The organism is Halosimplex salinum (genome assembly GCF_003730195.1).
Taxonomy (GTDB): domain Archaea; phylum Halobacteriota; class Halobacteria; order Halobacteriales; family Haloarculaceae; genus Halosimplex; species Halosimplex salinum.
The window spans coordinates 1-56,026 of the sequence record NZ_QWGG01000012.1 but is presented as its reverse complement, the minus strand read 5'-3'; the positions used below and the strand labels follow the sequence as shown (position 1 = coordinate 56,026).

Below are 56,026 nucleotides of genomic sequence, written 5' to 3'. Positions count from 1 at the left end.
TATAGGCACCTGATTCGAACGGCGGAGACGGCCTCGAACGCCCCCCGTTCGGGCAGGAGTCGGTCGTCGACCCGGCGAACGGCCCATAACGAGCCGATAACAATACCCGTCCCGGGAGTCCGCTGGGTCGAGTGACATGAAGGTCTCAGTGTTCGGTCTCGGCTACGTGGGCTGTGTGATGACTGCCTGTCTGGCACGCCACGACCACGAGGTCGTCGGCGTCGACGTGAACCCGGAGAAGGTCAAGACGGTGAACCGCGGCGAGTCGCCAGTGGAGGAGACGGGCGTCGGGTCGGCCATCGAGGCGGGCGCGGACTCGGGGCGCGTCTCCGCGACGACTGACGCGGCGGAGGCGGTCGCGGAGACGGAGATCTCCTTCCTGACCGTCGGGACGCCGCTCGACGACACCGGTCAGTTGAGCACGACGAACCTGTACAACGTGCTCGACTCGGTCGCGGACCCGATCGACGAGAAGGGGAGCCACACCATCGTCGTGCGAAGCACGGTCCCGCCGGGGACGACCCGGAACCTGCGTGACTACCTCGCGGAGAAGACCGCCGCGGACACGACGGTCGACTTCGCGGTGAACCCGGAGTTCCTGCGCGAGGGGACGGCCATGTCGGACTTCTTCGACCCGCCGTACGTCGTCGTCGGGAGCTTCGAGGACGACGACGCGGGGACGGTCCTCGACCTCTACCGGACGCTCGAGGTCGACGCGGACGTCCGGGTCGTCGCGCCCGAGCAGGCCGAGGCCCTGAAGATGGTCAACAACGCCTTCCACGCGATGAAGATCTGTTTCGCCAACGAGGTGGGGAGCATCGCCTCGGCCGCGGGCGTCGACGGGCGGGGACTCATGGACCTCGTCCAGGCCGACGAGAAGCTCAACGTCTCCGCGCAGTACCTCGACCCCGGCTTCGCCTTCGGCGGGTCGTGTCTGCCGAAGGACTCGCGGGCCATCGCGACCATCGCCGAGGACAGCGGCGTGTCGGCGCCGCTGCTGTCGAGCATCCCCGAGAGCAACGAGCACCACATCGACCGGGTGCGCGAGCGCATCGAGTCGCTCGACCCCACGACGGTCGGCGTCGTCGGCATCGCGTTCAAGTCCGACACGGCCGACACGCGCAACAGCCCCGGTCTCCGCCTCGCCCGGGCGCTCGACACGGAGGTCCGCTTCTACGCCGACGACATCGACCCCTCCGACGCGGTCGGTGCGAACCGCGAGTACCTCGACCGGACGACGGACGACCTCGCGGCCCAGCTCGAGGACGACCCCGACGCGTTCGTCGACGGCGTCGACGTGATCGTGTTCACGAACGACTGCGAGCGACCGGAGCTCGTCGCGCGCCTCGACGACACCCCCGTCTGCGACCCGATCGGGACCGTCCGCGAACTCGAAGACGAGGTGCCCGAGTACCACTCGGTCAGCTGGTAACCACGCGCGGTATACGCTCACTGCGTCTCACCTCTGTGGACCGTATAGCGTCCGTACTCCGTCGCTCGGACGAATACGCTGTGTTTACTCAATGGTCGGGCATCCGAACGTCGGTCGATGGCACAGACGCACGAGACAGGGGTTGTGCAGACGCACCAGCCCGAGGAGTCCGACGGAAAGCGGGTCTGCGTGTTCACGACAGCGCACGACACGACCGACTCGCGCGTCGTCGAGCGGGAGGTCGCCTCGCTCGACGACGCCGGCCACGACGTGACCTACTACACGCCCTTCGAGGGTGACGGCCCCGTGGGCGTCGTCTCCTACGACGACGCCGAAGAGGGAGCGATCCCGTCGATCGGGACTCGAATCGCCGAGGCAGCGCGCGTCACCGCCGCCCTCTGGAACACGGACTACGACGTCTACCACTTCCACGACGTCGAAGCGCTCCCCGCGGGCGTACTGCTCGGAGCCCGCACCGACGGCACCGTCGTCTACGACGTCCACGAGAACGTGGAGGCGACGCTCAGGCACAAACCGATCTTCCCGGCGCCGCTCCGGCCGCTCGTCGCCACCGCCGCCTCCGTCGTCGAGCGGACGCTCACGCGGTTCGTCGACGAGGTCGTCGCGGCCTCGCCGGACGTGGCCGAGCGATTCGAGGACGTGGCCGACCCGACCGTCGTCACGAACTACCCGCGGCGGCGCTGGGCCGAAGGGACGAACCCGGACGAACACATCACGCCCGGCGACGGCCCCACGCGGATCGTCTATCGAGGGCTGCTCTCCGAAGACCGGGGGATCCTCACGCTGCTCGACGCGGTCGAACAGATACCCGACGACTACGACGTGGAGCTCTCCATCGGCGGCAAGTACGACTCCGACGCGGCCCGCGAGCGGATCGAACCGCGGATCGAGGCCGTCGAGCGCGCCGAGTTCGTCGAGTGGTTCCCCTCGCTCGAAGGGATGATCGAGCACTTCAGGGACGCCGACCTCGGGGCGATGTGTTTCCACCCCGCGCCGAACAAGACCGACGCGGTCCACCGCTCGAACAAGATATTTCAGTACATGTCCGCCGGCCTCCCGGTGGTCGTCTCCGACATCGGCAACTGGGGGAAACTGGTCACGGCCGAGGGCTGTGGCGTCCCGGTCGAACCCGAGGACCCCGCAGCCGTCACCGACACGATCGTCGACCTGATCGACGACCCGGACCGGCGAGCCGAACTCGGCCGGAACGGCCACCGCGCCGCGCTCGAGCGGTACAACTGGGCCGCTCAGCGCGAGAAACTCCTCGCGGTGTACGAGGACGACGAGGTCGAAGACCTCGCTCCGACGCGCGAGCACGTCGAGCGCGCGGACCGGAGCCACCCCACCGACGACTGACCCGCGGAGGGTCTCACCGACCTCGTGTGGTTGGATCCGACGCGGAGACCCGATAAACGGGCGCTTACTTATGCCCGTCTGGCCGCTTCCATCTGGCGATGCACGCCACTCACGACGGAGACGACGGATCGCGGTCGACCGACGGTGAGCCACCGCCAGCGACCCGAACGCGTGTCGCGCGGACAGCCGAACTCGTCGGGAGACGCCCGCCCGTCCGACGATGAGTGGTGACAGCCGCTCGGTACTGCTGGTTCACCACCGCGACATCTCCTCGCCGTTCAGCGCGACGGTCCCGCACTACCTGGCCAGAGAGCTCTCGGAGTCACACACCGTCCACGTCGTCTGTCGGGCCCGACTCGGCGACGACGACGAGAACCAGTTCCCCGAGAGCGTCGAGCGTCACGCCGTCGCCACCGGACAGATCCCGGTCCTCTCCGGCCTCCTGTTTCTCGTCCTCTCGACGCTGTACGCGGGCGTCCTCGGCGCGGTGTACCGCTACGACGCCGTCTACGCCTTCCAGCGGACGATCGTCCAGGGACGGGTCGCCGCCTCCGCCGCGCTCGCTCGGTTCGTCGTCGGCCTGCAGTCGGTCCCGGTGAGACAGAAGCGCGACCTCGCCGGCGCCGCCCACGAGCGAATGAGCGTCCGCAAGCGGATCCTGGTCGAACTGAAGTCGACGTACGCGTGGGTCGTCGGCCACCTGCTCGACTGGCGCGCGGAGGTTATCTGCCTGACCGAGGGCATCCGCGACGTGACCGAACAGGAGTACGGGATCGACCTCTCGGACGCCCGCGTCATCGGGATGGGCGTCGACGTCGACCGGTTCGCCGTCGACACCGACCGAGACCGCGCCACCGGCCCGGACGACACCTGGGTGGTGACCTACGTCGGGTCCATCGGGGAGCCCCGCGGACTCGAACACGTCCTCGAAGCGGTCGCCGAGACCGACCGCGACGTCGAGTTCCACGTCGCCGGCGGCGGCAGGGACCGCTACATGGCCGAACTCCGGGAGCTGACCCGCGAACTCGGTATCGAGGACCGGGTCGAGTGGCTCGGGATCGTCTCCCACGAGGCGGTCCCGTCGGTGATCGCGCGCTCGGACCTGGCCATCTCCCCGCTCCACGACATCGAGTCCTACCGGATCAGCTTCCCGGCGAAGATCCTCGAGTACATGGCCGCCGGGTCGCTCGTCGTCGCCACCGACATCCCGGCCCACCGCCGACTCGTCGACGACGGGCGGAACGGCCTCCTCTACGACGGGAGCGTCGACGGCCTGCTCGACGTGTTCGACGCCTGCGCCGAGGGCGACGTCGACACCCGGGCGCTCAGACGCGCGGCCCGGGACACCGCCGGCGCCTACGACTGGGACGCCGTCGTGGCCGAACACGAGCGGGTGCTGTTCGACCAGCGAGTTCGACAGCCACGAGCGGCGCCGGTGTCCGCGTAGCCGTCCCGATACAGCTCGCGCGGACACCGAACCGACACGCCTCCTGCACCGTCCCGCGAGAGCGGTGACCCGGGAGCGCCCTCCCCGGTCGACGGCGTCGCTCCGCCGGCCGGCTGGCTTCCGACCGTCGACCGCGAGACGCTGACCGTCCGCCCGACGGCGACCGGAACCGCGTCGTGCGCGCGCTCACCCGCCGGAAACCGGTCCATAACTTAGCCGGGCCGGTCGCTTCGGGGGCGTATGGCACCAGTTCGTCTCCACGACGCCGCGACCGTCGGCTCCCCGACGAGGAGCGACGATACCGACCAGGACCGAAAGACAGTCGAGATCACCGACGTCACCGCCGACGGCACCCGGATAGAGTCGACCGTCGAGTGCAGCGACGACCTCGCCCCGTTCTTCGACGCGTCGTCGTTCTACGCCGAGTACGACGTCGACGTGTCCGAGCTTCCGAGGTCGATCCTGTCCATCCCCGTGCTCGCGCAGATGTGTCCCGTCGCGTGGGCGGTCGGCGCGGACGTCCACGTCCCGGAAGTCGACAGACGGTTCCTCGACTCACTGGAGCGCGTGGGCCGCACGCTCTGTGAGATGTACCCGTTCATGCAGGGCGGCCGCGTGGTGGCCGAGTCGGCACCGGAACCACGCGACGGGAGCGCGGTCACATCCGAGGGCGCCGACGACGACCCGACGGCCGCGGGCGACCAGCGGCCCGGCGTCGCCGACGGAGCGGGGCTGCTGTTCACGGGCGGGATCAACTCGCTGTCGCCGTACGTGCGCCACCGCGAGGAACGGCCGACGCTGATCGCGACGCGGGCCTGGCACGTCGGTCCCGGGGAGGACCGCCGCTGGGCGCAGTGGCGCGGGAACGTCCGGGAGTACGCCGAGCGATTCGGCGTCGACGCCCAGTTCGTCGAGACGAATCTCCTCGAGGTCGTCGACTCCAGACTGCTGAGTATCCGCTTCACCGACGAGCACGACGGCGGCTGGTACAGCGCCGTCGGCGACGGACTCGGCTTCCTCGGGCTGGTGGCTCCGCTGACGGTCGCCGAGGACATCGGGACGCTGTACATCGGCGCGCGCCACTGGGAGGGGTTCCCGACGCCCGCAGGGCTGGACCACTGGGAGGGACGCGGGATGCCGTGGGGGTCACACCCCGACATCGACGAGGCGGTTCGCTGGGGGGGCACGACCGTCTGCCACGACGGGTTCGAGCTCACGCGCCAGGAACGAGTCGAACTCGTCGCGGAGTTCCTCGCCGACGAACACCCCGACCTGCCGGTGTGGGCCTGCGAGGAGTCGGAGAGGCGACGCAACTGCAACCGCTGTGAGAACTGCTTCCGGACCGCTCTCGGACTCGCTCTCGCCGGCCGCGACCCGGCCCGCCACGAACTGCCGCTGGACCCCGCGGCGTTCGAGTTCGCCCGCGAACGCTTCGAGACGGGCGAGTGGCTGCCCGACCGCCACCACGCGGAGTACTGGCGAGAGCTACGCGACCGACTCGACGCGGACACCGACCTCCCCGTCGAGGGGAGTGAGCCGTTCCGTCAGTGGCTGCGGGCGGCCGACCTCGATGCCGTAGCGGGTTCGCCGGTCCGGGACCGCGCGGTTCGGACGGTCGCCCGCGCCGTGCCGCTGCCCGCGTACGCGGTCCTCTCCCGTTCGCTCGACGCGCTGGGCGGGAAGTGACAGAAACCGAGCCGGTCGTTACGTCGGCCGACGGTCGGGACTGGGGGGTTCGGGTCGGTGCGGCGGTCGAACCGCCGGGGTGAGAAACGCCGAGGGGACGATTTGAACGTCCGAGTCCTCTCGGACAGTTGCGTTCGAAGCAACCGTCTTGGCCTGGCTAGACTACCTCGGCACAGTTCCACGGAGGAGGGAATCGGACATGGTAATGAGCCGTTTTCGACGCGGTATGCAGTCGATTCGAACCCCGCTACCGACCGGCCACTACCGCTCACCGGTCGAGTCGGCGGCAGACGTCCTCGACGTCCGCGGGCCCGACCTGCTGGTGGACGGGGAGGGTGATCAACTCGTCCGCGAGGCGGCGCGCACTGGCGTACTCGGGCGCGGCGCTGACCGACGTCGGGAGACGGGGCCAGGTGTCCGCGCCGACGACACCGGCGTCCCGCAGCGCCCCGAGGAACCGCCGGGGCACGGTCGCGCGCACGGGGTAGACCTGCGGGCAGACACCCGGCGGCAGTTCGTCGAACACCGGTTCCAGCCCGGGACGATCGGCGAGACCGCGGTCCCACGCGAGGTAGTTCTCTCGCCGCTGGGCCCGCACCGCCGTCGGGTCCGTCCGCGCGACGACGGCACTCGACAGCCGAGACATCGGGACCTTCGACGCCTCGTAGCGCTCCCGGGGGCTCGCGACGCTCCCGGACCCGGCCGAGACCGCGCGCTCGACCGGTCGCCGAAGCCCCTCGCGTCGGTGCAGCGCGTCTCTCACCGCCGACGATACGAGATACTGCACGTCGTCGCCGGTGAATCCCTCACGGCGCCCGGCGTGGCCCGACGGGACGACCGCGTCGGCCAGCGCGTCGTCGAAGAACAGCACCGCGCCGTCGGGAATCGGCAGGAACTTTCGGAGACTCGCGAACCCCACGTCGCCGCGACTCCCCAGCAGTTCGCCGTCGACGACCGAGAAGGCCGAGTGCGAGCTGTTGTCGACGTGGAGACAGTCGTGTCGCTCGGCCAGCCGACCGACCCGGGAGTGGTCCCCGGTCGGAAATCCGAAGTAGTTGACCGCGACGATCACGCCCGTCCCCTCGTCGCACCGGTCGGCGAGGTCGTCGAAGTCCGGTCGGAGCCGGTCCGTAACCGCGTAGTACTCGGCGTCGAAACCGACGTCGGCGAACGGTTCCGCGACCGCGTCCGGCAGATACGCCGGGAGCAGCGCCGTCTCGCCACGCCCGACGAACGGGGCGAGCGCGTCTCCGAGCGCGCCCTTGCCGTAGCCGTAGAACCGATACGCCGCGTGCCGGTCGAAGAGGGATTCGACGCCGACCGACCCGGAGGGGAGTAGCCACCGGATCGGCGACGGACGCTCCGGTATCATCGGCGGCGATACCGCCCGTGCCCTCTCTGTAACTCGGTGTATACCGTTCGACGGCCGCGAGAGAAATCGAGTCCTACCGCGACCGAGCGTCGCGGACGGTCGGTGCCCCGACTTCGGTCGCGTCGCCCTCGCCGTCGCCGACGCCCCGGCCACGCCCGCCGACGGCCCCGACTGGCGGACGGCGATGAGTCGGAACGGACACGGGGGGACTGGAACGGTCCGACTGCGAGAGCGAGCGGGCGAAACCACTCGACGTGTCCGACAGACACGTCACGCCGAGCCGAGCGGGTCCGACCGCGAACGCTCCCGTCTATCGAACCGACAGATTAGGTCACTCCGCGGATCCATAGCCTGTCTATAGTTTAGACGGCTCGGCGGGATCAACGCACATGAACTCCTCTGTTGGACGGCTCCGAGCGACGAGCGGCGAGGACGTGGCCGACACCGACTCGCGTTCGGCCGGGACAGTCGAAGTGACCGACGTCAGGGCGACCGGGACTACCGTCGAGTGCACGATCGATTACAGCAAGGATCTCAGTCCCTTCTTCGACGAGTCGCCCTTCTACGTCGAGTACGACGTGGACGTGTCCGACGTCCCCGAGTCGATCCTGACGATTCCGGTCCTCGCACAGGTGTGTCCCGTCGCCTGGGCGGCTGGCGCGGACGTCTACGCCCCGGTCGTCGACCGTCGCTTCCTCGAGTCGCTGGAGGCGGTCGGGAGCGCGCTCCACGAGATGTACCCGTTCATGCAGGGCGGTCGCGTGGTCGTCGAAGAGGCGGCCGAGTGGGACGGCGACGAGTCCGACGCCGAGGGGACCGGGCTGCTGTTCACCGGCGGTGTCGACTCCCTGTCGGCGTACGTCCGCCATCGCGACGAGGACCCCACACTGATCAACATCCAGGGGTGGCTCGTCGGCATCGACGACGACGAGCGATGGGCCCACACGAAGTCCCGGATCGACGGGTACGCCGACCGGTTCGGCGCCGAGACGCAGTTCGTTCGGTCGAACATGCTGGAGTTCCTGGACACGGCGATGCTGGAAGCGTCGTACAAGCGCTACCACGACGGGTGCTGGTACAGCGCGGTGGGGTGCGGGCTCGGCCTGCTCGGTCTCTGCGCGCCGCTGGCGGCCGCGGAGGGGTACGGGACGCTCTACATCACTGCGACCCACTGGGAGGAGTTCCCGATTCCCGACGAGTACGACTACTGGGACGGCCCCTCCATCCCGTGGGGGTCGGACCCGACCATCGACGACGAAGTCGCCTGGGGGTCGACACAGGCCCACCACGACGCCTTCGCGCTCACTCGGCAGGACCGCCTGCAGGTGGTCGCGGACTACGCCCGCGAGTACGACCCGGATCTCCCCGTCCGGGCCTGCGAGGCCTCCGAGACCGGGAGTAACTGCAACCACTGCGAGAAGTGCCTGCGGACGGCGTTCGGGCTCGCGCTGGCCGGGGTCGACCCGAACGACCACGGATTCGACGTCGACCGGTCGTCGTTCGAGCGGGCCCGCGCCGATATCGAGGCGGGCAACTGGCTCCTCGACTACCACCACGAGGCGTACTGGCTGGACCTCCAGGACCATATCGACGGGGACGTCGACCTCTCGACCGAGGGCGCCCAGGCGTTCGCCGAGTGGTTCCGCACCGCCGACGTCGAGTCGTACGCCGAACGGTCGTCGCCGCCGGTCCACCAGCGAGCGCTCCGGGCGGTCGCCCGCTCGACACCGTATCCCGTCTACAATCGGCTCTACCCGGTGTACGACTCGGTACAGAACTACGTCGGCGGAAAGTGACCCCGCGAGCGGACCTCACCGAGTGACGAGAGAGCCCCCGAAACGGAGCGGAACCGACCGATAAAACTGTTTTTCGAGACGCCGGATCGCGGAACGTACAGAAGCGAGCGCGTGGAGGACCTCAAGTGAGTGTGTTGAGAGCGTCGCGGACGAACGGCTTCGGATCGTCCAGCCGGAGGTAATCGAACCGGGGGTGGTCGCGCAACGAGCGGACGACGTCGGTGAACGCCTCTCGGCGGTCGGGGCGCTCGACGAGTTGCTCCTCGTCGAGGAGTACGCTGTGCAGATAGGAGAGTTCCCCGCGGAGGAGGTGCCCGGCGATGCCGACCTCGTAGTCGTCGTCGACCGAGTCGCGCTCGCCGCTGGCCAGCTGCCAGTAGTGGTACGGGAAGTCCGCGCCAGCACGGACCGAGAAGGGGAGCGAGGACCAGAGACGCGGGTTTATCTCCATCAGCTCGAACTCGCCGGTGTCGTCGTTGCGGAGGAACTCGACCATCGCGAGACCGTGCCAGTCGAGCTCGTCGAGGAGGGCGCGACCGGCCGCGCCGAGTTCGGGGATCGACACCGATTCGCGGTAGGCGCTCGGTCCGCCCGCGTAGTTGTACGCCCGGATCTGCCGGTGCTGGAAGGTCGAGACGGGGGTGCCCTCGTCGTACAGGGCGAAGAAGCCGTACTCGTCGGTCGTGGGAAGGAACTCCTGGACGATCGGCGTGTGTCCGTTCGCGCGGCGGATCGTCTCGACGTCGGGCCGGTCGCCGTTGAGGTACTGGGTCGACGGCGGGTCGCGTGACTTCTCGGGCGGGTAGTCGTCGAGGTAGGCGTCGGCCAGCAGCGTGTAGCGGCCCTTGACGATCCACTCGCGGTCCCAGTCGTCGACGTCGTCGAGGACGCGGGTCTCGGGGACCGCGACTCCCGCTCGCTCCGCGGCGTCGAACAGTTCGACGCGGTCCTGAACCTGGCGGAGTCCGTCGAGCGTGGGCCACAGCGTCTCGACGTGGGGTTCGAACTCCTCGCGGTAGCGCGCGAGGACGTACACGTCCTCCTCGCGGACCGGGAGTATCGTCAGCACGTCCGGGCGCATCGCCAGCGAGCGGAGCGCGTCCTTGTAGGCGACCAGGTCCTCGTGAGGGTCCGGGACGACGACGGCCTCGCCGGCGTATCGGGAACTGAAAGCGGCGGCGCCCTCGTCCTCCGAGACCACGACCGTGTGTATCCCTCGTTTCCCGAGCGAGCGGGCGCAGGCGACACTACTCGGCGCGTCGATGGCCGGGACGACGACCGCCGACGACCCGTCGACTGGATCGATGCTCATCTGCTATCAAATGGACGCACCGCCCCGTTAGTATGAACCACCGACGGGGAGAAACAGTCACCTACTGCTCGCTCTCGGATGCCGGGAACAGCTCGGAGCCCCGCCGGGGCCCTCGGCCGGTGTGGAAGCAGCGAGGCAATCACTTCTGGTCGAGGAGGTTGGCGGCGGTGCTGCGGATCAGCCCGGTCGGCCCCGACCCGGCGTCGCCGACGAGGTCGATACGTCGGCGCTCGACGTGCTCGTAGGCCCAGCTGACGGCGTCGAACAGGAGCGGGTTACTGTGGATTCGGTAGCTCGTCATCAGGTCCGGGTCGAACTTCGCCTTGTACTCGTTGACTCGTTCGGCGCCCGCCCCGACGAGGTCGTACCGCTCGCGCCCGTCGGCGATCGCGTCGGTCATGACCCGCCAGTCGAGCAGGTCGTTGACCGGGAAGTCGACGTCGCGCTCCGGGCGGACGCCGCCGATCCAGCGATACACCGTGTCGCCGTCCGCGACCACGAGGATGCCGCCGACGAACTCCCCGTCGACTCGACAGACGTACGGACGGAACTCGTCCGCGGAGAGCGCCTCGAAGAGCCGCTCGATGAACGGAGACGGGAGTGTCACCGGGTGGTCCTGATCGCGGTACCGGCGCTGGACCTGGTCGACGATCAGTCCCAGCGCGTGCTTGCGACCCTGCTCGATGACGAAGTCGGCGTCGTAACTGTCCCGGATGTTCCCCCGGGCGTCGCTGCTGAACCGGGAGAGCAAGTCGTCTTCGTCGGTCAGCTCGACGACGTACGTGTACTCGGGGACGACCGAGTACCCCTCCCACTGGAACGGTCGGACGTCGTCGTAGTCGGGACCGGTGTCGATGCGCGTGATGGCGGGGTTGATCGTCTCGTCGACGTACTCGAAGCAGGCGTCGAGGAACCGCTGGTGGCGTCGCTCGGCCTTCCGCCGGGAGAGCTTCGCCATGTTGAGTCGCGCCGGCCCGAGGTACTCGACGGACGCTGCCGGCGGAGGGGAGAACGCCGCCCGTATCGGCCCCTTCTCGAGTTCGAACAGCGGGAGGACCCCGACCGGCTCCTGCCCCTTGTAGCCGACGAGCAGGTGAAGCTCGGCGTCGGTGTACTCCGCCAGCTGTTCCAGCACCTCCGACCGGTGGAAGATCGTCGTTTCCGGCGACCGCTCGACCGCCCGGTCCCACTCGTCGTACGCCTCGCTCGTGAGTCGCGATATCTCGATGCTCATGTGTGTTCGATGTAGCCCAGATCTGCGAGTCGTGCTTCGACCGCCCCGTCCCGCGCGGTGGCGTCGACCGGTTCCACGTCGTCGTACTCGCGGACGCCGGCGGCGTCCGCGATCGGGAGGACGCCGCCGTCCATCCGGTCGGCCCGCGGCAGGTCGAACAGCGCCAGAATCGTCGGCGCCACGTCGTAGAGGTGCGCCTCCGTCAGCGAGGCGTCCGTATCGAATCCGGGGCCCGCGGCCGCCACGACCCCCTCGCGCTTGTGGTTCCACGGTTCGGACGGGTCACCGAACACCCCGTCGCCGAGCCGAGCCGAGAGGAACTGCTCGAAGCCGTCCGGGACGAGGACGATGTCGACGGCGTCCTCGGCCGCCGGCCCCTCGAAGTACGCCTCGCGCCGGGCGACCTCCTCGAACACCGGATCGCCGTCGGGCGTCCGAACGCCCGAGAGCAGGTCGATGAGGTCCGAGCGGACGTGCTCGTACGCTTCGGGGGAGACCTGGCCGTTCGGCTCCCTGCCCTCGAGGTTGATCCGGATGCCGAGTTCGCTCCGGGAGCGGCAGAAGGCCGTCGAGGCGGGGAAGTCGACCTGTTCGGCGCCCGACTCTGCCACCGACGAGGGGACGACCCGGCCGACCGCGTCGGTCAGGTTCAGCGCGTCGAGAGCGCGCACGACCCGCTGGGTCGTGATGCCGACGCGGGCCAGTCCGGTCACGAGGTCGTCGAGCGCACCCCGATCCGGGCCGCCCGTCTCGCCGTCTTTCAGACGGCTGTCTCGCACCGTCGCCCACGTCGGCATGCCCTCGCCGCCGCGCTTGGCCGCGACGTACCCCTCCTCGCGGAGGAACTCGTTCACGCGGAACTCGTAGTCGTCGTACTCACCCATGCCGTGGTCGCTGACGACCAGGACGTTCTCGGGCTCTAGCTCCTCGAGAATGCGGTCGAGTTCGGCGTCGACCGCCCCGTAGACCGCTTCGACGGCGTCCCACTCGCCGGGGTAGCGGTGGAACACGGTGTCGGTCACCTGAAACTGGAGGAAGCCGAGAGACGGCTCGAAGCGGTCAGCGAGGTATCGGAACGCGTCGCCGCGCATCTCGACGACTTCCCGGTGGGCGGCGTAGTCGGTCGCCGCCCCGTCGCCGTCGGCGTCGGGGTAGACCCGATACCCGCCGATGGCCTCGCGCACGTCGTCGAGGAGGCCATCGGGGTGACAGGGCGGGTCCTCGGGGGCCGTGTACCCCGGGATCAGCGCGCCATCGAACGGCCGTGGCGGGTGGGTCACCGGCACATTGACGACGACGCTCTCGCGGTCCGCGGCCGAGAGGTACTCCCATATCGCTCGCTCGCGGAGGTGAGTGCCGTCGACCACGTCCCAGTCGTACCCGTCGAACGCGAGGAAGTCGAACAGGCCGTGGCGCCCGGGGTTGGTACCGGTGAACAGGGAGGGCCACGCGCTCGGCGTCCACGGCGGTATCTGTGAGGTGAGTGGCCCACTGGTCCCGCGCTCGAACACCGATTCGAGCGTGGGTGTGACACCCCGGTCGAACAGTGGGTCGAGGACTCGCCGACACGCCGCGTCCAGCCCGACGACGAGGCAGTCCATCCCACCTGAATTCGTGACCATACCTCTCGTTGGCAGTACCCCTAGATTGTAATTGAGTGTGTATGTTCACCGTTCCAGGCGTAGCGATCGCATTCCGGGCCGTCCGACCGCAGTGACGCGATCGGCTCGGCGTTCCGAGACAGGGCCCGCTCGTACCCGGTAACCGCCCGATACAGGGACCGTTCGTATCCGATAACCGCCCGATACCGCCGGTTATACGACGTGTTATCGACGGCGTCCGGCGGAGGTGGTATCGCCGCCCGGAACCCGGTCACAGCGAGACATCCGGCCGGCACCGGCGGTGGTGCCACCGAACGGGAGAAGTCTGACTGCGGAGCGTGTCAGGCGTCGGTCGCGGCGTCGATGCGCTCCCACTGGTCGTCCGAGAGTTCGACCTCGACGGCGTCGAGGTTCTCGTCCAGCTGGTCGACGGTTCGGGCGCCGATGATCGGGACGCAGGTGAACCGCTCGTGGTCCATGAGCCAGCGCAGGGACACCTGCGCGGGCGTCGCGTCGACCTCGTCCGCGACCGCGCGGATCTCGTCCAGCACGTCCCACGCCTGGTCGTCGAGATACCAGTCCGTGAAGTGCTCGTCGAGGTCGCCGCGCGACCCGTCCGGCGTCTTCACCTCGCCGTCGCCGACGCGCTCGTACTTCCCGGTGAGAAAGCCGCCGTGGAGCGGGGAGTACGGACACACCGCGAGGTCCTGGTCGGCGCAGACGTCCAGGTACTCCGAGACGGGGTCCCGGTAGGTCGCCGAGTACTGGGGCTGGGTGACCGTGAACGCCTCGTAGTTGTTCACGTCCGCCTGCCAGAGCCCCTTGGTGAGCTTCCAGGCGTCACACGAGGAGATGCCCACGTAGTGGACCTTGCCCTCGGAGATCAGGTCGTCGAGCGCGCGCAGGGTGTGCTCGATGGGCGTCTCGTCGTCGAAGCGGTGCAGGTAGAGGATGTCGAGGTAGTCCGTCTGCAGCTTCTCCAGCGAGCCCTCGACTTCCGCCTTGACGTTCTTCTTCGAGAGGTTCTCCTGGAAGCGCGAGACGTCCGACCAGAAGCACTTCGAGGCGATCACGTAGTCCTCGCGGTCGCGCTCGGCGAGCCACTCGCCGATCCACTTCTCGCTGCGGCCCTCGCCGTAGCCGTTCGCGGTGTCGATGAAGTTGCCGCCGCGTTCCTCCAGCGCGTCGAGGAGTTCGTGAGCCTCCTCGCGGTCGGTCTCCATGACGCCGCTGTCCTCGTGTTCGAGGCCGAAGCGCCACGTGCCGAGACAGATGGGCGATACTTGCAGTCCCGTCGAGCCGAGTCGAACGTACTCCATACCGTACGAGTGTGACCGGCGGGTGTTAACCGGTTGGGTCGCGGAAGCGCCTTCCGGTCTTCGACGGTCGTCACCGGCGGAATCGGAGGCGTCCGCGACACCGGCCCGGTCGGTTCCGAGACGCACACATTTTTCACTCGGAGTGTCATACTGATTTCCAATGCCGAACGGTGGGGAGACCGAAACGCAGGGTCCGACGGTGGACGAGGTGACGACGGTGCTCGTCGTCGACGACGAGGAGGTGGTCCGCGAGTCGTTCGCGCTGTACCTCGAACCGCTCGGGTACGCGGTCAGGACGGTCGAGAGCGGTGAGGCCGCGCTCGCGGCGGTGGACGACGACGTGGACGTCGTCCTGCTGGACCGGCGGATGCCGGACCGCTCGGGCGACGAGGTGCTCGCGGAGATCCGGGCGCGCAACGTCGACTGTCAGGTCGCGCTCGTCACGGCAGTCGACCCCGACTTCGACATCGTCACGATCGACTGCGACGACTACCTCGTCAAGCCCGTCGACCGCGACGACCTCGTCGAGACCGTCGAACGACTGGAACTGCTCGAGGAGTACGACGAGACACAGCGGGAGCTCAGCACCCTCCGGGTCAAGCGCAACGTGCTCGAAGTCGAGAAACACCCCTCGGCGCTCGAGGACAGCGTCGAGTTCCGGCGCCTCCAGAACCGCATCGCGGAACTCGAGTCGGAACTCGACGAACTCGAGGCCGAGTTCGACGATCAGCTCGGCTACGAGGACCGGGTCTGAGACTCGCTGCGGGGCGGGTGACGCCGCTTGGGCGTCACTGCTCGTGCAGCCAGAGCGTTGCGGCCGTCGCCGTAATCAGGAGGAAGGCGATCAGCGAGAGGTTCGGGATCGAGAGCCCGACCACCCGCAACTGCACGACCGAACAGCCACCGCCGGGCGAACACTGTCCGCCGCCGCTCACCTGGAGCCAGGAGTGGTACGCGGCGAGCGCGACCCCGACCGCGGACAGGGGTAGCACCGTCCGGTAGACGCCGGGGCGGTCCTCGGCGAGCGCGACGCCGAAGACGACCACGAGCGGGTACATCAGGATCCGCTGGTACCAGCACAGTTCGCAGGGAACGAGGCCGAGGCCCAGCGAGAAGTAGAGGCTCCCCGCGGTCGCGACGGCGGCGACGAGGCCGCCGAACGCGAGGCGGGGCCGGGGTCCGAAGCGGTCGGTGACGCGTCGAGACACGGCCGTCGGGTCGCGGGCGGGGAGCAAATGTCTTGCGTGTCGGCGCCTCGTTACGACTTCGTGCGACCCTGCCACTCGTACCCCTCGTCCGCCAGTCCGTCCCGGACGTGGGGGACGTGGTCGGGGTCGACGGTCCCTTTCGGTTCGACGACCGAGGCGTCTCCGGGGGCATCGAACTCGTAGCTGACGACGACGATGATCCCGTCCTCGTCGACACCGGTGAGTTCGACGACGAGTTCGCCGTCGTAGGGGTAGACAGAGCAGTTCGTGATCCGGTCCGTTTCACCTGATGCCATGGTGTCACTCCCTGACGGGACCACAGGCTTCGTCCAGGAACTCGCTCGCACACCGGTACTCGCGGTCGCAGTCCAGACACCGCCACAGCGTCACCGACGAACCGTCCATCTCCGCGGGGACGAGCTGGTGTTCCTGGATCCCGAGCGCCCGTTCGGCGAAGCTCATCGCTGGATTCTCCCCGGACGCTCGTCGGCGTTCTCCTCGTCGCCCGTGACCGCGTGCAGGTGTTCGTCACAGAGGAAGGGCGTTCGGTCCGTGACGTCGTACTCGACCTCCGAGACGACCCGTTCGCCGTCGCCCTTGAGAACTGGGGTCCAGGCCGCGAACCCGACGTGTCCGTCGCGGTCGCACATGACACAGGTCCGCTCGGCCTGGCTGAACCGCTCGAGCGCCCGCCCGAACTCCTCGAACTCGCAGTTACGACAGAAGCCGCCAAGCTCCCGACCCGACACCGTATCGACGACGACTCGATTGTACCCAGCCTGACGACCACAGCGGATGCAGTTCATTATGTCCTCCGTATGACCACGGGCGTTCGTATCTCGCCACCAGTGCCTAATACGTGACGAGCGGACTGAAAATGATCGAAGTATAATCCAACATATACTTCTCGATCGGTCACTGTCACTCGATACGATAGAATACCCTCAGTCCTCAGATAGGCACGCATATGAACCCTCTACCGGTTTTCCCCCCGAGAACCGCGTCAGTCGCCCCATCGGCGCCTTCGATTTCGGTCCCGTGACCGTTGATTTTTTCTTCAATACTGTGAAATTTGTCGAGAGTCCGCACGCTCGTACAGTATCGACCGTGACCGACGACGTGCCGACGGACAGAGATACGAAATCCGACAGTGACAAATTACGCTCATTTTCGGACGGGATATCAACACTGGATCCCGACGGAGCGCCTCGATACGACGGGAATCGACCACCGTTTCCGGTGGATGCGATCTCGCGTCGGCTAGCGGCGTTCTTCGAGGGGTTCTCCCGTCCGTTTCGAGACCCGCATGGGTGCCACACTCGCGAGGGCGGCCGGAGTATCGGCCGATTAATGCATACGTAATATGGTACATGCGAGAAACTATATGCTCCCAAACTGTCGAACCGCACTGCTGTCGGCGGGGACCGGGTACGACTCCGCAGACGGAGTTGAGAGCCAATGGCAACGCACACGAAACGAGACCGGATCTGGAACGCGGCGCTGCAGTTGGCGTGCCGGATGGACGAGTTCGCGGTGTCGGACGTCTACCTCGAGGTCGACGTCGACGACCCCGCGGAACGGACCGTCCGGGACGTTCTGACGACGATGGCGGCGGAGAACTGGCTGCTGAAGGAGACTGCGGCCGAAGACGGACGACGACTCTACCGCGCGGGGCCGAAACTCGACGACGCCGCGGCGACGCTCGCGAAGGGCGACTGAGCGTCTGGGTGTGGTCACGGACCCCAGCGGGCGGTCACTCGGGCGGACCGGGACGTCTCGACTCGCTCAGACGAACCGGAACGTCTCGAGGTTCTTCGGAGCGAACGTGCGCATGTTGAACTCGTGGTACAGCGCCGAGGAGAGGTCCTGGGTCGAGGACTCGTCGCCGTGGACACAGAGGACCTTCTCGGGCCGGGGGTTCATCGTGCGGACGAAGTTCTCCAGGCCCTGGCGGTCGGCGTGGCCGGAGAAGCCGTCGACGGTCTCGACGTCCATGTTCAGCGAGAGGGTGTCGGCGCGTCCGCCGCCGTCGTTGATCGGGATCTCGTCCCAGCCGTTCTGGATGCGACGGCCGAGCGTCCCCTGGGCCTGGTAGCCGACGAACACCATCTTCCCGTCCGACTCGCCGCCGACGTGGCGGAGCCAGGACATGATGGGGCCGCCTTCGACCATCCCGGAGGTCGAGAGGATGATACAGGGGCCGCCGTCGGCGATCTCCTGGCGCTCCTCCTGGCCGCCGTCGATGTGGTTGAACTGGTCGGCGAGGAACGGGTTCTCGTCCTCGTGGAAGATCCGGTCACGGAGGTCGTCGCGGAGGTACTCGGGGTAGGTGGTGTGGATCGCCGTCGCCTCCCAGATCATCCCGTCGAGGTGGACGGGCACCTCGGGGATATCTCCCTTCCGCATCGCCTCTTCGAGCACGAGCATGATCTCCTGGGAGCGCCCGACCGCGAAGGCGGGGATGAGCACCTTCCCGTCGTTCTCGACCGTCTCGCTGATGACCTCCTTGAGTTTGCGCTCGGAGTCGGCCTGGTCGGTCTGGTAGTCGTTCCGACCGCCGTAGGTCGACTCGAGGACGAGCGTCTCCACGCGGGGGAACTCGTTGACGGCGCCGTTGAACAGGCGGGTGTCGTCGTAGTGGATGTCGCCGGAGAAAGCGACGTTGTAGAGGCCGTCCCCGATGTGGAAGTGGGAGATGGCCGACCCGAGGATGTGCCCGGAGTTGTGGAGCGTGAGCTTGATGTCCGGCGCGATGTCGGTCACGTCCCCGTACTCCAGCGGGATGGTGTGTTTGATCGCCTCGCGGACCATCTCGGACTCGTAGGGCGGCGTGCGCCCCTCCTTGGCGGCCACGTCGAGGTAGTCCAGCGTCAGGAGACCCATCAGGTCGCGGGTGGGCTCCGTGCAGTAGATGGGACCGTCGTAGCCGTACTTGAACAGGAGCGGGACGAGCGCCGAGTGGTCGAGGTGGGCGTGCGTGAGCACGACCGCGTCGAGCGAACTCGGTCCTGAGCCGAGCGCTTCGGGCACCTGGAGGTACGGCACCTCGTCTTCCGCGCCCGGCTTGTCGCCGCAGTCGATCAGCACGCGCGTCTCGGGCGTCGAGAGGATGAAGGCCGCGCGGCCGACCTCGCGACAGCAACCCAGCGTCGTGATGCGGACCCACTCGTCGTCGGACATCTCCTCGCGGTGGATCTGGCGACCGATCCGTTCGAGGATGTCGCGACGCTCGTCGCGTTCCTGCTTGAGGAAGTTACGGACGTTCTTGACCGTCGAGGACTCGATGGGCGGCGTGCGGACCACTTCCGGCGTCCACCCCACTTCCTGCGTGATCTCCCTGAGCGTCGATCCGTGGCGCCCGATCACCATGCCGGGTTTCTGGGCTTCGACGACGACCTCGCCGGTGTCGTGGTGGAAGTCGAGGTCCGTGACGCCAGCGTCCTCGGGGATGATCCCCTCGATGACCGACCGGGCGTCGTCCGGTTCGGAGAGCTCCGACGGGTCGGGCCTGACGGTGATCCGCTTGCGGAGCTTCGAGGCGAGCTTTCGGATGAGGTCGCCGTTGCTCGCGAAGGTCTTCGGGTCGCGGGTGTACACGACCAGTTCCGGCCCCTCGTAGGAGACCTCCGTGATGGAGATTTCGTTCGGAACTTCCTGTTCGATCTCTGCTCTGATATCGTCGAGTTGCTTGTCTACTTGACTCATAGCTGCGAAAACAGGGTCGGACCGGCCGGTTGCCGGGGGCGGTGAACGTCCGCACGCTCGCCGCCCCGCACGTCGAGGCTCGCCTGCCGGGATCTGGAAGCAATATTCATAGGCGGTTTTCCTACTGGCGTAGTCCACTCCGGACCCTAAACGGAAGTGTCCGGAAAACCGGCTTACATCGGTGTAAACCCGCGGCGTTATAAAAGCCTTCGCAAAACAGTAGGCGTTCCGACGAGACGGACCGGTATGCACCTGACACCCGCCGTCGTCGCCGCGGAGCGCGAGTGGGTCCGCGAGCGGGCACCGGTCGTCGTCGCACTGCTCAACGAGACCCGCGCCGAACTGGCCGAGCGGTTCGACGCGGACGTCGCCGAGGTGAGCCCGGACCAGTACCGCGACGCCGTCGACGAGGTGTTCGCGGACGGCGACCTGGCGGTCAACGTCGCCGCGCTCGTCCGCCTCCTGCGCGAACTCGACGTCGAGGACGACTACCCCGGATTCGTCGTCGACGAACTCCTCGGCCGGGAACTCGCCGGGATGGTCGCCGGAACCCAGCCGCTGCGACTGCTGGGCGAAGCGACGTTCCACTACGCGGACGTGCTGACCGAGGCCGACGCCGACGACCCGGCGGGGCTCGACGACCTCGACGCCGCGCTGGCGGCGGGCTTCCAGACGCGACTCCCGGGGTGGGCCTGGACCGAGTCGGCGAGCCCGTTCGGAGTCGAGTGAGCGACAGCGCCCGGTCTGTCACTCCGCAGTTCCGCTCCCCCGACGCGGCGTCGCGACCCAGAGAGCGGCGTAGAACAGCAGGATGCCGGACGCGAACTGTCCGAGCGGTAGCAGTACCAGCGTGAACAGCGCGTCGAGGGAATCGCCCTCGTCGATCGTCGACGCGAACGCGAGTAGCCACGGCCCGGCCGCCACCGCGACGACTGCGACCACTCTGTGAGCGGTCCGATCACGGTCCGTGACCAGATAGCCGAGGACGGGGAACGCGACCAGCGGGAGCGCCGCGGCCGCGAGCACGACGGTCCCCACGTACACCCGCTCGAAGTCCGCCGCGACGAGGACCGTGACCGCGGCGACGACCGCCACCGACGCGAGTACCGAGAGGACGACCCCGCGGTCGACGACCTCGCCGTCCGCGATCCGCTTGCCGATCGGCTTCCTGACGGTCGGCGTCTGGAACTGTGCGCTCGAATCAGCCGACCGGTCTCCGTCGCGACCACCGCCGTCGGCGTCCTCGTCTCCGGTCCACCACCGTCCGAGGCGGACCACTAACCAGCCACCGACGCCGAGCGGCAACAGGACTGCGACGAGGAAGCTCGGGATCGGTGACAGCCCCAGGGCGACGACACCCACCGGCACGACGACGAGCCCCAGCACGAGCGCCTTGAACAGATCGTCGTCGCCGGGACGCCAGCCGTCGGCGACCCGTCGCGGGTACGTGGAGGCGAACACGGTGGCCAGTGCCGCCAGCAGGACGACCTGGATACCCGACGCGGCGGCGGCCTCCGGTCCGGCCCACTCCAGAACGTTCGCAGCGACGGCCGCTCGACCCCGGACTGCACCGCCGCCGTCGCCGAACACCAGATAGGAGCGCGTCGATATCTCGTCGCCGGTCCAGACGACGCGGTCCCCCCGGACCGTCGCGCCGGGGACGTCGACGAGCGGCGTCGTCCCGTCGGGGCCGTGGACGACGAGGCGGTCGGTTCCGATCCGGAACGGCCCGTAGTCGACCTCGTCCGACCGCCCCTCGCCGTCTTCGCGGTAGAACCGGTCGGAGACCGTGGCGCCGAAGCGGGGCTCCGTCATCGCCGCGACGCGGTAGGTCACGACCACCTCGTCGCCCGAGACGCGCGCGTCGAGGTCGCGCCGCTCGAACGCCGGTCTGGGGTCGTGGCTGCTCCGTTCGATCGCTTCGAGGCGGTCGACGACCCGCTCGGCGGTCGTGGCGTTCGTTGCGCCACTCCCTCCGACCGTCATTCGGGCGACGAACCGCGCGTCGCCGCGTGGCTGCAGGTGGACGTGCGTGACGCTCTCCTCGACGGCGGCCGTGCCGGACCCGCCGGTGACGTTCTCGACGGCGTCGACACAGCCGTGACAGACGACTTCCTGTTTGGGGACCGGCCCCCCACACCCTGCCAGCAGCGCGAGACCGACCACGAGCAGCAGCGCGGCGACGTGTCTGCGACGGGGCGACATACGAACCGAATGGTCCACCGTCCAACAATAGTCTTGCCCTCGAACGGGTCTCCGTCCGCTCGCCGGCAGTTCAGTCCCGCAGGAGCGCGTCGCCGTGCCGTTCCCGCAGGTGGCGCAACTGCTCGCGCTGGCTCGCGAGGTGGTCGGGGACCTCCTCGTACACGTCCGCGAAGAGGTCGTCGGCGTCGGGCGCCGGTCGCGACTCCGCCGCCGCGATGGCGTCGGCGACGGACTCTTCGACGCGGGATTCGATAGCGTCGACGCTCGCCGCGTCCAGTCGACCGGTGTCGAGGAGGAACGTTTCCAGGCGGTCGATCGGGTCGCGGTCGCGCCAGTAGTCGACCTCGCGGTCGTCGCGGTACTCCTCGGGGTCGTCGGCGGTGGTGTGGGCGCCGTAGCGGTACTCGACCGACTCGATCAGGGTCGGCCGAAGGTCGTCCGCGTCGGGGTCGAGCGCCTTCTCGCGTGCGTAGCGGACGGCCGAGTAGACGGCGAGCGGGTCCATGCCGTCGACGCGGACGCCCTCGAACCCGTAGGCGTCGGCCTTCTGGGCGAGGGTCGCGCTCGCGGTCTGGCGCCGCCGCGGGACGGAGATCGCCCACTGGTTGTTGTGACACAGGAAGACCGCGGGCGCGTCGAATACGCCGGCGAAGTTCAGCGCCTCGTGGAAGTCCCCCTCCGACGTAGCGCCGTCGCCGAAGTGCGCGACGGCGATGGAGTCGTCGTCACGGTGGCGGGCGGCCATCGCCGCACCGGTGGCGTGCGGGAGTTGCGTCGCGATTGGGATGCACTCCGGGGCGACCGTCGGGCCGCCCGCCGAACCGCTGGGGAGCGTCGCGCCCATCAGCCCGCGGAGGATGTCGGGCAGGTCGAAGCCGGCGACGAGGCGGACCGCGTGCTCACGGTAGGTGGGGAACACCCAGTCGTCGTCGGCCAGCGCGAGCGTGCTCGCGACCTGTCCGGCCTCCTGCCCGCTCATCGGCGCGTAGGTCGCGAGTCGGCCCTGCCGCTGCCAGCTGACGGCCCGCTCGTCGAAGTGCCGGGCCGTCAGCATCGTCTCGTACATCGTCACCAGCGCCTCGTCCGAGAGGTCGGGTTCGGTCGCGTCGGGCAGCAGTCGCCCGTCGGGGTCGAGGACGCGGACCTCGCTGGAGTCGTCCGCGTAGTCGTTCGTCCGTACCAGATCGGTGTCTCGTATCGTGCTCATGGTGGGGGTTGCGCGTTCGTCGGCGAGTCCGCGTTGGTGCGCGTGAACACGTGGACGCGTCCACAGCGCGGTCTGTCGAGTGTCGTACCGTCGGGTGTCGAGGCGACACGCAGTCGGGCCGTGTCGCCGGTTCGGTCGCGGTTACGCTGTCGAGTGCCAGACGTCGAGAGACTCCGCCAGCGGTGTCCAGAAACGTGGGTCGTCGGTGTCGCGACGGTCACAGAGCGAGTCGGACGCCGTCCGCGCCGGGCTGGCGGAGGACATACGTGAACCGAGGGTCCATTTATACTTAATAATTGTGTGGGATACCGCACCACACCCCACGAACGTCCGTCTTTTCGGGCCAGTCGCCGTGGAACGGTGGGGTGCGTTCGAGGTCGGAGCGCTCCGCGGCGGCGGGCAGAACGCAGTCGGTTTAACGGGCCGCGGTGTGAGTTTCGATCAATGAGTGGCGAACAAGAGCTCGGGATCACCGAGAGCAAGGAGCATTCGACGGGCGACTGGTACGCCGAGGTCGTGCAGAAGGCACAGCTGGCCGACTACGCCCCCATGGGCGGGTTCATCGTCACCCGCCCCCGCGGGTACGCGATCTGGGAAGGCATCAAGGACCACCTCGACGGCTGGTTCAAGGAGACGGGCGCCCAGAACGCCTACTTCCCGCTGTTCATCCCGGAGAGCTACCTCGAACGGGAGAAGGACATCGTCGAGGGGTTCGACCCCGAAGTGGCGTGGGTGACCCACGGCGGCTACGACGAACTCGAGGAACGGCTCGCGGTCCGCCCGACCAGCGAGTCCATCATCACTCCCTTCATCGCCGACTGGGTCCGCTCGCACCGCGACCTCCCGATGCGGCTCAACCAGTGGTGCTCGGTCGTCCGCTGGGAGGCCACGGAGACCAAACCGTTCTTCCGCACCAAGGAGTTCCTCTGGCAGGAGGGCCACACCGCCCACCGCGACGAGGACGGGGCCTGGAACGAGACGATGACCCGCCTCGACCAGTACGAGAAGCTCTACGAGGACGTGCTCGCGATGCCGGTCCTCAAGGGCCGCAAGCCGCCCCACGACAAGTTCCCCGGCGCCCACACCACCACGACCGTCGAGGCGCTCATGCCCGACGGCAAGTCCGTGCAGGGCGGCACCTCCCACTATCTGGGTACCTCCTTCGCCGAGGCGTTCGACATCACCTACTCCGACGAGGACGAGGAAGAGCAGACCGCCCACACGACCTCCTGGGGACTCTCGTGGCGCTCCATCGGCGCGCTCGTCATGACCCACTCCGACGAGCAGGGGCTCGTGCTCCCGCCCGCGCTCGCCCCCGAACAGGTCGTCATCGTCCCGATCTGGCAGGAGGACAACAAAGAGGAGGTCGTCGAGTACGCCGCCGAGGTCGCCGCCGACCTCGACGAGGCCGGCGTCCGCGTCGAACTCGACGACCGCGACAACCGCAACCCCGGCTTCAAGTACAACGAGTGGGAGCTCAAGGGCGTCCCGCTCCGCATCGAGGTCGGTCCCAACGAGGTCGACGACGACGAGATCACCCTCGTCCACCGCCCCGACGGCGAGACCGAAGTCGAGGACCGCGACGACGTGGCAGACACCGTCGAGGACCACCTCGACACCGTCTTCGCCAAGCTCTACGCCAGCGCCGAGGAGACGCTCGAAGGCGAGATCCGCGAGGCCGAGTCGCGCGAGGAGATCCTCGGCACCATCGGCCAGCACAGCGGCTACGTCAAGACCGGCTGGTGCGGCGACGAGGACTGCGAGGAGCCCATCAAGGACGCCCTCGCCGCCGAGATCGTGATGGTCCCCCTCGACCGCGACGAGGAACCCATCCACGACGACTGCGCCATCTGCGGAGAGGACGCCGAAGAGACCGCCTACTGGGCGAAGACTTACTAAGCCATCTTTTTCCCGGAGGGGTCGCGGAGCGACCCCTCCGGCAAAAACATGGGTGAAAAAGGCCGAACTCGCGCTCCGCGCGAGTTCGGTGTCCGCAGGAGTGAGCACCGCGAACGGGTGCGGGCTCGTCAGAGCTTGGTCTGACGGCGAACCGCGCGCCTCCGGCGCCGGATGCTGTGGTGCGAGTGCATCACTGACGTGAACCGCCTCGCGCCGCCGGCGCTCGGCGGATGGTCTGCCGACCGCCCCGCACTCCGCTCGGTCTACCGCTGCCGTCCGATCGAGCCGCGTTTGCCTCGCTCTTCGCCGCCTTCGATTTCGATCCTGTGGGCGGACCCGCCGTCTTTGCGACCGCGTCTCGACCGGTAGAGCCCGTACCCGACTGCTGCTGCGATCCCGAGAACGCCGAGCGCCTTCCCCGTGAGCCCGCTCGTCGCGGCGCGGGTGTAGAGGCTCCGTTTCATGACGTAGCCTTCGTGGTCGCCGCGCTCGCGGAGTTCACCGCTGGGCTTGTCGAACGCGTTCTCCTCGGGCGGGCGCGGCGGGCGGTCGCGCTGCTGCAGCCCCACGAAGAACTTCTCCATGATCGTGTCCAGCAGTCCCGGCGCGTAGTACTCCATCTGAGCCATGTTCTTCGCGGCGCCGCCGACGTACAGGTCTCGCTCGGGCGTCTCCGCGGCGTGGCAGATCGCCCGCGCGACGGTCTCGGGGGCATACACCGGCGGCGGGAGCGTCACCTGACTGTCGGTGTTGTTCTTCGCGTGTTCCGGGTACGGCGTGTCGATGGCCGCGGGCTTGACGAGCGTCACGGACACCGGGGCGCCCTCCTCTTCGAGTTCCATCCTGAGCGTGTCGGTGAACCCCTTGAGCGCGTGTTTCGAGGCCGAGTAGGCCCCCTGAACGATCATCGCGCGGTCGGAGACGATGCTGCCGACGTTGAGTATCGCGCCGCCGCGGTCGCGGAGGTGTTCGGCGGCGACGAGCGACCCGTAGAGCGCGCCCCAGACGTTGACCTCGAAGAGGTTGCGCATGTCCTCGATCGGCGTCTCGTCGAGCCGCCCGAAGACGAACCGCCCGGCGTTGTTGACCCAGGTGTCGAACCCGCCGTAGGTCTCCTCGGCCACCGCGGCGATCTGTTCGACGTCGCTCCGCTCGCTCACGTCGGCGACGACGTAGACGGCGTCGCCGTCGTTATCGGCGATCTCGTGGGTCAACTCGTCGAGCGCCTCCTCGCTCCGGGCGGCGAGGACGAGCGACGCCCCGCGGTCGGCGGCCATCCGCGCGGTCGCCAGCCCGTTGCCCGAACTCGCACCGGTGATGACCATCACCTGCTCCTCGAGCGGCTTCAGGTCCGGCGTCACGGCGACCCTCCGGTCGAGACGGGCCGCGGGCGGACGGGCAGTGAGCGGACGGGCAGTCGAGTCTCGGGTCGGTTCCTCGCAGGCGCGTCGGCAGTCAGGTGTCGGGTCATGGTCTATATCTCTCGGGACGGGGAGGACGGGCTTGACGACGGTGCCTGAATACGCACGGCGGACCCTCAGCAGGTCTGCCAGCCGCCGTCGACGTGGAGCAACTCGCCGGTCGTGTAGCCCGCGGCGTCGCTGGCGAGATAGCAGATCGCCGGCGCGACGTCCTCGGGCACGCCCGCGCGACCCATCGGGATGTCCTTGAGGAAGCCCTCGTCGTCCGCGCCGGCGGCCGCCCGTTTGGCTTCCTCGGTCCACCCCTCCAGGAACTCGGTGGCGATCTGGCCGGGCGCGACCGCGTTGACGCGGATCCCGCTCTCCGCCAGGTCCAGCGCGGCGCCGCGAGTCACCATCCGTACCGCGCCCTTCGTCGCGTCGTAGCCCACCTGGCCGTACTGGGCGAGCGAGGAGCTGATCGAGGCGGTGTTGACGATAGCGCCCGGCTCGTCGCGGTCGAGCATGTCGCGGGCGGCGGCCTGTGTACCGGCGAAGACGCCGCGGACGTTCACGCCGAGCATCGCGTCGAGGTCGCCGGTGTCGAGGTCCGTGATAGCGCCGCCGCGGAAGAGGCCGGCGTTGTTGACCATCACGTCGACACCGCCGTACTCGCGAGCCGCTTCGACGACGCTCTCGACCTCCTCCGGGTCCGACACGTCGGTCTCGACGTAGTGGGCCTCGCCCCACGAATCCCTGATACGTTCGTGTGTTGGCGTCTCGGCGTCCAGATCCTTCGGGTGGGAGCGCACGTCGGCGACGACGACGACCGCGCCGGCGTCGGCGAACTCGAAGGCGGCCGCGCGGCCGATCCCGGAACTCCCGCCGGTGACGATCACGACGTCGTCGGTGAAGTCGAAGTCAGCGGTTCCCATGCTCGATCTGTCGACCGAGAGCGGCAAAACTGCACCGGCGCCAGCGACGACTGACGGACAGACGGGACCCGGGCCGCCGGCGCGCGAGAATCGCCGCAAACTTCTTTCGGGACGCGGTCGCACGGACGAGTATGCAGGAGGCCTGGATCCAACTCCAGTGTCCGGACTGTGGCGAACAGTGGGAGGCCAACCCCGCAGACCTCCACGAACCCGACCGCGATTTCACCTGTAAGCACTGCGACGGGACGCGACCCCTCTCCGAGTTCGCGAAGACGACTCGCGATTTCGAGATCATAGAGGAGTTCCACGCGAGCTAGGCGCTCGACGACGCACCGTGCGAGCGACCCACACGCTGTGAGAACGCTTAAGAACGTATCGGCAGACCCTCGACGGTATGACCGGGATCGACGCGGTGTGTTTCGACCTCGACAGCACGCTCGCCGTCTCCGAACAGTCCGACGCCGACGTCCACGCCGCCGTCTTCGAGCGGTGCGACGTCGACCCGTTCTTCTCGATCGCGGACGTGCGCGCCGTCGACTCCGCCGACCTGCCGACCGCCCACTCCGACCGGGAGTTCTACGAACACCTCTACCGCGCGGTGTGCGAAAACGTGGACGAAGACCCCGAACACGTCCCGGCCCTGGCCGAGGCCACCGTCAATATCGTCGACCAGACGGCCGTCACCTTCCGCGACGGCGCTCGCGAGGCGCTGGAACACGCTCGCGAGCACTACGACGTGGGACTCGTCACGAACGGCGGCGAGGCCACCCAGTCGGCGAAACTCGAACGGCTGGGGATCGCCGACGCCTTCGACGCGACCGTCTTCTGTGACCCGGCCGCGGGCGTCGAACCGAAGCCCGACCCGGCGCCGTTCGAGGCGGTGCTGGCCGCCCTCGACGCGACGCCGGAGCGCACCCTCTACGTCGGCGACCAGCACACCGCCGACGTGGTCGGCGCGCACAGGGCCGGTCTGCAGTCGGTGTGGGTCCCGCCGGACCGCTCTCATCAGGAGTTCCCCGACGACCCCGACCCCGCGCCGACGCACCGACTGGATTCGATGGCAGCGCTGCCGGACGTGCTCTGAGACGATTGCACTCGCCAGACTGGTATTCGGCACCCGCACGAAAGAACAGGCAGCGACGGCGTCTCAGGCTTCGACGGGGAGGCCGGCGGCTTCGGCGGCCTCGTCGGCCGAGGCGTCGTCGTGGAGGACGGCGGCGATGGCGCTGGTGATCGCTTCGGGGTCGTCGTGCTGGAAGATGGAGCGCCCCATCGAGACGCCGTCGGCGCCCGCGTCGACCGCGCCGCGGACCATCGAGAGCGTCTCGCGGTCGGTGCCCTTCGACCCGCCGGCGATGACGACCGGGAGGGAGGTCGACTCGACGACGCGGCCGAAGGTGTCGGCGGTGCCGCTGTAGGCGGTCTTGACCACGTCGGCGCCCAGTTCCTCTGCGAGGCGGACGGCGTGACCGAGGTCCTCGGAGAACGCCTCGGGGTCGTCGTCGCGGATGTCGTGGCCGCGGGCGTAGGCCATCGCGAGCGTCGGCACGCCGTAGCGGGCGGCCTCGCTCGTGACCTCGTGGAGCTGGGTGATCTGGTCGGGCTCGTACTCGCTCCCGACGTTGATGTGGAAGGAGACGGCGTCGGCGCCGGCACGGATGGCGTCCTCGACGGTGCCGGTCATGCGCTTGTCCATCTCGTCGGGACCGATATCGGTCGAGCCGTTGAGGTGAACGATGTAGCCGGCGTCGTTCTTGTTCGGGTGGACGCGGTCGGCGACCCCGCGCTGGGTGAGCACGGCGTCGGCGCCGCCGCGCGTGACGGCGTCGACCGTCGATTCGATGTCGACGAGGCCTTTCACGGCCCCCAGTGTGAGCCCGTGGTCCATCGGAACGATCAGGTGTCGCCCCCCTGTCCCGATGCGGGCGAGGCGCGCGTCTTTCCCTGCGGTCATGTTGTGTGAGGGTGTGGCAAGTACGGTTATTTGCCTTCCGGTCTCGGCCGATACTGCGACCCCCGACCGCCTCCCTGCACCGACTCACGACCGTTCCGACTCGTCGCGGCACCCTCTCACTTCGGCCGCTGCCCGCTCGAAACGCGTATATTCTCAAATTCGATATTTCGGAGGGTAGCCGTATAGGATAGAGAATGCAACTACGACCAGTGAGACGCCGTCCCGTCGCATCGACACTCGGAATTCTCTTCATAGTATTAGCTTCGATTCTATTCGTCGGTACGGTGACGGCGAGCGGTGCGCTGGGTGTGGTCGACGGGGGCGTGGTCGACGGAGGCGTGGCCGACGGGGGTGTAGTCGACGTGGGCGTGGTCGACGGGAAGACCGAAACGGACGGGGCGGCCAGTGTGAACGGGTCGGTCGTCGCGGACGGGCAGGCGGTCGAACCGAACGTGAGCGCCGGAACACCCAGCATCGCGGCGACGGTCACGCGCGAGCGAGACGGGGTGGTCCGGTACGACCTCCGGTTCGACCGGCCCGCGGGCGCCGACCGAGCGTGGCTGGTCGTTCGCGGGAGCGCGCGCGTCGTCGACACCGACGGGTTCGAGCGGGTCGCGACCGGGAACGTGACCCGACTGCGCTGGACGGACGGGGCGTCGGCCCGCGCCGCGCTCGTCGTGCCGGTGAACGCGAGCGGCGACGCGTCCGAGACTGCCACAAGCAGAGACTGGACGTTCGCCCGCGTCCCGTACGTCGAGTTCCAGTGGCGGGACGGCGAGCGGGTGCACCGCGTCCGACCGCTGGCCGAACGGCGCGACGTGCTTCCGGCCGAGTCGGGCGCGTTCGGCGACCGGTACGCGGTCGTCGGCGAGTACGAGACGGTGACGCGGTCGACTCCGGGTGGCCGGATCGATCTGATCGTCCCAGCGGGCGCGATCTCGGAAGGGAAAGCCGGCCGGGTCGCCGACGCGCTGGCGCGAGCGGCCCGTGACCTCGACGTCGGCGACGCCGACGAGAGGGTGCTCGCGTTCGCGGCCCCCGGCTCCGTTCGCTGGGGCGGCGAGTCTGTCCCCGCCCGCGACGAGTTCTGGGTGAACTCGCGAGCGCGCCTCGACAGCGCGGAGGCGGTCTGGCTCCACGAGTACGTCCACACCAGACAGTCGTTCGTCCTCGACCCCGAGATGGCGTGGTTCCGCGAGGCGAGCGCCGAGTACTACGCCGCCCGACTGAGTCGCGAGCAGGGCCGGATCGACCGCGCGGCGATGGCGGGTCACCTCGACGGCGCACCGTCGGACGCGACGCTCACAGACCCCCAGAGCTGGACGAGTCCGAACGTGCCCCAGCGCAAGGGCGGGCGCGCCCTCGCCGTGCTCGACCGGCGCATCCGCGACCGGACCTACGGACACCGCTCCCTGGAGGACGTGTTCCGCCGACTCAACCGCCACGACGGCGTCGTCACCTACGCCGTCTTCGAACAGGCCGTCGCGGAGGTCACCGGCGAGCGCGACGACGCCTGGCTCGACCGGCACGTGAACGGGTCGGCCCCCGTCGCCGACCAGTACGGTCCCGACGCCCGCCCGCTGGCCGCCGGTCTCCTCGCGAGCCTCGGCGGCGGTGACACGGCGGCTTCGCCGACCGCCACCGCCGGCCTCCTCTCGGCCGTCCGCGGCGAGGGGGTCGCCTTCTTCTCGGTCGCGACGGGGTTCAGCGTCGTCGCGGCGCTCCCGCTGTACGGGCTGCTCCAGTGGGTACAGCGTCGGGAGCCGGATCTCGGCGGGCTCGTCGACGGCGCAGAGACGCCCTGAAACGGGCCGGAGAGGGGGAGACTCAGTCGGACTGCTCGGTCGCGGCGCGCTTCTCGGCACCGGCCAGCGCGCCTTCCTTGAGTTCGCGTGCCTTCGATTCGAGGCGCTGGGCGGTCTCGGTGAAGGGGTACTCGCCGTCGGCACCGGCCGCGATGATGTCGACCAGCGCGGAGCCGACGATGATCCCGTCGGCGCCCGCGGCGACGATGCGCTCGGCGTGCTCGCCGGTCTTGATCCCGAACCCGACGGCCTTGGGCACGTCCCAGTCTGCGACGCGGGCCAGCGACTCCTCGGTCTGGTCGGACACGTCCTCGCGCGCGCCGGTCACGCCGAGTCGCGCCTGCACGTAGACGTACCCTGAGACGTGCTCGCGCATCTGTTCGAGCCGGTCGCCCTTCGTCGTCGGCGCGATGATGAACACCAGATCGAGGCCGAACTCGTCGCAGGCCTCCCGCAGCGGTCCCGCCTCCTCGGCGGGCAGGTCGACGACGACGAAGCCCTCGATACCGACCTCCGCGGCCCGCTCGGCGAACGCGCGCGGTCCGCGCTCGCCCGTCTCGTCGTTCGTGTACTGCGCGACGAGGTTGTAGTAGGTCATGCAGACCAACGGCACGTCCACGTCCAGATCCTCGACGAACTCGAAGTAGCGGTCGGGCGTCATGCCCGCCTCGAGCGACCGGACGACCGCCTCCTGGATGGTCGACCCCTCGGCGATCGGTTCGGAGAACGGCAGGCCGAGTTCGATCACGTCGGCGCCCCCTCGCTCCAGCGCCTCCACGTATTCGAGGGACTCCTCGTAGCTCGGGTCGCCCGCCGCGACGTACGGGACGAAGGCGGGTCCGTCGGCGAACACGCGCTCTAATCCCATCAGAGGTCACCTCCGCTCCCGGCGGCGTCGCGCAGGACCGACATGTCCGGCGCCACGTCGAGGTCGCGTTTCTCCGTCTCTTCGAGCACGGTCTCCAGGTCCTTGTCGCCGCGCCCGGAGACGTTCACGACGACGACGTCGCCGAGTTCGTCGTGGTGCTCCTCGAGGTAGCCGAACGCGTGAGCCGACTCCAGCGCGGGGATGATCCCCTCGTCCTGCGAGAGTCGGTGGAACGCTTCGAGTGCCGAATCGTCGTCGACGTTCACGGCCTCGACTCGCTCCTCGTCGACGAGGTGGGCAAGTTCCGGCCCGACGCCGGCGTAGTCCAGCCCCGCCGACACGGAGTGGGACTCCATGATCTGCCCGTCGGAGTCCTGCAGGAGCTTCGTGCGCGCGCCGTGGAGGACCCCCTCCTCGCCGGTCGACAGCGACGCCGAGTTGGGCGCGACGCCCTCGACCTCGTCGACCTGGAGCGAGGAGCCGCCGGCCTCGACCGCGTAGAGACCGACGCCCTCGTCGTCGACGAAGTGGTGGAACGTGCCCATCGTGTTCGACCCGCCGCCGGCACACGCCAGCACCGCGTCGGGGAAGCGACCCGCTTTCTCCTGGACCTGCTCGCGGGCCTCCTCGGATATCACGGCCTGGAAGTCCCGGACCATCCGCGGGAACGGTGCCGGTCCCACCACACTGCCGATCACGTAGTGGGTGTTCTCGACGGTCGTCGCCCAGTCGCGCATCGTCTCGGAGATGGCCTCCTTGAGCGTGCCGCGGCCAGTCGTGACCGGGTTGACCTCCGCGCCGTTGATCTTCATGCGGAAGACGTTGGGCCGCTGGCGGCGGATGTCGGTCTCGCCCATGTAGATCTCGCAGGGCATGTCGAGGTGGGCCGCAGCCATCGCCGTGGCCGTGCCGTGCTGTCCGGCGCCGGTCTCGGCGATGATCCGCTCTTTGCCCATGTACTTCGCGAGCAGGACCTGCCCGAGCGCGTTGTTGAGTTTGTGCGCGCCGCCGTGGAGCAGGTCCTCGCGCTTGAGGTACACCGCGGTGTCGTAGCGCTCCGACAGCGACTCGGCGTGCTGGAGCGGGAGCGGCCGCCCGCCGAAGTCCGCCAGTCGCCGCCGGAACTCGTCCATAAATCCGTCCTCGTTGTCCAGGACGTACCGCTCGTAGGCGTCCGTGAGCTCCTCGATCGCCGGCATCAACGACTCCGGCACGAACTGTCCACCGTACTCGCCGAACATCTTGTCTGTGCTCATTGGTGTGTCTCCGTCACTCCTCGCTCCCTGCCGCCGCGTCCGCGTCCGCCCCGGCGTCCGATTCCGCCGCCACGAGGCGTTCGGTGTTCTCGGTCACGTCGCCCGCCATGATCGCGGACCCGACCAGCAGCGCGTCTGCGCCCGCCTCCCGCATCCGGGTCGCGTCGTTCGTCGTCGCTATGCCGCTCTCCGCAATGAGGGTGACGTTCTCCGGCACCTGTCTCGCGGTTTCACCGCTCGACTGTCCGCGGCGGACGAGCCGCCGCGCTTTCGGCGCCACCCGCTCGAACGTCCCCAGGTCGACCTCCAGTTCCGCGAGGTCGCGGTTGTTCACGCCGATAATCTCTGCGCCCGCGTCCAGCGCGCGCTCGACCTCCTCGCTCGTGTGGGTCTCGACGAGCACCTGGAACCCACGGTCGCGCGCGGCCGCCAGGAGGTCGTCGAGGTCGTCGGTCCCCGCTTCGTCGAGGAAGCGGACGATCAGCAGGACCACGTCCGACTCGACGGCGTCGAGCTGGCCCTCGCGGACGACGAAGTCCTTCCGCAGGACCGGCACGTCCACCGCCGTGCGGATGCGTTCCAGCGCGTCGGTCGACCCGCCGAAGTGCTCGGGCTCGGTCAACACCGAGAGCGCCGTCGCACCGCCAGCGACCATCGACTCCGCCAGTTCGACGGGGTCGTCGTCGCGCTCGCCGTCGGTCGTCGGACTCGTCGGTTTCACTTCGGCGATCACCGGGACGCGACCGTCGGCCTCGGCTCGCTCTATCGCGGCCGGGAGGTCCCGCGGGTCCACCTCGACACGCTCGCCGCCGCCCGTCCGCTCGCGGGCCGCGTCGAGTATCGACCGCACCTTCGGTGCGATCTCGTCACCAGTACTCATTACTGTCCACTAACGGACAGAGTTGTACATAAGCGTTGCGTCACGGTGGCGGCGAGCGGCGACCGGGCGACGGCGTGTGTCCCTGGCTTCCGTGACCGGAACGTTCTCCGCGTCCGGGGACGACTCGGGAGACGGTATCCGTGACTGACCCCGACAGCCATCTTGCCGACGAGGACCGATCCACGGCCGAGGGCCGGCCGACCGCCGACGATCCCGCGCCGGTCGTGCTCGCGACGGACATCGGCACCGACGTGGACGACACGTGGGCGCTCGCACAGCTCCTGCGGACGCCCCAGCTCGACTGCCGGCTCGTGCTGACCGAGGCCGGCGACCCGACCTATCGAGCGAGCGTCGCCGCGAAACTGCTGGAGCGCGCCGACCGGATCGACGTGCCGATCGGTCTGGCGCCCGAGGCACGCGAGATGGACGAGGGCGAGCGAAACCAGACGCCCTGGGTCGACGAGTACGACCTGAACGATTATCCGGGGACCGTCCGCGACGACGGCGTCGAGGCGTTCGCCGAGGTGGTGACGGAGGCCGACGAACCCGTCACCGTCGTCTCCATCGGTCCGACACCCACCCTCGCGGCGGCCGTCGACGCCGACCCCGATCTCGCGCGGGAGTGCCGGTTCGTCGGGATGCACGGCAGTTTCGAGGAGGGGTACGACGGCGGCGAGCCCGACGCCGAGACGAACGTCCGCGTCGACCCTGCCGCGTTCCGGACCGTTCTCGCCGCCCCGTGGCGCGACGTGCTCCTGACGCCGCTGGACACCTGCGGGCGCGTGACCCTCGACGGCGGGCGGTACCACCGCGTCTGGACTGCGACGGACGACCCCCTCGTCCGCGGCGTCGTCGAGAACAACTGCGTCTTCGCCGCGCGCGTGGAGTGGATGCCCTACGACGACTTCACCCGCCGGTCCTCGACGCTGTTCGACTCCGTCGCCGTCTACTTGGCCCACGACGAGTCGCTCGTCGAGACCGAGTCGGTGCGGTTCGACGTGACCGACGACGGGTTCACCGAGCCCGCTCCGGACGGGGAGTTCGACGCGCGGGTCGCGCTCGCGTGGGCCGACCGCGACGCCTTCGAGGCGTACCTGACCGAACGGTTGCTGTCGAGGTAGACCGCCGGCGAGGCCTTTCACCGCTGGACTACACACCCGCCCTGTGCGGCGCAGGTCCCAGGCGGGCACGTCACGCCCGAATCGTTCGACAGAAGCCTGAAATGGGCCGGCGTCGTGGCCCCGGGTATGAGTCTGCTGGGAGACGAACTCTCCGGGGTCGTCGATCTGTTCGGCGGGCTGACCCGGTCGGAGCTTCACCGTGCGCTCGAGGAGCTAGCGTTCAAGCGCGGCGAGGAGCCCGACTCCGAGGCCGTCGCCGCGGCCGTCGAGGACGCCGTCGAGAGCTATCACCTGATCCCCGTCGAGCGCGACGGCGATGGCGACCCCCTGCTTGTCGCCGGTCCCGTCGCCTTCCCGACGCTACCCGACCACGCGGAGGACCTCCCGCACATCATGGACGTCGAGGAGCGCACCGTCGACCGCGAGACGGCCGCGGCCGCCGCGCACGAGCACCTCAAGGCCGACGCCGGTGCCGCCGCCGACGCCGGGAACGCGGAGCGGGCGGCCACGCTCGTCGAAGTCTGCTACGACCTCGAGACGTGGGCCGCCGTCGACACCGCCGATCTCCGCGCGCGACTCGACGAGGTGTAGTGCCTTCGAGGGTAACCCGCAAATTAAGACCACCCGTCCCGTTCGTGGGCGTATGGACCTGTCGCGGGTGCGCGAACGCGACCCCGTCGGGCTGGCCCCGTCGGACTCGCCACCCGAACGGAACGAGCGTCTCACCGGTGACGAGCGCGAGGCCGCGGTCCTGGCCCCGGTCGTCACCAGTGACGGCGACGACCACGTGCTGTTCACGAAGCGCGCCGACCACCTGACGGACCACCCCGGGCAGATGAGCTTTCCCGGCGGCGGCCGCGAACCGGTCGACGACGACCTCCTGGCGACCGCGCTCCGCGAGGCCAACGAGGAGGTCGGACTCCGTGCCGACGAGGTCGACGTCGCCGGTCGCCTCGACGACATCCGAACGATCACCGACTACGTCGTCCGCCCGTTCGTCGCCCGCGTGGCCGACCGATCGTACCGTCCGACCGACGCGGAGGTCGCCGAGATCGCCGTCCTCCCCGTCGTCGGACTCACCGACCTCGGCAACTACGAGAGCGAGCGTCGCGACCACCCACACTACGGCGAGATCCGCCTGCACTTCTTCCACGTCGACGGCTTCACCGTCTGGGGCGCCACCGCGAACATGCTCGTCCAGCTCCTCGAGCTGACCACCGACTGGGAACTCCCGCCGGAACCCGACCACACCGTCGACGCCGACGCGGACCTGCCCGGATAGGCCCGGTCAGGTCGAGTTAGTGCCAGCGTCGCCACTCGCGTCCACGAGAAAACGGGGCCGCCGGGTGACCGGCGTCACCCGGGGGCCGCCGGAAAACGTCGGTGCCCCCGACCGGGCGAGTGCGTCAGAAGACGGACGCCTGCGCTCTCACTCCGGCGGCTCGAAGTCCTCGTCGGTGCTGGCCTGAGTGATGCCGCCGAGCACGAGCACGTCCTCGATAGCGAACGACCGCTCGTAGTCGAGCGCTCGCGCGTCGGGGTCCGGCCAGTCGAAGTCGCGCACGTTGCCCCAGGCGCCGCTGAGATACTGGTGGAACGTGAAGTGCGGGACGTAGAAGTTGTAGTAGCGCGCGCAGGTCCGGTAGAGCTCCTGGAGTTCCTCCTCGCTGTTACCCGGCTGACGGATGGCGTCGACCGTCTCGACGAGGTTGACCTCGGTCGCGTTCTCGAGGTCCGGCGCCGCGCCCGCTTCGTCGGGCGCTTCGAAGGCACCGGCCTCGTCGGGCACCTGCTGGACGATCGGTTTGTTCTGGGTGTCCACCTCGTCCTCCGGGTCGGCGTCGAACGGGCTCGCGGCGGTCGGACTGCCGGCGACGAGCGCCTCGTCCCACCACGCGCCGCGGTCGTGGTAGTACTGGAAGATGTACGGGTCGCCGTGCCAGAAGATGGTCGAATCGTAGTTGAGGCCGCCGTTCGGGTCGAGGTTGTTCGACCAGGTGGACCACCCCTGCGTGCTGAAGTTCACGCCGAAGCCCCAGTTCGTGAGGTTCGCCCGGATCGTCTGGCAGGCCTGCACGTGGTCCTGAATATCGGACGTCGCGATGAGGTCTATCGCGGCCGGGTTGCCGTTGGGGTCGACCCACTGGCCGCCCTGCCTCGAATAGCCCGCGCGCTGCATGTACCGGTTCGCGAGTTCCTTGTTCGACGCGCGCGAGTAGTTGTGGAGACTGTCGAGGAACTCGTCCGAGAAGACGCTCTCGGACTGGGCGTCGAGCATGAACGTGTCGTGCTCGAGAACTTGCGACGCTCCTTCGCCCCAGCCGTTGGCGCTGACCGCGTTCCAGTCGATCGCTTCGACCAGGGCGCGGCGAACCCACAGCCGTTCGAGGTGGGGGTTGTTCCAGTTGAGCTTCCACATGTCCCCGCCGGTCGCGCGCAGCCACCGGGTGATCTCCTGCATGTGATCCGGGAGGCTGTCCCGGTTCGGCGTCGAGCCCGGCGTGATTGCGCCGTAGTCGAGGTCCAGTTCTCCGTTGCTCTGGAGCGTCTGCCGTCGGTCGCCCTCGGCCCAGTAGAGCGCGAGTTTATTCACGTTCGTGTACTCGGCGTTCGGGTGGTCCGGGTTGAGGGTGAGGACGACTTTCTCCGAGCCCACGTCGTCCATCGATTCGAGCCGGTAGGGGCCGGACCCGGCGAGCATCTCGTCCGTGCCGCCCTCCATCGCCATCCGGTCGAGACTGATCCGGTCGCTCGTCAGGTCGTCGGTGACCGTGCCGGCCTGGTCTTCGTTGCTGGCGTCGCGGTAGCGCTCGAGGTACGGCTCGGTGAAGTCGGGGTGGATCGGCGGGTCGCCGTCCACCGGACCGGCGTTCGATTCGAGGACCGCTCGCCCGGACGGGTCGGGGTCCTGGTCGGGCACTTCGCCCTTGTCCATCCACTGGTGGAGCGTCCACTGACTCTCGGCGTTCTGGTTGAACGTCGCGCCCTCGGCGAACTTGTTGCCGTCCTGGAACCAGTTGACGTGGTTGTGTTTCTCACGGGCGACCGCGTCGAACGGGTCGCCGTTCCAGTATTTCGCGCGCTCGTCGTGGTGGTCCCGCCAGTCGTACGGCGGAGACACTTCGATCCCCGTGATCCACGTCATGATCTCGACCTCCTCGTGGTCCGGCTTGTGAGGCGTCGGGACGGTCGTCCCGCTGTAGGAGTTGTTCGTCGTGTGGACGTTGCGGAGTCCGTGGAGGTCCGACATCCACAGGTCGCCGACTGTGTTGTCCTGGGGCGTCCACGGGTTCCAGTTGAACACGTCCGGCGAGTTGTTGATCGCGTAGTTGATCGTGTCGGTGACCGCCTGTCGGTCGGTCGCCGTGTCCGCCTCCGTCTCCTCGTCGGTGTCCGAGTCGGCGTCTGTGTCGCCGTCGTCCTCGTCGCTCCCGTCCCCTTCCGGGGTCGGCGTCGGGGTCGGGGTCGTCTCACCACCGGCCTCGTTCGAACTGTCGCTCGGACAGCCCGCGACCCCGGCGACGCCCACCCCCGCCAGGATCTGCGCGTACTGTCGTCTCGATAGCTCCTCGTCACGGTTGCTGTCATGCCCCCGCATACCACACCCCGATACGCCACTGAGTAATAAAGTCTACTGATATTTATGATGTTTTTTACCGGTAGATGCCAACTTCTCCGGTCCCGGAAACAGCGGAACGGAGCCAGACCCGGTTCGACGCCCGCGAGACAAATCTTCAAGTTCCGACCGGCCGGAGTACGCGTATGAACGAAGAGGCGGGGATCTACGCGCGCGAGTCGGCGTATCTCGACCGGCACGTCCAGTTCGGGGAGGCCCAGGGGCGAGTGATCTCGGTCACGTTCCCCAACGCGCCCGACGAGGGCGCGAAGACGGACCACGAGTTGCTGGACCGGATCGAGGCGTATCTCACCGGCGCCGAGGACGACTTCGCCGACGTGACCGTCGCGCTGACGGTCCCGACCGACCGGCGCGGCGTCCTGGAGGCCGTCCGTGAGATCCCGTACGGCGAGCAGGTCGGCGTCGCGCAACTCCTCCGTATGACCCCCGACATGGACCCGGAGGACGACGAGGACGTGCGGACCGCCCGGAGCGCGCTCGCCGACAACCCCGCGCCGCTGCTCATCCCCGACCACCGCGTCCGCGACGGCCCCAGCGCCGCGCCCGCGGAGGTCGAACAGCGCCTCCGCTCGGTCGAGGGGCTGTAGCGGCCCGGCCGACTCACCCGCTCACCCCCACACCGGGTCGGGTAGTCCCAGTCCCTCGTGGACGAGGAACTCCAGCGCGTTGACGAGGTAGTGCGCGACCACGACGACGAGCAGGCTGTTCGTCAGGACGAACCCGGCGGCGAGCGCGAACCCGAGCGCGCCCGTCACGGCGACGCCGACCCGGCCCTGCGCGCCGTGGCCGAGCGCGAACGCGACCGAGGAGAGGACCGCCAGCGCCCACGGCGACGTATCGAACGCCGCCGTCGTCGCCCCGACGACGGCCGCCCGGAAGATGAACTCCTCGACGACGGCGATCACGGGCAGCGTCGCGCCGAGCAGAAGCGCCCACGCGCGGGGCCCGTCCGGCGCGAGCAGTTCGCGCAGCCCCTCGTCGTAGTCCGCCCCCGATTCCGCCGCCAGCCCGGAGGCGAGTTCGTTGCCGACCCAGAGGACGACGCCGAAACCGAGGCCCACCGCCACCGCGGGGAGTCCCGTCGAGAGCGGAGCGCCACTGACCCCGAGCACGTCGAGCGGGACGCCGAAGTACCACGCGCCGCCCGCGAGGATCGCCCCGAACAACCCCTGCGTGAGCGCAACGTTGAGCAACAGCAGTCCCGGGGTCAGCGTCGGTGGCTCCGCCGCACGCGGGAGGGCGACCGGGCCGTCGTCGCGGTCCGGGTTTGGGTCGACGCGTCGCGCTGCCGGCTGGCCGTCCTCGAAGGTCCGCCCGCCGACCGCTCCGTCGGGCGCCAGCGGATGCGCGCCCGGGGACGACTCGTCCGGGTCGGGTTCGTCGTCACCTCGCGCTCCGTGGTCACCTCGCGCTCCGTGGTCGCCTTCCAATCCGTGGTCGGCCTCCGCTCCGTCGTCGTCCTCGTCGGACTCGTCGTCGACGACGCCCTGGGAGAGTCGCGCGAGGATCAGGAATCCGGAGAGGACGAACCCGAGGAGCCACACGAAGCTCACCAGGTCGGTCTCGGGCGAGCCCACGGTCACGAGAGGGGCGGTCGGTGTCGGAGGCCAGCCAGTCACAGTACGAGTTGGGACTGGGCGGTCGAAAGTCGTTACGGAGCGGCGAGCGGGAAAACGGAGGGCAGCGGTGGTGCCGAGTTACTGCGGGCTCGGGCTGCCGCCGGTCTGACCGACTTCGCGCTGTTCGAGCGCCTTGCCGGTGATGGACTTGAGGCGGTCGACGAGGCCGTCCTTCTCGGGTTCGCCCGCGAGGGCGACCTCCAGCACTTCCGAGATGTGGTGGACGGGGATGATCTCGATCTCGTCCTTGTACTCGTCCTCGATCATCACGTCCTGCTCGTTGGCCTTCGGGATGATGACCGTGTCGAGACCGGACTTCGCGGCGGCCTCGATCTTGTGCGTGACGCCGCCGACCGGGAGCACGTCGCCCCGGACCGACAGCGACCCGGTCATCGCGAGGTTCTGCTCGACCGGGACGTTCTCCAGCGCGGAGATGACCGCGGTCGCCACGGTGATGGAGGCGGAGTCGCCGTCGACGCCGCCCTCACCGGCCTGGACGAACTGGATGTGGACGTCCTTCTCGGAGATGTCCTCGTCGCTGAACTTCTTGATGATGGCCGAGACGTTCTGGACTGCCTCCTCCGCCATCTCCTGGAGCTGGCCGGTCGCGATGACCTGCCCGGGCCCCTGCGAGGGCGTGACCTCGGCCATGACGGGGAGGACGATCCCGCTGTCCTCGCCCATGACCGCGAGGCCGTTGACGCGGCCGACCACGTCGCCCTCGTTGACGGTCAGTTCGTAGTCCTTGCGGCGCTCGATGTAGTTGTCCGCGAGCTGTTGCTCGATCGAACGGGAGCGGCGCTTGGCCTGGAGCACGTCCTCGCGCTCGGTGAACTCCTTGTCCTCGGCGCGAGCGATGTCGCCCGCGACGCGGACCAGCCCACCGAGGTCGCGCAGTTTCAGCGAGAGGTGGCCCTTCCGGCCCGAGCGCCGGCGGGCTTCGAGGATGACTTCCTCGACTGCGGTCTCGGTGAAGTGCGGGAGCCGACCGTCCTTCTCGACCTCCTGGGCGACGAACCGGGCGTACTTGCGGCGCATCTCGGCGTCGTCCTCGATGGTGTCGTCCATGTACACCTCGTACCCGTAGCCCTTGATACGCGAGCGCAGGGCGGGGTGCATGTTCTCCATGGCGTCGAGGTTCCCGGCCGCGACCATGATGAAGTCCGTCGGGACGGGTTCGGTCTGGACCATCGCGCCCGAGGAGCGCTCGGACTGGCCCGTGATGGAGAACTCGCCCTCCTGGATAGCCGTCATCAGCTTCTGCTGGCTGCGGATATCGAGCGTGTTGATCTCGTCGATGAACAGCACGCCCTTGTTGGCCTTGTGGATGGCGCCGGCCTCGACGCGGTCGTGGCTGGGCGTCTCCATGCCGCCGGACTGGAACGGGTCGTGGCGGACGTCGCCCAGCATCGCACCGGCGTGGGCGCCCGTCGCGTCCTCGAACGGCGCGGTCTGCTGGTTGGCGTTGCTGACCAGCAGGTTCGGGATCATCGCGTCGTTGCCGCGCGACCCGTAGCGGAAGGCCAGATAGACGACCCCCGCCGCGAGGATACCCAGCAGCACGGAGCCCTGGATGAGCAGCGCGTACCCGATGATGATCGCGATGATGATCCACATCAGGAACGAGCGCATCTGGTTGCGCTTGCGTGCTTCCTCCTTGTGGGCGTCGACGATCTGTTCGCCTTTCCCCGCCGGAACGGTCCGGATCTTCGGCTCGTTGCCGTCGTCGGGGTTGTGGTAGACGAGAACGTCCTGGAGTTCCTCCTTGGGGAGCAACTGGCTCATCGCCTTCGCGAGCATCGACTTGCCGGTCCCGGGCGAGCCGATCATCATCACGTGGCGGCGCTGTTTGGCCGCTTTTTTCACTACGTCCCGGGCGTGGTCCTGTCCGATGACCTGGTCCACCAGCCGGTCGGGGACCTCGATGTCGCTGGTGGTCTCGATGTCGAGACCGCCGAGCAGCGCCTCGTCGGCGTTCTCGACGACGGCGTCGTCCGCGTCAATCTCGACCGTACTGCCGAGACTCTCGTCGGGGTCGACCTCGACAGCGCCGTCGTCACCGGCGTCACCGGCGGTGGACTCGCCCTCGGCGTCGACCGGCGCCTCTGGCTCGGACGCCCCGTCGGCTGGCTCCGAGTCCGGAGACTCGGCGTCGGTCGCGCCGACCTCCTCGGTCTCGTCCGCCTCCTCGGCGGACGGATCGTCGGTATCGATATTCTCACTCATATAAACGGTTCTAACATCAGAAGCCAAGGGCTGTTTATTGATATACTTTCTCCCCCCGAGCGGGCCGATAATACGCCCGAACCGCAGGACGTGAGCCGGATCCGGCCGCTCTGAGTACACGCCACCTACCGCTCAGGACTCAAAAAACAGGGACCGTCTAGGGGACGTGTCTACCCCCCGTAAGCGGCGGGGTAGGACCCGGTGACCGGCGGGGTTTCGACGGGTCCGAAATCGAATCGCCGCGGTTCGGGGGCCAGTCGCTGGTGTCCGGGGTCGACTCTCCGGGGTTCGGAGCTGAGTCACCGGGGTTAATGTGCTCGCTCCGCACACGATGGGGTATGACACGCGGGTTCTACATCGGGCGTTTCCAGCCGTTTCACAACGGCCACCGGGCGATGGTGGAGCACATCGTCGAGGAAGTGGACGAACTCGTCCTCGGCATCGGGAGCGCGGACGTCTCGCACACCGTCCGCAACCCCTTCACCGCGGGCGAACGCGTGATGATGGTGACCAAGGCCGTCGAGGACGTGGACGTGCCGACCTACGTCGTCCCCATCGAGGACATCGACCGCAACGCCGTCTGGGTCAGCCACATCATGAGCATGTCGCCCTCGTTCGACGTGGCGTACTCGAACAACCCCCTCGTCGTCCAGCTGTTCGAGGAACGCGGCATCGAGGTCCGCCAGTCGCCGATGTTCGACCGGGAACGGCTGGAGGGCAGCGACATCAGAGACCGGATGCTCGACGACGACACGTGGAACGACCGCGTGCCCGACGTGGTCGCGGACGTGATCGACGAGTTCAGCGGCGTCCAGCGACTCCAGACCGTCGCCAAGGACGACGTCTCCCAGCGGTGGGAAGCCGAAGAGGACGAGTGACACCGGGGCGGCCCGACGAAGCCCAGTCACGTCAGACGAAGTCGGGGTCGACCGACTCGACCCCCTCCTCGATGCGCTCCTGGTCGTAGAACGAGAGTGCGGGAGTGACCGATCAGGGGAGCCAGAGGGGTCGTCGTCGTCGAAACGTGGATCGCTGTCGAGGACCACCGGAGCGTCTCCGTCGCCGCGTCCCTGCCGTCGCGTTCGAAGTAGGCCACCGGCCGCTTCGCCGTGTCGGGGCGGAAGTCGTCGTCTCGCTCGTCGGGCGCGCGGCGTATCGGATAGTTTTGGGACCTCACTGGCACGTCGGGTGGCGTCGCTGAGTGCAAACGGAGCAGTCGCTCGCGCGCTCGTGAGCGCCGGAAAAGCGGAAGATCGGTCGGACTCCGCCGAAATCGCGAACGGTTGGGCGTCGTCAGGCGGTTAGCTCGCGGAGATGACGTCGTCGATGCGGACGATCATCGTCGCGGCCTCGGTGGCGGACTCGACGGCCTCGTGTTTGACGGCGGCCGGGTCGAGGACGCCCAGGTCGGTCGGGTTGTCGATGACGCCGGTCTGGCCCTCGGAGATGATGCCGGCGATGCCCTCGCTCTCGTGTTCGGCGCGCAGGTCGACCAGCGCGTCGATCGGGTCCATGCCCGTGTTCTCTGCGAGCGTGCGCGGGAGCACGTCGACCGCGTCGGCGAACGCCTCGACGGCGAGCTGTTTGCGGCCCTCGATGCTGGCGGCCTCGGCGCGGATGTAGTCCGCGACCGCGATCTCGGTGGCGCCGGCGCCGGGGACGACGCCGCCCTCGCCGAGGGCGGCCGTCACGACGTCGAGCGCGTCGCCGAGGACGCGTTCGAGTTCGTCGGTGACGTGTTCGGTGCCACCGCGGGCGAAGACGGTCACGGACTGCCCGGCGTCGCCGTCCTCGACGAAGGTGACGTAGTCGTCGCCGTACTTCTCGACGGAGAGCTCGCTGGCGCTGCCGAGGTCGTCGGCCTCGAGCTCCTGGACGCCCGCGGCGCGAGAGAGGCCGGTCGCGTGGGCGAGCTCCTCGCCCTCGTCGTCACCGACTTCGTAGGCGACGACGTCGTTCTTGGCGAGGATGGCGGCGACCTGGTCCGCGACGTCGCCGTCGACGAACAGGACGTCGACGCCGAGGTCGACGATGTGCTCGGCGTAGCCGCGGAGCTCGTTCTCCTCGGCCTCGATGGCGGTGTTGAGGTCGTCGACGTTGGAGACGTTGTACTCGGCGTCGATGGAGGCCTCGCGGACCTCGATGTCGTCGTCGACGAAGGCGATCTGCGGGTTCTCGACGCGGCGCGGCATGTTGTCGTGAACCGGCTCCTCGTCGACGATGACGCCATCGACGAGGCGGGTCGCGGAGGAAGAAGAGCCCGTCTGCGTGTAGACGGAGATGTTGTCGCGGGCGACCGAGCCGTCGTCGGTGACGCGGCGGACCGCGTCGACGACGGTCTCGGCGAGGCGCTCGGCGGAGACGTCGCCGGTGCCCTTGCCGGTCATGCTGGAGCGCGCGACCGTCTCGAGGAGGTCGTCGTCGAGTTCCTCGTCGAGTTTGACCTCGTCGATGGCCTCGTGAGCCAGCGAGAGCGCCTGGTAGTACCCCTCGACGATGGTCGTCGGGTGCACGTCGTCGTCGAGCAGGTCCTCGGCCTGCGAGAGGAGTTCACCGGAGAGCACCGCCGCGGTGGTGGTGCCGTCGCCGACCTCGTTCTCCTGGGTCTCGGCGACCTCGGAGATCATCTGCGCGGCCGGGTGCTCGATGTCCATCTCGTCCAGGATGGTCGCGCCGTCGTTCGTGATGACGACGTCGCCGCTGTCCGAGACGAGCATCTTGTCCATCCCGCGCGGACCGAGTGTGGTCCGTACGGCCTCACTGACGGCCTTCCCGGCCGTGATGTTGGAGCTCTGAGCGTCTTTTCCCTGCGTGCGATCACTGTCCTCGTTGAGGATGAACATCGGCTGTCCACCCATGCGTCGCTGGCCAGATGACATGGTTGAGTTTCATCTATTCATCGTTAGCGGTTCTATATAAAGTTTTCCAAGCCAGTCACGGAACCCCCGCCAGCGGTGTACCAGAAGTCCCCGCTCGGTCTGGCGGGAAGCGTTTATATAGGAGTACGCCGGTCGGCGAGAGACCGGCGCGTAGCGCCTCGGACGGCGGGAGTGATCGGCGCGTCCGACAACCGTTTTAACGAGGTACACTCATGATAGGGTGAATGCTGGAGTTGGAGCACGGGTTCCGGGTGGTCGACGTACACGCGCGGCTCGAACCGGACGAGGACCGGCGACAGCGCGAGGGGCTGGGCGACCCCGAGCGACTGGAGCGGGAGATGCACCAGGCGGGCGTGGTCCGGTCGCTGGTCTTCCCGAGCGGCCGCGACGGCGACTATCTCGCCGCGAACAACGCCGTCGCCCGGATGAGCGTCGGTCGCCCCTTCGTCGCCGTCGCCCGGATCAACGGCGCGCGGGACCCCGCCGACAGCACCGCCGCGACGCTGCGCAACCTCACGGCGAGTCGACGGGACCACCACACCTCGCCCGCCGACGTGGAGCAGTACGCCTACGACGACCGCTTCGTCGGTTTCAAGCTCAACCCCGGCGAGGACGGCCTGCCCGACGAGGACGTGCTCGACGAGCTCTCGGACGTCGGTCTGCCGGTCATCGTCCACGGCGGTCGCGCGTTCGAACCGGAGGCCGTCGAGGCGACGCTCCTCCAGTACGACTTCCCGGTCGTGCTGGCCCACTTCGGCGGTCACCCGCTCGACCGCGACCTGATGGAGACGAGCATCGACCTGCTCGACCGCGCCTCGTCGCTGTACCTCGACACGAGCTTCGTCCGCTACCGCGACCCGCTCGAACGCGCGATCATGGAACACCCCGATCGCGTCCTGTTCGGGAGCGGGTCGCCCGCCGCCCACCCCAACGTCGCGGTCATGGAGGTCCTCACGCTCGACGTGCCCGAGGACGCCATGCGCAAAGTCTTCTCGAACAACCCCGGACGCGTCTTCGACGTCCTGTCGCCGACCGGCGACCAGTAGGGACTCCGTGTCGGCGGCGTCGGTGCAGTAGAACCGATCACCTGCGGTCGTTGACAGCGACCGCCACGCGACTACCGTCGGTCGTAGACAGCGACCGCCCGGTCCGAGCGGGCCGACCGGCCGTAGGGGTTGCGCCGGGACGAGCGGTCGAGCAGTCGCGCCCAGACGCCGTCTTTCGAGCCGACCGCGAGCCCGGAGAGCACGTCCCGGCCCGTGCCGAGCCAGCCGGAGGGCGTCGCGTCGCCCCGCGCCACGTCGCGGAGCGAGTCGAGCGCGTCGCGGCCGGCGTAGGCGACCAGTCGCGCGGCCACCCGCGGTCCGACGCCGTAGTTCTTCACCAGCCGATAGGCCAGCGAGCGGTACTTCCACCCCTGGTCGGTCTCGGGCCCGCCGCCGTCGGCGCCGACTTCGCGGGCGACGCCCATGCCGGCGGCCCACGTCACCGAGAAGTCCATCGTCGCGAGGCGGTGGGCGCCGTCGCGTGCGCTCCCGACCTCCAGATACTCGTCGAAGCCGTCGAGCGCGTCCAGCGCCGGCCGCGAGAAGGCGACGTTACCGCCGTTGAAGTAGGTCACCTCGCGCCCCGCGAGCGCGTCGGACTCCACTTCTTCGGTCGTCATCCCGCCCCTGAGTTGCTCGTGGACTGGCCCGGAGACCACGTCGGCCTCGGCCAGGCCGGCGGCGAGCGCGTCGAACCACTCCTCGGTCACCGACAGGCCCTGGTCGACGATGGCGACGACGTCGCCGGTGGCCTGGTCGATGCCGGCGTTGCGAGCGGCCGTCACGGTCCGGTCGGCGACCTCGACGAGCACGTCCACGTCGTCGCGCTCCCGGACCATCCCGGTCGTCCCGTCGGTCGACGGCCCGTTGACGACCACGACCTCCGCCGCCGGGACGTGTTCGGCCAGCGCGTCCAGCGTTCGGGCGAGTTGCTCCCGGCCGTCGAGCGTCGGAACCACAACCGAGAGCTGCATACTCTCCGTAGCAGACTCGACGCGTATAAAAGTCGTGGGACGAGCGAGCGCTGTCGGGGGTACCGACCCGGCGAACCGGTCACTCGACGGTGGCGTTCCAGTAGGAGATAGAGGCCAGGCGGTCGCCCAGCGACGTGCGGTCGATCGTCTCCTCGACCGTGCGGAAGGCCCGCGCGACACTGCCCGGGAGCTTCCGGTAGAGGCCGAACGGGACGACGAACTCGTGGGTCTCGCCGGTCAGCCGCAGGTCGGCCGCCTCGATCATGCTATCGACCTCGGACCGCGAGTAGAGACGCGACCCCATCGGGAGCGCCCAGTTGTACAGCGACCGGCCGGAGAAGCGGTTGTACGTCTCGAAGACGACCTGCCCCTTCGAGACGCGAGCCATCTCGCGGAGGTACGCTTCCGGCTCGTCCACGAGGTGGAAAAAGCGGATGGCGAACACGGAGTCGAAGTGGTCGTCCGGGAACGGGAGCCGCGCGGCGTCACCGCGCATGAACTCCATGTGGTCGTCGACGCCCGTCCGTCGGGCCTTGTCGCGACCCTCGCCGAGCATCGGGGCCGAGATGTCGAGGCCGACCATATCCGCGCCGCGCTCGGCGAGCATCACCGAGAACCGGCCGGTGCCACAGGCGATCTCGAGGATCTTCTTGTCCTCCACCGGCGCGAGCGACTCGAACACCGCGGCTTTCTCCAGTCGGTCGGTGAGGCGGCCCCCGCCGCGGGAGAAGCGTTTGTCCTCGTAGGACTCGACGACGGTCTCCTGCTGGTACCACTCCTGACCCTTCACGATACCGAAGTTTGGCCAGTCGGGGAACAAAAGAGTACTGAAAGTCCGCTCCGTCCGCCAGCAGATCCGGGCTCCGCTCGAACCGGGAGCGACCGGTCAGGACGTGTGGACTTCCTCCGGACGGATCTCGACGATGACGCGCTGTCCCGGGTCGCTCTCGTAGTTCGGGTACTCGTCGACGCCCATGTAGCGCCCGGCGAGCTCGTCGATGTGGTCCTCGGCGCCCTCCTCGGTCAGCGCCGTCACCACGCCCACGACCGAGCAGTACCGATAGGGGTCGTGCGGGTCGATCATGCTCACCCCGACCTTCGGGTTGCGAGCGACGTTGCGCTCCTTCTGACGGCCGCGTGCCGTGTTGATCAACACCCGGTCGGCCTCGGGGTCGTAGTCCACCCACACCGGCGTGACGTGCGGGAACCCCTCCGGCGTGAGCGTCGCGAAGTGGGCGAACGTCTGCTGTTCGAACAGGTCGTGATGCGAGTCCGGGATCGACGTCATACCGGAACTACGCCCCCCAGCGCCGAAAACATTCTGGACAGTGACAGGACGAGCGGGGAGAAACCGCCGAAACGGGCGCTCTGTAGCGATCTCTTCCAGCTATCGGCAGAAATACTAGGGGCCCTTATATGGTTTGGATAATTTGGTCATCCATATAGCCAACGTTTACCAGTCGTCTCCAGAGAGAGGGTGATATGAGCACGACCATAGACGACGTCGCGGCGGAGGAGCCACTGGGTGAGACCGAGTTCCGCGAGCGCCTCCGCGAACTCCCGCCGAGCGCGAAGCTCGTCGCGAAGGTACTGGAGACGGACGCGCCGCTCTCGCAGGGCAAGCTGGCCGAGGAATCGCTGCTGCCCGACCGGACCGTCCGCTACGCGCTGAATCGCCTCGAAGAGTCCGAACTCGTGGGCTCTCGGTACAGTTTCCACGACGCCCGAAAACAGGTCTACTACCTCAACAACTGACGGTCGCGTCTACCGCGACGCGACCGCGTCGTCCGTCTCGTCGAAGCCTTCGATGTCGACGCCCTCCTCGGTGACTTCTGCGACGTAGACGCCGTTCCCGGAGCCGGTGTCGCGCTCGGTGGCGGCCTCGATGGCGCGCACTGCCAGGTCGCGAGCGTCGGCGAGGCTCATCTCGCGGTCGTACTGGCCCTCGAGCGTCCCGTGGGCGAGCTGCATCCCCGACCCGGTGACGGTGTAGTCGTCTTCCATGACGCCGCCGGCCGGGTCGATGCTGTAGACGTGGCCGCCGTCTTCGTCGATCCCGCCGAGGATCGGGTTGATCGCGAAGAACGGGCCGCCGCGGGCGAAGTTGCCCGCGAGCGTCGCCAGCGCGTGCATGCTCATCGGTTCGCCCTTGCGGACCTCGTAGAGTTCGGCCTCCGAGCGGAGCGTGCGGATGAACGACTGCGCGCCGCCGACCGAGCCGACGAGCGTGAGCACGCCGGTCGGGTGGATCTGTTCGACCTTCTGGACGGACTTGTTCGAGACGAAACGGCCTCCGAGCGAGGCGCGCATGTCCGTCGCGACGACGACGCCCTCCTCGGTCGCGATACCGATCGTGGTCGTCCCCGTCTTGTTGACGGCTCCCTCGTCCCGGTCCTGTGCGGCGTTCGAGTCGGTCTCGAATCCGCTGGCGAGTTCGGGTGCGGTCGGGTCGCCGACGGCGTCGGCGCCGGTCAGCGGGTCGGTGAATCTACTCATCGGCCTCACCTCCGGTGTCCAGTTCGTCGAGATGCGACGCGATCTCCTCGGCGTCCAGCGAGCGGACGCTGTGGGTTTCGCTGTCGATCACGGTCACTTCGACCGCTCCGGGGTCGATGTCCTCGTTGCTCTGGGCGAGCGCCCGGAGCGCGAGGGAGACCCCCGCGTCCAGGTCTAGATCGCCGCGGTACTCGTCTTCGAGGAAGCCCTGGAGCGTCTCGCGCTCGCCGCCGATGGCGGTCGCCTTCCACTCGTAGGGCGTCCCCGATGGGTCGGTCTCGAAGAGCTTCGGCGTGCCGTCGGGGTCGACGCCGCCCATGGCCAGTGCGACACCGAACGGGCGGACGCCGCCGCTCTGGGTGTAGCGCTGGATGTAGTCGGTGACTTCCTTGGCGAGCGCCTCGACGCCGATCGGCTCGTCGTAGCGGAGACGGTTGACCTGCGCCTGCTCGCGGGCGAAGTCGACGAGCTGTCGCGCGTCGGCGACGTGGCCCGCGCTCGCGACCGCGATGTGGTCGTCGATGCGGTGGAGTTTCTCGATGCTCTGTTCCTCGACGAGCGGTGAGCGCACCTGACGGTCGGCCGCGAGCACCACGCCGTCGGCGGTCCGAACGCCGACGCTCGCGGTTCCGCGTTTGATTGCCTCACGAGCGTACTCGACCTGATAGAGACGTCCGTCCGGGGAGAAGATCGTCATCCCGCGGTCGTACGCCTGCTGGTTTTGATCCTGCATAGTGTGCGTCACTGAGTCTGCGTGACTAACATTAGGTTAGGGACTTACGTATATAACCCTTTTGTGCGGGTAGAAGTCGGGCTGTCGCGGTCGGCCGGTTCCGGGCCGCCGCGGTTGCGGGTGCCGTTGCGGTCACGGTCGCGGTGCCGTTGCGGTTGCGGCCCGGAGCCCTGGCGGTTGCGGCCCGGGGGTTGCGACGGTTGCTGTCTCGTCCGCGCCGAGCGGAGCGGCGCGAAACGGTACCGTCCGCGCCGAACGCAGTGAGGCGCGGTTCCCCGGACGCGAGCGACCGGAGGGAGCGAGTCGTCCGGCCCTTTTTCACCCATGTTTTTGCCGCGAGGGTGCCCGCAGGCGCGCGGAGCGCGCCGAGGACACCCGAGCGGGAAAAAGATGGAAACGAGATGGTTTCAGTAGAGCGAGAGGTGCCCCGTCACCTTGTCCACGAGGTCGTCTCGGGCGGGGCCGACGGCGAGGGCGCTGGCGGTGCCGGGTTCGAGTTGCGTGTGGCCGGCGTCGCGGACGACGGCGTGGGGGAGACCTTCGCGCTCGGCCTTGTCGGCGAGTTCGAACAGTTCGGACTCGCTGTCGGCCTGGAGGACGACCTTCTTCTGGCCGCTCCCCTTCCACTCGGTTTTGGCCTGCCGGTCGGCGTCCTCGACGGCCATGAGCGAGGCGTGGGCGACCTGCGCGGCGAGTTTCCCTTCGCCCATCCCGAGGTCCGCCCGGGCGACGATGGCCTGCTTCATGTCCCTCCCGATGGCGGCGCGGCCTATCTGCCTTTTCATCGCCGCCCCGACCACGAAGTACTTGTCGCCCGGGTGACGAGACACGGAGCGTCCCATGTTCGCCGCCCTCCGAGCCCTCCTGTTCGACCCGGACTCGTACTTCGAGCGCCGCGCAAGCGCACTGGACGGGGTCCGCGGATTCGTCGTCGCCGCGGTCGTCGCCGTCCTCCTGACCGTGGTCGTCGGCGCCGCGCTGTTCGGCCTCTCGGAGCAGATGACTGGTACGACGACCATCGACAACCCCGACCGACCGCCCGAGGTGTTCTGCGAGGATGGGGGGGCGATGCCGTCGACGAACGGGAGCGGTCCCGACGCGACCGACCGCTGTGACCTGCCGGCGGAGGTCGACCGCGACGTCGGCGAACTGTTCTGGCAGGCCGCGAGCGGCCAGTTACCCCTGCTGTTCGTGGGCGTCGGTATCGTCTGGTTCGGGGTCGGAATCGCGCTCTACGTCGCCGCCAAGCTAGCGAACGGTCGCGGCTCGTTCAGCGAGACGCTGGCCGTCACGGCCTACGGGACGGTGCCGTCCCTCCTGACCGCAGTCGCCGGCGCCGGACTGCTGGTCTGGTTCGCCGCGAACGCCGACCTCGGGACCGGGGACACCGAACGGCTCGCGGCCCAGTTCCGGCAGCTCACCGTCGGCGTTTCGGGCCTCGCGCTGACGGGGGTCCAGCTCGTCGGCGTCGTCTGGCAGGTGTACGTCTGGACCTACGGGCTGGTCCACGCGCACGACCTGCCGGCGCGAGCGGCGGGCGCCGCCGCCGGGAGCGTCGGCGCGCTGCTGGCCCTGGGGGTGCTTCTGTGAGCGCTGGCGCCTGCGGACGGGCGGGCAGGAACCGGACGGATCCTCGACGGCCGAAACGACCTTGCCGCTCGCGGCGGCAGTCGAGACGATGCACGTCGGAATCCAGCCCTTCACCGTCAGCGCTCTCGACGAGTCGCTCCCCGAGAAACTCGACCGCTTCGCCCGCGCCGGCTACGACGGCGTCGAACTCGGTCCCGACGCCGACCGCGAGGCGGTCCACGACCGGCTCGACGCCCACGGCCTCTCGGTGTCCAGTATCGGCACCGGCCTCGACGGGCTGGAGGAGGACGAGGACCTCGCGTCCCACGTCGCCGCGTGCGAGTCCTTCGACACCGACGACGTGGTGGTCATGTGGATCGGCCCCGAGGCGTTCGAGAGCCGCGAGGCGGTCGAAGCGACCGCCGACCGACTCGACTCGTGGGCCGACAGGCTCGCGGACCGCGGCCTGCGGCTCCACTACCACAACCACGCCCACGAGTTCACGGACCTGGGCGACACGACGGGCTACGAGGCGCTCGTGGCGGCGACCGACGACGTCCGCTTCGAGGTGGACGCGGGCTGGGCCGGCGTCGGCGGTACCGATCCGGCCGACCTGCTCGACGACGTCGGCGACCGCGTCTCGCTCGTCCACGTCAAGGATATGGACTTCGCGGCGGGCGAGTTCGTCACGTTCGGCGAGGGCGACCTCGACGTGGGCGAGACGGTCGCCGCCGCCCGACGCAACGACGTGGAGTGGCTGCTCGTCGAGAACGACGAACCGGTCGACCCCGTCGCCGAACTGGCCCACGCCTCCCTCCTGCTCGACGAACACACCGACCACTACTGCTGAGGGCGCGCCGGCCGCGGGCTTTCCCCGGGATTGACGAGCCATCCGGTCGACAGGTCGCTCGTGACTCCTTCGAATCCAGTCCTGTCCGGCTTTCACCCCGATCCCTCGATCTGCCGGGTGGACGAGACGTTCTACCTCGCGACGAGTTCCTTCGAGTCCTTCCCGGGCCTCCCGCTCTACCGGAGCGAGAACCTGGTCGACTGGGAGCCCATCGGGCACGCGCTCACGCGCGAGTCGCAACTGGACACCCGCGAGGCCCGCGACTCCGGCGGGATATTCGCGCCGACGCTCCGCCACCACGAGGGCACGTTCTACCTGACCTCGACGAACACGAGCGGCGGCGGCCACTTCGTCGTCACCGCCGACGACCCCGCAGGTGAGTGGTCCGAGCCGACTTACGTCGACGCGCCCGGCATCGACCCCGACCTCTTCTGGGACGGCGACACCTGCTACTTCACGTACTTCACCACCGACACCGACCGCGGGATCGAACAGGCCGAGATCGATCCGGAGACCGGCGAACTGGGTGAACGGCGGACCGTCTGGACTGGCCACGAGGACCCCCACGCGGAGGCGCCCCACATCTACGAACGCGACGGGACGTACTACCTCGTCGTCGCCGAGGGCGGGACGCACACCGGCCACTCCGCCGTCGTCGCGCGGAGCGACGAACCGACCGGGCCGTTCGACCCTTGCCCCGACAACCCGGTCCTCACCCACCGGGACGACTTCTATCGCGACGTCCACGCGACGGGCCACGCCGACCTGGTGACCGACGCCGACGGGAACTGGTGGCTGGTCTGTCTGGGTATCCGGCCCCGCGGCGGCTTCCCCGGCTGGCACCACCTCGGCCGCGAGACGTTCGTCGCGCCAGTCTCGTGGGATGACGGCTGGCCGGTCGTCGAGAACCGGGAGATCCCGGCCGAGCTGGACGGCGAGTTGCCCGGTCCGTCGCCGGAGGACGACGAACTGACCCCCGTCGAACGCACGGACACCGACTTCGCCGGCGGACGGGACCACGAGTGGCTCTACCGCCGGACGCCAGACTGCGAGCGCTACGATTTCACCGACGACGGCCTCGTTCTGTGGGGCGGCCCCGAGACGCTCGAAGAGAAGGGGGTGACCTTCCTCGGTCGCCGGCAGACGAACTTCGACTGCCGCGTCCGCGCCGACCTCGTCTTCGACCCCGATCCCGGCGAGGAGGCCGGTCTCGCGCTCGTGATGGACCGGGAGCACCACTACGAGATCGGAGTCGGTCTGGCGGACGGTGACCGGGTCGCGGTCGTCAGGGTGACCGTCGGCGACGCGACGGACGAACTGGCCAGCGTCCCGGTCGACGAGCGCGTCACACTCGGTGTCGACGCCGAGACCGAAGCCTACGAGTTCGTCGTCGACGGCGAGGTCCTGGCCGACGCGCGGCCGAAGTACCTGTCGACGGAGGTCGCCGGCGGATTTACCGGCGTGGTCGTCGGCCCCTACGCGACGGGCGCCGGCGGGCGGACGTCCGGCCGCGGAGACGGTGCGAACCCGGTCACGAACCCCGCTCGGGTCGAGCGGTTCGTCTACGAACCTACGTCGGACACGCGATAGCATCGACGGGGCGGTCGCGTCGTGAGGTCCCCCTGCAGACGCCGGGTCGTCGCTTTTCGGAGCCCCGGCCCACCCCGCGGCATGGTCAAGCTGATGGGCCACGTCGCGATGGGGCTCCTGTTCGCGCTCCCGGCGTGGTTCCGCTGGGACGGCCGCCTCCCCGTCGCGTTCGCCGGGTTCGTCCTCACGACGGTCATGCTCCCCGACGTGGATCTGGTCCTCGAAGTTCTCTTCCCCGCGGTCGAACACCACGGCGTCACGCACACGGTCGTCTTCGTCGCCGGCGTCGCGCTGGTCGTCGGCTCGCTGGCCGGCGTTCTGCTCGCTCCCCGGGTCGAACAGGTGTGGCAGACCAGCGACGGGGTCCGCGTCACCCGACGGACGCTCACGGAGTTCGTCACAGGCGGGCTCCTCCTCGGCGGGCTGAGTCACGTCTTCGCGGACATGCTCTCCGCGCCCGACATCGCAGACCCGATCGAACCCCTGTGGCCCTTCGTCAACCAGCCCATCTCGTTCGACGTGATCTACTACTCGTCGATCTGGTGGAACCTCGGTCTGCTGGTCCTCGCCGTCGTGCTCCACCTCGCCCTCGCCGGCCGGCGCGGAATCCGACTCGCGACCACCGCCTGACCGGTCGCCGGACGGGGGTCACAGCCAACCGTGATGTTTTACCGGCCGCGCGGAGAGACACCTGTATGATACTGTCGGACGCGGACATCCTGCGGCGCCTGGAGGAGGGGGATCTGGTGATCGACCCCCTGGACGACCCGGACATCCAGATCCAGCCGGCCAGCGTCGACCTCCGACTCGGCCGGGAGTTCCTGGAGTTCCAGCACGCGAACATCCCCTGCATCCACCCCAACAGCGAGAACGAGGTCGACGAGTACGTCGAGGAGACCGTCGTCGACGCCGACGACGAGTTCATCCTCCACCCCGGCGACTTCGTCCTCGGCACGACCCACGAACGCGTCGCCATCCCCGACGACCTCATCGCCCACGTCGAGGGGCGCTCCTCGCTCGGCCGTCTCGCCATCGTGGTGCACGCGACTGCAGGATTGTGTGATCCCGGTTTTCAGGGCCATATAACCCTCGAACTGTCGAATCTCGGCACCGCGCCCGTCGCGCTCACGCCCGGCATGCGGATCTCGCAGTTGACGTTCACCGAGCTGAAGACGCCAGCCGACCGCCCCTACGGGAAGGAGCGCGGGTCGAAGTACCAGGACCAGTCGGGGCCGCAGGCGTCGAAGATTCAGGGGGATCGGGAGTTCGGAGGCGACCAATGACGACCGCCGTGCGTGTCGTCGGAATGTCGTCGAGAAACGACGTGGAGTTCGGAGGCGACCAATGACGACCGCCGTGCGTGTCGTCGGAATGTCGTCGAGAAACGA

The 56,026-nt window shown here is 68.6% G+C and carries 52 protein-coding genes and 1 tRNA gene; 24 read left to right on the top strand and 29 right to left on the bottom strand.

Translation table 11 applies throughout. From position 1 onward, the window contains the following. The first annotated feature begins 136 nt into the window (after positions 1–136). From D1409_RS21495 to D1409_RS21480, 4 genes are all read left to right on the top strand, one after another. Positions 137–1,432, top strand: a complete 1,296-nt coding sequence (locus tag D1409_RS21495) for a nucleotide sugar dehydrogenase (protein WP_123539024.1) — start codon at positions 137–139, stop codon at positions 1,430–1,432. A 117-nt stretch (positions 1,433–1,549) separates the two neighbouring features. Further along, on the top strand, positions 1,550–2,809 hold the full coding sequence (locus D1409_RS21490; RefSeq protein WP_123539023.1) for a glycosyltransferase: 1,260 nt from the start codon (positions 1,550–1,552) through the stop codon (positions 2,807–2,809). A gap of 220 nt (positions 2,810–3,029) precedes the next feature. Beyond that, positions 3,030–4,256 (top strand): glycosyltransferase family 4 protein, encoded by a 1,227-nt coding sequence (locus tag D1409_RS21485; RefSeq protein WP_123539022.1) that lies wholly within the window; start codon positions 3,030–3,032, stop codon positions 4,254–4,256. A 240-nt stretch (positions 4,257–4,496) separates the two neighbouring features. After that, positions 4,497–5,942: a hypothetical protein gene (locus tag D1409_RS21480; RefSeq protein WP_235853676.1), complete on the top strand. Its 1,446-nt coding sequence runs from the start codon at positions 4,497–4,499 to the stop codon at positions 5,940–5,942. 87 nt (positions 5,943–6,029) lie between these two features. Here the strand turns inward: D1409_RS21480 and D1409_RS21475 are convergent. Both D1409_RS21475 and D1409_RS21470 read right to left on the bottom strand, forming a co-directional pair. Next, positions 6,030–6,114: transfer RNA gene (locus tag D1409_RS21475), tRNA-Ser, on the bottom strand. 96 nt (positions 6,115–6,210) lie between these two features. Next, entirely contained in the window at positions 6,211–7,314 is a 1,104-nt protein-coding gene (locus tag D1409_RS21470) for a DegT/DnrJ/EryC1/StrS family aminotransferase (protein WP_123539021.1), read from the bottom strand. 389 nt (positions 7,315–7,703) lie between these two features. Between D1409_RS21470 and D1409_RS21460 the strand changes: the two genes are divergently transcribed. Then, complete coding sequence (locus tag D1409_RS21460) at positions 7,704–9,110, top strand: hypothetical protein (protein WP_123539019.1); 1,407 nt, start codon at positions 7,704–7,706, stop codon at positions 9,108–9,110. A gap of 121 nt (positions 9,111–9,231) precedes the next feature. On the opposite strand, the gene D1409_RS21455 is transcribed toward D1409_RS21460, so the two are convergent. The 4 genes from D1409_RS21455 to D1409_RS21440 form a co-directional block, all read right to left on the bottom strand. After that, a complete protein-coding gene (locus tag D1409_RS21455) occupies positions 9,232–10,422 on the bottom strand; it encodes a carboxylate--amine ligase (RefSeq protein WP_123539018.1) in 1,191 nt (396 codons plus the stop codon). Between the two features lie 139 nt (positions 10,423–10,561). Next, positions 10,562–11,656 (bottom strand): lipid II:glycine glycyltransferase FemX, encoded by a 1,095-nt coding sequence (locus D1409_RS21450; protein WP_123539017.1) that lies wholly within the window; start codon positions 11,654–11,656, stop codon positions 10,562–10,564. Then, positions 11,653–13,278, bottom strand: a complete 1,626-nt coding sequence (locus D1409_RS21445; RefSeq protein ID WP_235853674.1) for an alkaline phosphatase family protein — start codon at positions 13,276–13,278, stop codon at positions 11,653–11,655. The genes D1409_RS21450 and D1409_RS21445 overlap by 4 nt, the downstream gene beginning before the upstream one ends. Before the next feature lie 320 nt (positions 13,279–13,598). Next, on the bottom strand, positions 13,599–14,576 hold the full coding sequence (locus D1409_RS21440) for an aldo/keto reductase (RefSeq protein ID WP_123539015.1): 978 nt from the start codon (positions 14,574–14,576) through the stop codon (positions 13,599–13,601). A 160-nt stretch (positions 14,577–14,736) separates the two neighbouring features. Here D1409_RS21440 and D1409_RS21435 point away from each other — a divergent pair, with 160 nt between their 5' ends. Then, positions 14,737–15,330 carry a response regulator gene (locus tag D1409_RS21435; protein WP_123539014.1) on the top strand — a complete coding sequence of 198 codons (594 nt, stop codon included), beginning with the start codon at positions 14,737–14,739 and terminating at the stop codon, positions 15,328–15,330. Positions 15,331–15,364: 34 nt separating this feature from the next. Here D1409_RS21435 and D1409_RS21430 read toward each other — a convergent pair whose 3' ends face one another. Genes D1409_RS21430 through D1409_RS21420 form a run of 4 tightly spaced genes read right to left on the bottom strand, consistent with a single transcriptional unit; the run spans position 15,365 to position 16,590 of the window. Beyond that, positions 15,365–15,784, bottom strand: a complete 420-nt coding sequence (locus tag D1409_RS21430; protein ID WP_123539013.1) for a disulfide bond formation protein B — start codon at positions 15,782–15,784, stop codon at positions 15,365–15,367. Positions 15,785–15,834: 50 nt separating this feature from the next. After that, on the bottom strand, positions 15,835–16,080 hold the full coding sequence (locus tag D1409_RS21425; RefSeq protein WP_123539012.1) for a hypothetical protein: 246 nt from the start codon (positions 16,078–16,080) through the stop codon (positions 15,835–15,837). A 4-nt stretch (positions 16,081–16,084) separates the two neighbouring features. Next, a complete protein-coding gene (locus tag D1409_RS24915) occupies positions 16,085–16,246 on the bottom strand; it encodes a hypothetical protein (protein WP_164471839.1) in 162 nt (53 codons plus the stop codon). Further along, complete coding sequence (locus tag D1409_RS21420) at positions 16,243–16,590, bottom strand: hypothetical protein (protein WP_123539011.1); 348 nt, start codon at positions 16,588–16,590, stop codon at positions 16,243–16,245. Before D1409_RS21420 ends, D1409_RS24915 begins: the two co-directional genes overlap by 4 nt. A gap of 652 nt (positions 16,591–17,242) precedes the next feature. Here D1409_RS21420 and D1409_RS21415 point away from each other — a divergent pair. Continuing rightward, positions 17,243–17,503 (top strand): hypothetical protein, encoded by a 261-nt coding sequence (locus D1409_RS21415; RefSeq protein ID WP_123539010.1) that lies wholly within the window; start codon positions 17,243–17,245, stop codon positions 17,501–17,503. Positions 17,504–17,569: 66 nt separating this feature from the next. On the opposite strand, the gene D1409_RS21410 is transcribed toward D1409_RS21415, so the two are convergent. Beyond that, positions 17,570–19,489: a beta-CASP ribonuclease aCPSF1 gene (locus D1409_RS21410; protein ID WP_123539009.1), complete on the bottom strand. Its 1,920-nt coding sequence runs from the start codon at positions 19,487–19,489 to the stop codon at positions 17,570–17,572. Positions 19,490–19,735: 246 nt separating this feature from the next. Between D1409_RS21410 and D1409_RS21405 the strand changes: the two genes are divergently transcribed. After that, positions 19,736–20,218 (top strand): hypothetical protein, encoded by a 483-nt coding sequence (locus tag D1409_RS21405; protein ID WP_123539008.1) that lies wholly within the window; start codon positions 19,736–19,738, stop codon positions 20,216–20,218. Positions 20,219–20,236: 18 nt separating this feature from the next. Here the strand turns inward: D1409_RS21405 and D1409_RS21400 are convergent, their stop codons facing one another. Next, a complete protein-coding gene (locus tag D1409_RS21400; protein ID WP_123539007.1) occupies positions 20,237–21,694 on the bottom strand; it encodes a hypothetical protein in 1,458 nt (485 codons plus the stop codon). A 70-nt stretch (positions 21,695–21,764) separates the two neighbouring features. Further along, entirely contained in the window at positions 21,765–22,901 is a 1,137-nt protein-coding gene (gene pdhA / locus D1409_RS21395; RefSeq protein WP_123539006.1) for a pyruvate dehydrogenase (acetyl-transferring) E1 component subunit alpha, read from the bottom strand. A gap of 444 nt (positions 22,902–23,345) precedes the next feature. Between pdhA and proS the strand changes: the two genes are divergently transcribed. After that, the gene (gene proS / locus D1409_RS21390) at positions 23,346–24,800 is read left to right on the top strand and encodes a proline--tRNA ligase (protein WP_123539005.1); all 1,455 of its coding nucleotides are present in this window, start codon (positions 23,346–23,348) and stop codon (positions 24,798–24,800) included. A gap of 263 nt (positions 24,801–25,063) precedes the next feature. Here proS and D1409_RS21385 read toward each other — a convergent pair whose 3' ends face one another. Both D1409_RS21385 and D1409_RS21380 read right to left on the bottom strand, forming a co-directional pair. After that, a complete protein-coding gene (locus D1409_RS21385; RefSeq protein WP_123539004.1) occupies positions 25,064–26,161 on the bottom strand; it encodes an SDR family oxidoreductase in 1,098 nt (365 codons plus the stop codon). Between the two features lie 176 nt (positions 26,162–26,337). Next, entirely contained in the window at positions 26,338–27,135 is a 798-nt protein-coding gene (locus D1409_RS21380) for an SDR family NAD(P)-dependent oxidoreductase (RefSeq protein WP_123539003.1), read from the bottom strand. A 131-nt stretch (positions 27,136–27,266) separates the two neighbouring features. On the opposite strand from D1409_RS21380, the gene D1409_RS21375 reads away from it, so the two are divergent. Together D1409_RS21375 and D1409_RS21370 are read left to right on the top strand one after the other, a co-directional pair. Further along, on the top strand, positions 27,267–27,452 hold the full coding sequence (locus D1409_RS21375; protein WP_123539002.1) for a DUF7836 family putative zinc-binding protein: 186 nt from the start codon (positions 27,267–27,269) through the stop codon (positions 27,450–27,452). Positions 27,453–27,529: 77 nt separating this feature from the next. Next, positions 27,530–28,219: an HAD family hydrolase gene (locus D1409_RS21370; RefSeq protein ID WP_123539001.1), complete on the top strand. Its 690-nt coding sequence runs from the start codon at positions 27,530–27,532 to the stop codon at positions 28,217–28,219. 63 nt (positions 28,220–28,282) lie between these two features. Here D1409_RS21370 and D1409_RS21365 read toward each other — a convergent pair whose 3' ends face one another. Next, positions 28,283–29,089 (bottom strand): 2-amino-3,7-dideoxy-D-threo-hept-6-ulosonate synthase, encoded by an 807-nt coding sequence (locus D1409_RS21365; protein ID WP_123539000.1) that lies wholly within the window; start codon positions 29,087–29,089, stop codon positions 28,283–28,285. Between the two features lie 284 nt (positions 29,090–29,373). Between D1409_RS21365 and D1409_RS21360 the strand changes: the two genes are divergently transcribed. Further along, positions 29,374–30,894 (top strand): hypothetical protein, encoded by a 1,521-nt coding sequence (locus D1409_RS21360; RefSeq protein WP_123538999.1) that lies wholly within the window; start codon positions 29,374–29,376, stop codon positions 30,892–30,894. Between the two features lie 22 nt (positions 30,895–30,916). Here the strand turns inward: D1409_RS21360 and trpA are convergent, their stop codons facing one another. Genes trpA through trpC form a run of 3 tightly spaced genes read right to left on the bottom strand, consistent with a single transcriptional unit; the run spans position 30,917 to position 33,898 of the window. After that, positions 30,917–31,762 (bottom strand): tryptophan synthase subunit alpha, encoded by an 846-nt coding sequence (trpA, locus tag D1409_RS21355; protein ID WP_123538998.1) that lies wholly within the window; start codon positions 31,760–31,762, stop codon positions 30,917–30,919. Continuing rightward, entirely contained in the window at positions 31,762–33,018 is a 1,257-nt protein-coding gene (gene trpB, locus D1409_RS21350) for a tryptophan synthase subunit beta (RefSeq protein WP_123538997.1), read from the bottom strand. The genes trpA and trpB overlap by 1 nt, the downstream gene beginning before the upstream one ends. Positions 33,019–33,031: 13 nt before the next feature. Then, positions 33,032–33,898, bottom strand: coding sequence for an indole-3-glycerol phosphate synthase (gene trpC / locus D1409_RS21345; RefSeq protein WP_123538996.1), 867 nt, complete (start codon positions 33,896–33,898; stop codon positions 33,032–33,034). 140 nt (positions 33,899–34,038) lie between these two features. Here trpC and D1409_RS21340 point away from each other — a divergent pair, with 140 nt between their 5' ends. From D1409_RS21340 to D1409_RS21330, 3 genes are all read left to right on the top strand, one after another. Next, on the top strand, positions 34,039–35,019 hold the full coding sequence (locus D1409_RS21340; protein ID WP_123538995.1) for a nucleoside hydrolase: 981 nt from the start codon (positions 34,039–34,041) through the stop codon (positions 35,017–35,019). A 126-nt stretch (positions 35,020–35,145) separates the two neighbouring features. Beyond that, positions 35,146–35,610, top strand: a complete 465-nt coding sequence (locus tag D1409_RS21335) for a DUF7109 family protein (protein WP_123538994.1) — start codon at positions 35,146–35,148, stop codon at positions 35,608–35,610. Positions 35,611–35,662: 52 nt separating this feature from the next. Further along, positions 35,663–36,301: an NUDIX hydrolase gene (locus tag D1409_RS21330; protein ID WP_123538993.1), complete on the top strand. Its 639-nt coding sequence runs from the start codon at positions 35,663–35,665 to the stop codon at positions 36,299–36,301. A gap of 147 nt (positions 36,302–36,448) precedes the next feature. Here the strand turns inward: D1409_RS21330 and D1409_RS21325 are convergent, their stop codons facing one another. After that, the gene (locus D1409_RS21325) at positions 36,449–38,617 is read right to left on the bottom strand and encodes a periplasmic substrate-binding domain-containing protein (RefSeq protein ID WP_123538992.1); all 2,169 of its coding nucleotides are present in this window, start codon (positions 38,615–38,617) and stop codon (positions 36,449–36,451) included. Positions 38,618–38,781: 164 nt separating this feature from the next. Between D1409_RS21325 and D1409_RS21320 the strand changes: the two genes are divergently transcribed. After that, positions 38,782–39,243 carry an MGMT family protein gene (locus D1409_RS21320; RefSeq protein ID WP_123538991.1) on the top strand — a complete coding sequence of 154 codons (462 nt, stop codon included), beginning with the start codon at positions 38,782–38,784 and terminating at the stop codon, positions 39,241–39,243. Positions 39,244–39,264: 21 nt separating this feature from the next. On the opposite strand, the gene D1409_RS21315 is transcribed toward D1409_RS21320, so the two are convergent. Then, on the bottom strand, positions 39,265–40,275 hold the full coding sequence (locus D1409_RS21315) for a CPBP family intramembrane glutamic endopeptidase (protein ID WP_235853671.1): 1,011 nt from the start codon (positions 40,273–40,275) through the stop codon (positions 39,265–39,267). Positions 40,276–40,353: 78 nt separating this feature from the next. After that, positions 40,354–42,501 (bottom strand): ATP-dependent protease LonB, encoded by a 2,148-nt coding sequence (lonB, locus tag D1409_RS21310; RefSeq protein ID WP_123538990.1) that lies wholly within the window; start codon positions 42,499–42,501, stop codon positions 40,354–40,356. A gap of 338 nt (positions 42,502–42,839) precedes the next feature. On the opposite strand from lonB, the gene D1409_RS21305 reads away from it, so the two are divergent. Then, positions 42,840–43,379, top strand: coding sequence for a nicotinamide-nucleotide adenylyltransferase (locus D1409_RS21305; RefSeq protein ID WP_123538989.1), 540 nt, complete (start codon positions 42,840–42,842; stop codon positions 43,377–43,379). A gap of 423 nt (positions 43,380–43,802) precedes the next feature. Here the strand turns inward: D1409_RS21305 and thsA are convergent, their stop codons facing one another. Continuing rightward, a complete protein-coding gene (gene thsA, locus D1409_RS21300; protein ID WP_123538988.1) occupies positions 43,803–45,359 on the bottom strand; it encodes a thermosome subunit alpha in 1,557 nt (518 codons plus the stop codon). A 245-nt stretch (positions 45,360–45,604) separates the two neighbouring features. Between thsA and D1409_RS21295 the strand changes: the two genes are divergently transcribed. Next, a complete protein-coding gene (locus tag D1409_RS21295) occupies positions 45,605–46,426 on the top strand; it encodes an amidohydrolase family protein (RefSeq protein ID WP_123538987.1) in 822 nt (273 codons plus the stop codon). 71 nt (positions 46,427–46,497) lie between these two features. Here the strand turns inward: D1409_RS21295 and D1409_RS21290 are convergent, their stop codons facing one another. From D1409_RS21290 to D1409_RS21280, 3 genes are all read right to left on the bottom strand, one after another. Continuing rightward, positions 46,498–47,400, bottom strand: coding sequence for a glycosyltransferase family 2 protein (locus tag D1409_RS21290; RefSeq protein ID WP_123538986.1), 903 nt, complete (start codon positions 47,398–47,400; stop codon positions 46,498–46,500). A gap of 79 nt (positions 47,401–47,479) precedes the next feature. Next, on the bottom strand, positions 47,480–48,190 hold the full coding sequence (locus tag D1409_RS21285; protein ID WP_123538985.1) for a class I SAM-dependent methyltransferase: 711 nt from the start codon (positions 48,188–48,190) through the stop codon (positions 47,480–47,482). Between the two features lie 96 nt (positions 48,191–48,286). Then, entirely contained in the window at positions 48,287–48,688 is a 402-nt protein-coding gene (locus tag D1409_RS21280; RefSeq protein ID WP_123538984.1) for a PPOX class F420-dependent oxidoreductase, read from the bottom strand. 194 nt (positions 48,689–48,882) lie between these two features. Between D1409_RS21280 and D1409_RS21275 the strand changes: the two genes are divergently transcribed. Continuing rightward, positions 48,883–49,155 (top strand): MarR family transcriptional regulator, encoded by a 273-nt coding sequence (locus D1409_RS21275; RefSeq protein ID WP_123538983.1) that lies wholly within the window; start codon positions 48,883–48,885, stop codon positions 49,153–49,155. 9 nt (positions 49,156–49,164) lie between these two features. Here the strand turns inward: D1409_RS21275 and psmB are convergent, their stop codons facing one another. The 3 genes from psmB to pth2 form a co-directional block, all read right to left on the bottom strand. After that, complete coding sequence (psmB, locus tag D1409_RS21270; RefSeq protein WP_123538982.1) at positions 49,165–49,896, bottom strand: archaeal proteasome endopeptidase complex subunit beta; 732 nt, start codon at positions 49,894–49,896, stop codon at positions 49,165–49,167. Beyond that, positions 49,889–50,629: an archaeal proteasome endopeptidase complex subunit alpha gene (gene psmA / locus D1409_RS21265; protein ID WP_123538981.1), complete on the bottom strand. Its 741-nt coding sequence runs from the start codon at positions 50,627–50,629 to the stop codon at positions 49,889–49,891. The genes psmB and psmA overlap by 8 nt, the downstream gene beginning before the upstream one ends. A 407-nt stretch (positions 50,630–51,036) precedes the next feature. Continuing rightward, a complete protein-coding gene (gene pth2 / locus D1409_RS21260) occupies positions 51,037–51,375 on the bottom strand; it encodes a peptidyl-tRNA hydrolase Pth2 (RefSeq protein ID WP_123538980.1) in 339 nt (112 codons plus the stop codon). A gap of 94 nt (positions 51,376–51,469) precedes the next feature. Between pth2 and D1409_RS21255 the strand changes: the two genes are divergently transcribed. The 5 genes from D1409_RS21255 to dcd all read left to right on the top strand — a co-directional run bounded on the left by D1409_RS21255 (position 51,470) and on the right by dcd (position 55,921). Further along, positions 51,470–52,219 carry a Yip1 family protein gene (locus D1409_RS21255; protein WP_123538979.1) on the top strand — a complete coding sequence of 250 codons (750 nt, stop codon included), beginning with the start codon at positions 51,470–51,472 and terminating at the stop codon, positions 52,217–52,219. Positions 52,220–52,307: 88 nt separating this feature from the next. Then, on the top strand, positions 52,308–53,048 hold the full coding sequence (locus tag D1409_RS21250) for a sugar phosphate isomerase/epimerase family protein (protein ID WP_123538978.1): 741 nt from the start codon (positions 52,308–52,310) through the stop codon (positions 53,046–53,048). Positions 53,049–53,108: 60 nt separating this feature from the next. Continuing rightward, positions 53,109–54,638 carry a glycoside hydrolase family 43 protein gene (locus D1409_RS21245; RefSeq protein WP_123538977.1) on the top strand — a complete coding sequence of 510 codons (1,530 nt, stop codon included), beginning with the start codon at positions 53,109–53,111 and terminating at the stop codon, positions 54,636–54,638. A gap of 81 nt (positions 54,639–54,719) precedes the next feature. Next, on the top strand, positions 54,720–55,268 hold the full coding sequence (locus D1409_RS21240; protein WP_123538976.1) for a metal-dependent hydrolase: 549 nt from the start codon (positions 54,720–54,722) through the stop codon (positions 55,266–55,268). 65 nt (positions 55,269–55,333) lie between these two features. After that, positions 55,334–55,921 carry a dCTP deaminase gene (gene dcd, locus D1409_RS21235; protein ID WP_123538975.1) on the top strand — a complete coding sequence of 196 codons (588 nt, stop codon included), beginning with the start codon at positions 55,334–55,336 and terminating at the stop codon, positions 55,919–55,921. Positions 55,922–56,026: the final 105 nt, after the last annotated feature.

Bases quoted from the DNA above. Each gene is read 5' to 3' on its own strand.
- D1409_RS21255 (WP_123538979.1), top strand. From the start codon at position 51,470: ATGTTCGCCGCCCTCCGAGCCCTCCTGTTCGACCCGGACTCGTACTTC.
- trpA (WP_123538998.1), bottom strand. From the start codon at position 31,762: ATGGGATTAGAGCGCGTGTTCGCCGACGGACCCGCCTTCGTCCCGTAC.
- D1409_RS21305 (WP_123538989.1), top strand. From the start codon at position 42,840: ATGACACGCGGGTTCTACATCGGGCGTTTCCAGCCGTTTCACAACGGC.
- D1409_RS21290 (WP_123538986.1), bottom strand. From the start codon at position 47,400: ATGCAGCTCTCGGTTGTGGTTCCGACGCTCGACGGCCGGGAGCAACTC.
- D1409_RS21425 (WP_123539012.1), bottom strand. From the start codon at position 16,080: ATGGCATCAGGTGAAACGGACCGGATCACGAACTGCTCTGTCTACCCC.
- proS (WP_123539005.1), top strand. From the start codon at position 23,346: ATGAGTGGCGAACAAGAGCTCGGGATCACCGAGAGCAAGGAGCATTCG.
- D1409_RS21495 (WP_123539024.1), top strand. From the start codon at position 137: ATGAAGGTCTCAGTGTTCGGTCTCGGCTACGTGGGCTGTGTGATGACT.
- D1409_RS21335 (WP_123538994.1), top strand. From the start codon at position 35,146: ATGAGTCTGCTGGGAGACGAACTCTCCGGGGTCGTCGATCTGTTCGGC.
- lonB (WP_123538990.1), bottom strand. From the start codon at position 42,501: ATGAGTGAGAATATCGATACCGACGATCCGTCCGCCGAGGAGGCGGAC.
- D1409_RS21420 (WP_123539011.1), bottom strand. From the start codon at position 16,590: ATGAACTGCATCCGCTGTGGTCGTCAGGCTGGGTACAATCGAGTCGTC.
- D1409_RS21370 (WP_123539001.1), top strand. From the start codon at position 27,530: ATGACCGGGATCGACGCGGTGTGTTTCGACCTCGACAGCACGCTCGCC.
- D1409_RS21375 (WP_123539002.1), top strand. From the start codon at position 27,267: ATGCAGGAGGCCTGGATCCAACTCCAGTGTCCGGACTGTGGCGAACAG.
- D1409_RS21460 (WP_123539019.1), top strand. From the start codon at position 7,704: ATGAACTCCTCTGTTGGACGGCTCCGAGCGACGAGCGGCGAGGACGTG.
- D1409_RS21490 (WP_123539023.1), top strand. From the start codon at position 1,550: ATGGCACAGACGCACGAGACAGGGGTTGTGCAGACGCACCAGCCCGAG.
- thsA (WP_123538988.1), bottom strand. From the start codon at position 45,359: ATGGGTGGACAGCCGATGTTCATCCTCAACGAGGACAGTGATCGCACG.
- D1409_RS21380 (WP_123539003.1), bottom strand. From the start codon at position 27,135: ATGGGAACCGCTGACTTCGACTTCACCGACGACGTCGTGATCGTCACC.
- trpC (WP_123538996.1), bottom strand. From the start codon at position 33,898: ATGAGTACTGGTGACGAGATCGCACCGAAGGTGCGGTCGATACTCGAC.
- psmA (WP_123538981.1), bottom strand. From the start codon at position 50,629: ATGCAGGATCAAAACCAGCAGGCGTACGACCGCGGGATGACGATCTTC.
- D1409_RS21240 (WP_123538976.1), top strand. From the start codon at position 54,720: ATGGTCAAGCTGATGGGCCACGTCGCGATGGGGCTCCTGTTCGCGCTC.
- trpB (WP_123538997.1), bottom strand. From the start codon at position 33,018: ATGAGCACAGACAAGATGTTCGGCGAGTACGGTGGACAGTTCGTGCCG.
- D1409_RS21480 (WP_235853676.1), top strand. From the start codon at position 4,497: ATGGCACCAGTTCGTCTCCACGACGCCGCGACCGTCGGCTCCCCGACG.
- D1409_RS21455 (WP_123539018.1), bottom strand. From the start codon at position 10,422: ATGAGCATCGATCCAGTCGACGGGTCGTCGGCGGTCGTCGTCCCGGCC.
- dcd (WP_123538975.1), top strand. From the start codon at position 55,334: ATGATACTGTCGGACGCGGACATCCTGCGGCGCCTGGAGGAGGGGGAT.
- D1409_RS21295 (WP_123538987.1), top strand. From the start codon at position 45,605: ATGCTGGAGTTGGAGCACGGGTTCCGGGTGGTCGACGTACACGCGCGG.
- D1409_RS21330 (WP_123538993.1), top strand. From the start codon at position 35,663: ATGGACCTGTCGCGGGTGCGCGAACGCGACCCCGTCGGGCTGGCCCCG.
- D1409_RS21470 (WP_123539021.1), bottom strand. From the start codon at position 7,314: ATGATACCGGAGCGTCCGTCGCCGATCCGGTGGCTACTCCCCTCCGGG.
- pdhA (WP_123539006.1), bottom strand. From the start codon at position 22,901: ATGAGCACGATACGAGACACCGATCTGGTACGGACGAACGACTACGCG.
- D1409_RS21445 (WP_235853674.1), bottom strand. From the start codon at position 13,278: ATGGTCACGAATTCAGGTGGGATGGACTGCCTCGTCGTCGGGCTGGAC.
- D1409_RS21275 (WP_123538983.1), top strand. From the start codon at position 48,883: ATGAGCACGACCATAGACGACGTCGCGGCGGAGGAGCCACTGGGTGAG.
- D1409_RS21485 (WP_123539022.1), top strand. From the start codon at position 3,030: ATGAGTGGTGACAGCCGCTCGGTACTGCTGGTTCACCACCGCGACATC.
- D1409_RS24915 (WP_164471839.1), bottom strand. From the start codon at position 16,246: ATGAGCTTCGCCGAACGGGCGCTCGGGATCCAGGAACACCAGCTCGTC.
- D1409_RS21435 (WP_123539014.1), top strand. From the start codon at position 14,737: ATGCCGAACGGTGGGGAGACCGAAACGCAGGGTCCGACGGTGGACGAG.
- D1409_RS21450 (WP_123539017.1), bottom strand. From the start codon at position 11,656: ATGAGCATCGAGATATCGCGACTCACGAGCGAGGCGTACGACGAGTGG.
- pth2 (WP_123538980.1), bottom strand. From the start codon at position 51,375: ATGAAGCAGGCCATCGTCGCCCGGGCGGACCTCGGGATGGGCGAAGGG.
- D1409_RS21280 (WP_123538984.1), bottom strand. From the start codon at position 48,688: ATGACGTCGATCCCGGACTCGCATCACGACCTGTTCGAACAGCAGACG.
- D1409_RS21250 (WP_123538978.1), top strand. From the start codon at position 52,308: ATGCACGTCGGAATCCAGCCCTTCACCGTCAGCGCTCTCGACGAGTCG.
- D1409_RS21325 (WP_123538992.1), bottom strand. From the start codon at position 38,617: ATGCGGGGGCATGACAGCAACCGTGACGAGGAGCTATCGAGACGACAG.
- D1409_RS21415 (WP_123539010.1), top strand. From the start codon at position 17,243: ATGGCAACGCACACGAAACGAGACCGGATCTGGAACGCGGCGCTGCAG.
- D1409_RS21400 (WP_123539007.1), bottom strand. From the start codon at position 21,694: ATGTCGCCCCGTCGCAGACACGTCGCCGCGCTGCTGCTCGTGGTCGGT.
- D1409_RS21410 (WP_123539009.1), bottom strand. From the start codon at position 19,489: ATGAGTCAAGTAGACAAGCAACTCGACGATATCAGAGCAGAGATCGAA.
- D1409_RS21405 (WP_123539008.1), top strand. From the start codon at position 19,736: ATGCACCTGACACCCGCCGTCGTCGCCGCGGAGCGCGAGTGGGTCCGC.
- psmB (WP_123538982.1), bottom strand. From the start codon at position 49,896: ATGAGTAGATTCACCGACCCGCTGACCGGCGCCGACGCCGTCGGCGAC.
- D1409_RS21440 (WP_123539015.1), bottom strand. From the start codon at position 14,576: ATGGAGTACGTTCGACTCGGCTCGACGGGACTGCAAGTATCGCCCATC.
- D1409_RS21365 (WP_123539000.1), bottom strand. From the start codon at position 29,089: ATGACCGCAGGGAAAGACGCGCGCCTCGCCCGCATCGGGACAGGGGGG.
- D1409_RS21320 (WP_123538991.1), top strand. From the start codon at position 38,782: ATGAACGAAGAGGCGGGGATCTACGCGCGCGAGTCGGCGTATCTCGAC.